The 56555-nt window shown below is 62.1% G+C and carries 56 protein-coding genes and 4 pseudogenes (2 of these 60 running past the window's edge); 26 read left to right on the forward strand and 34 right to left on the reverse strand.

The genetic code is table 11. The features are described 5' to 3' along the window. Positions 1–218, reverse strand: the beginning of a protein-coding gene (locus QMG25_RS04805; RefSeq protein WP_283457776.1) for a dihydrodipicolinate synthase family protein. The gene continues 673 nt to the left of window position 1, outside the view; 218 of the gene's 891 nt are visible here — the first part of the coding sequence; the start codon lies at positions 216–218; the stop codon falls past the left edge of the window. A gap of 169 nt (positions 219–387) precedes the next feature. Here QMG25_RS04805 and QMG25_RS04810 point away from each other — a divergent pair, with 169 nt between their 5' ends. The 3 genes from QMG25_RS04810 to QMG25_RS04820 all read left to right on the forward strand — a co-directional run bounded on the left by QMG25_RS04810 (position 388) and on the right by QMG25_RS04820 (position 2478). Continuing rightward, entirely contained in the window at positions 388–963 is a 576-nt protein-coding gene (locus QMG25_RS04810; RefSeq protein ID WP_283457778.1) for a helix-turn-helix domain-containing protein, read from the forward strand. A 76-nt stretch (positions 964–1039) separates the two neighbouring features. After that, the gene (locus tag QMG25_RS04815; RefSeq protein ID WP_283457781.1) at positions 1040–1525 is read left to right on the forward strand and encodes an MOSC domain-containing protein; all 486 of its coding nucleotides are present in this window, start codon (positions 1040–1042) and stop codon (positions 1523–1525) included. Next, complete coding sequence (locus QMG25_RS04820; RefSeq protein WP_283457782.1) at positions 1522–2478, forward strand: PDR/VanB family oxidoreductase; 957 nt, start codon at positions 1522–1524, stop codon at positions 2476–2478. The genes QMG25_RS04815 and QMG25_RS04820 overlap by 4 nt, the downstream gene beginning before the upstream one ends. Before the next feature lie 135 nt (positions 2479–2613). On the opposite strand, the pseudogene QMG25_RS04825 reads toward QMG25_RS04820, so the two are convergent. Continuing rightward, positions 2614–2823, reverse strand: a pseudogene (locus QMG25_RS04825) (transposase); the annotation flags it as partial. A 56-nt stretch (positions 2824–2879) separates the two neighbouring features. Between QMG25_RS04825 and QMG25_RS04830 the strand changes: the two are divergent. The 3 genes from QMG25_RS04830 to QMG25_RS04840 all read left to right on the forward strand — a co-directional run bounded on the left by QMG25_RS04830 (position 2880) and on the right by QMG25_RS04840 (position 6026). Continuing rightward, positions 2880–3371, forward strand: a complete 492-nt coding sequence (locus QMG25_RS04830) for a hypothetical protein (RefSeq protein ID WP_283457784.1) — start codon at positions 2880–2882, stop codon at positions 3369–3371. A 135-nt stretch (positions 3372–3506) separates the two neighbouring features. After that, positions 3507–5240: an amidohydrolase gene (locus QMG25_RS04835; RefSeq protein ID WP_283457786.1), complete on the forward strand. Its 1734-nt coding sequence runs from the start codon at positions 3507–3509 to the stop codon at positions 5238–5240. Positions 5241–5291: 51 nt separating this feature from the next. After that, complete coding sequence (locus tag QMG25_RS04840; RefSeq protein WP_283457788.1) at positions 5292–6026, forward strand: hypothetical protein; 735 nt, start codon at positions 5292–5294, stop codon at positions 6024–6026. A gap of 108 nt (positions 6027–6134) precedes the next feature. Here QMG25_RS04840 and putP read toward each other — a convergent pair whose 3' ends face one another. After that, the gene (putP, locus tag QMG25_RS04845; RefSeq protein ID WP_283457790.1) at positions 6135–7658 is read right to left on the reverse strand and encodes a sodium/proline symporter PutP; all 1524 of its coding nucleotides are present in this window, start codon (positions 7656–7658) and stop codon (positions 6135–6137) included. Positions 7659–7923: 265 nt separating this feature from the next. Here putP and QMG25_RS04850 point away from each other — a divergent pair, with 265 nt between their 5' ends. The 6 genes from QMG25_RS04850 to idi all read left to right on the forward strand — a co-directional run bounded on the left by QMG25_RS04850 (position 7924) and on the right by idi (position 13797). After that, positions 7924–9021, forward strand: coding sequence for a pyridoxal-phosphate-dependent aminotransferase family protein (locus tag QMG25_RS04850; RefSeq protein ID WP_283457792.1), 1098 nt, complete (start codon positions 7924–7926; stop codon positions 9019–9021). 43 nt (positions 9022–9064) lie between these two features. After that, positions 9065–9232 carry a hypothetical protein gene (locus QMG25_RS04855; protein ID WP_283457794.1) on the forward strand — a complete coding sequence of 56 codons (168 nt, stop codon included), beginning with the start codon at positions 9065–9067 and terminating at the stop codon, positions 9230–9232. An 85-nt stretch (positions 9233–9317) separates the two neighbouring features. Further along, the gene (locus QMG25_RS04860) at positions 9318–9665 is read left to right on the forward strand and encodes a hypothetical protein (RefSeq protein ID WP_283457795.1); all 348 of its coding nucleotides are present in this window, start codon (positions 9318–9320) and stop codon (positions 9663–9665) included. Between the two features lie 342 nt (positions 9666–10007). After that, complete coding sequence (locus QMG25_RS04865; protein ID WP_283457797.1) at positions 10008–11873, forward strand: hypothetical protein; 1866 nt, start codon at positions 10008–10010, stop codon at positions 11871–11873. A 179-nt stretch (positions 11874–12052) separates the two neighbouring features. Further along, on the forward strand, positions 12053–13183 hold the full coding sequence (locus QMG25_RS04870) for a thermonuclease family protein (protein ID WP_283457800.1): 1131 nt from the start codon (positions 12053–12055) through the stop codon (positions 13181–13183). A 65-nt stretch (positions 13184–13248) separates the two neighbouring features. After that, on the forward strand, positions 13249–13797 hold the full coding sequence (gene idi, locus QMG25_RS04875; RefSeq protein ID WP_283457803.1) for an isopentenyl-diphosphate Delta-isomerase: 549 nt from the start codon (positions 13249–13251) through the stop codon (positions 13795–13797). Here idi and QMG25_RS04880 read toward each other — a convergent pair. From QMG25_RS04880 to QMG25_RS04895, 4 genes are all read right to left on the reverse strand, one after another. After that, positions 13787–14611: an SDR family NAD(P)-dependent oxidoreductase gene (locus QMG25_RS04880; RefSeq protein WP_283457805.1), complete on the reverse strand. Its 825-nt coding sequence runs from the start codon at positions 14609–14611 to the stop codon at positions 13787–13789. The two genes, idi and QMG25_RS04880, sit on opposite strands and share 11 nt — an antisense overlap. Positions 14612–14765: 154 nt before the next feature. Continuing rightward, complete coding sequence (locus QMG25_RS04885; RefSeq protein ID WP_283457808.1) at positions 14766–17756, reverse strand: glycoside hydrolase family 2 TIM barrel-domain containing protein; 2991 nt, start codon at positions 17754–17756, stop codon at positions 14766–14768. 49 nt (positions 17757–17805) lie between these two features. Then, the gene (locus tag QMG25_RS04890) at positions 17806–18537 is read right to left on the reverse strand and encodes a hypothetical protein (protein WP_283457810.1); all 732 of its coding nucleotides are present in this window, start codon (positions 18535–18537) and stop codon (positions 17806–17808) included. A gap of 59 nt (positions 18538–18596) precedes the next feature. After that, on the reverse strand, positions 18597–19391 hold the full coding sequence (locus tag QMG25_RS04895; RefSeq protein WP_283457812.1) for a TetR/AcrR family transcriptional regulator: 795 nt from the start codon (positions 19389–19391) through the stop codon (positions 18597–18599). A gap of 155 nt (positions 19392–19546) precedes the next feature. Here QMG25_RS04895 and QMG25_RS04900 point away from each other — a divergent pair, with 155 nt between their 5' ends. Next, entirely contained in the window at positions 19547–20602 is a 1056-nt protein-coding gene (locus tag QMG25_RS04900) for an alpha/beta hydrolase (protein WP_283457814.1), read from the forward strand. On the opposite strand, the gene QMG25_RS04905 is transcribed toward QMG25_RS04900, so the two are convergent. Together QMG25_RS04905 and QMG25_RS04910 are read right to left on the reverse strand one after the other, a co-directional pair. Next, a complete protein-coding gene (locus QMG25_RS04905) occupies positions 20599–21345 on the reverse strand; it encodes a CE1759 family FMN reductase (RefSeq protein ID WP_283457816.1) in 747 nt (248 codons plus the stop codon). The two genes, QMG25_RS04900 and QMG25_RS04905, sit on opposite strands and share 4 nt — an antisense overlap. A 109-nt stretch (positions 21346–21454) precedes the next feature. Further along, the gene (locus tag QMG25_RS04910; protein WP_283457818.1) at positions 21455–23353 is read right to left on the reverse strand and encodes an AfsR/SARP family transcriptional regulator; all 1899 of its coding nucleotides are present in this window, start codon (positions 23351–23353) and stop codon (positions 21455–21457) included. A 139-nt stretch (positions 23354–23492) separates the two neighbouring features. Between QMG25_RS04910 and QMG25_RS04915 the strand changes: the two genes are divergently transcribed. Further along, entirely contained in the window at positions 23493–24284 is a 792-nt protein-coding gene (locus tag QMG25_RS04915) for an SDR family NAD(P)-dependent oxidoreductase (RefSeq protein WP_283457820.1), read from the forward strand. Here the strand turns inward: QMG25_RS04915 and QMG25_RS04920 are convergent. The 7 genes and pseudogenes from QMG25_RS04920 to QMG25_RS04950 all read right to left on the reverse strand — a co-directional run bounded on the left by QMG25_RS04920 (position 24281) and on the right by QMG25_RS04950 (position 31063). Further along, entirely contained in the window at positions 24281–25264 is a 984-nt protein-coding gene (locus QMG25_RS04920; protein WP_283457822.1) for an asparaginase, read from the reverse strand. The genes QMG25_RS04915 and QMG25_RS04920 overlap by 4 nt on opposite strands. 355 nt (positions 25265–25619) lie before the next feature. Continuing rightward, positions 25620–27650: a DUF5107 domain-containing protein gene (locus tag QMG25_RS04925; protein WP_283457824.1), complete on the reverse strand. Its 2031-nt coding sequence runs from the start codon at positions 27648–27650 to the stop codon at positions 25620–25622. A gap of 127 nt (positions 27651–27777) precedes the next feature. Continuing rightward, positions 27778–28179: a hypothetical protein gene (locus tag QMG25_RS04930; protein ID WP_283457825.1), complete on the reverse strand. Its 402-nt coding sequence runs from the start codon at positions 28177–28179 to the stop codon at positions 27778–27780. A gap of 89 nt (positions 28180–28268) precedes the next feature. Further along, positions 28269–29186, reverse strand: coding sequence for a TIGR01777 family oxidoreductase (locus tag QMG25_RS04935; protein ID WP_283457826.1), 918 nt, complete (start codon positions 29184–29186; stop codon positions 28269–28271). After that, positions 29183–29833, reverse strand: a complete 651-nt coding sequence (locus tag QMG25_RS04940; protein WP_283457827.1) for a TetR/AcrR family transcriptional regulator — start codon at positions 29831–29833, stop codon at positions 29183–29185. Before QMG25_RS04940 ends, QMG25_RS04935 begins: the two co-directional genes overlap by 4 nt. A 70-nt stretch (positions 29834–29903) precedes the next feature. Continuing rightward, positions 29904–30297 (reverse strand): annotated as a pseudogene (locus QMG25_RS04945) (recombinase family protein); the annotation flags it as partial. A gap of 421 nt (positions 30298–30718) precedes the next feature. Continuing rightward, entirely contained in the window at positions 30719–31063 is a 345-nt protein-coding gene (locus QMG25_RS04950) for a hypothetical protein (RefSeq protein ID WP_283457829.1), read from the reverse strand. A 362-nt stretch (positions 31064–31425) separates the two neighbouring features. Here QMG25_RS04950 and QMG25_RS20490 point away from each other — a divergent pair. Further along, positions 31426–32463 (forward strand): annotated as a pseudogene (locus QMG25_RS20490) (IS30 family transposase). A 9-nt stretch (positions 32464–32472) separates the two neighbouring features. After that, positions 32473–32823: a GIY-YIG nuclease family protein gene (locus QMG25_RS04970; protein WP_283457838.1), complete on the forward strand. Its 351-nt coding sequence runs from the start codon at positions 32473–32475 to the stop codon at positions 32821–32823. Positions 32824–33361: 538 nt separating this feature from the next. Here QMG25_RS04970 and QMG25_RS04975 read toward each other — a convergent pair. Next, on the reverse strand, positions 33362–34003 hold the full coding sequence (locus tag QMG25_RS04975; protein ID WP_283457840.1) for an NADPH-dependent F420 reductase: 642 nt from the start codon (positions 34001–34003) through the stop codon (positions 33362–33364). 713 nt (positions 34004–34716) lie between these two features. Next, complete coding sequence (locus tag QMG25_RS04980; RefSeq protein WP_283457841.1) at positions 34717–35184, reverse strand: YkgB family protein; 468 nt, start codon at positions 35182–35184, stop codon at positions 34717–34719. 173 nt (positions 35185–35357) lie between these two features. On the opposite strand from QMG25_RS04980, the gene QMG25_RS04985 reads away from it, so the two are divergent. From QMG25_RS04985 to QMG25_RS04995, 3 genes and pseudogenes are all read left to right on the forward strand, one after another. Continuing rightward, positions 35358–36323 carry a sigma-70 family RNA polymerase sigma factor gene (locus QMG25_RS04985; protein ID WP_283457843.1) on the forward strand — a complete coding sequence of 322 codons (966 nt, stop codon included), beginning with the start codon at positions 35358–35360 and terminating at the stop codon, positions 36321–36323. Between the two features lie 48 nt (positions 36324–36371). Continuing rightward, on the forward strand, positions 36372–36698 hold the full coding sequence (locus QMG25_RS04990; RefSeq protein ID WP_283457846.1) for an antibiotic biosynthesis monooxygenase family protein: 327 nt from the start codon (positions 36372–36374) through the stop codon (positions 36696–36698). Positions 36699–36771: 73 nt separating this feature from the next. Beyond that, positions 36772–37221: pseudogene (locus QMG25_RS04995) on the forward strand (Clp protease N-terminal domain-containing protein); the annotation flags it as partial. 45 nt (positions 37222–37266) lie between these two features. Here QMG25_RS04995 and QMG25_RS05000 read toward each other — a convergent pair. From QMG25_RS05000 to QMG25_RS05010, 3 genes are all read right to left on the reverse strand, one after another. Next, complete coding sequence (locus QMG25_RS05000; protein ID WP_283457848.1) at positions 37267–38070, reverse strand: GNAT family N-acetyltransferase; 804 nt, start codon at positions 38068–38070, stop codon at positions 37267–37269. Positions 38071–38318: 248 nt separating this feature from the next. Further along, on the reverse strand, positions 38319–38504 hold the full coding sequence (locus QMG25_RS05005; RefSeq protein WP_283457850.1) for a hypothetical protein: 186 nt from the start codon (positions 38502–38504) through the stop codon (positions 38319–38321). Positions 38505–38526: 22 nt separating this feature from the next. Continuing rightward, complete coding sequence (locus QMG25_RS05010; protein ID WP_283457852.1) at positions 38527–39366, reverse strand: helix-turn-helix transcriptional regulator; 840 nt, start codon at positions 39364–39366, stop codon at positions 38527–38529. Between the two features lie 165 nt (positions 39367–39531). On the opposite strand from QMG25_RS05010, the gene QMG25_RS05015 reads away from it, so the two are divergent. The 5 genes from QMG25_RS05015 (at position 39532) to QMG25_RS05035 (ending at position 42098) form a co-directional block, all read left to right on the forward strand. Further along, positions 39532–40389 (forward strand): SDR family NAD(P)-dependent oxidoreductase, encoded by an 858-nt coding sequence (locus tag QMG25_RS05015; RefSeq protein WP_283457853.1) that lies wholly within the window; start codon positions 39532–39534, stop codon positions 40387–40389. Between the two features lie 190 nt (positions 40390–40579). Further along, positions 40580–41035 carry a prevent-host-death protein gene (locus QMG25_RS05020; protein WP_283457856.1) on the forward strand — a complete coding sequence of 152 codons (456 nt, stop codon included), beginning with the start codon at positions 40580–40582 and terminating at the stop codon, positions 41033–41035. A gap of 3 nt (positions 41036–41038) precedes the next feature. Further along, positions 41039–41380, forward strand: a complete 342-nt coding sequence (locus QMG25_RS05025; RefSeq protein WP_283457858.1) for a hypothetical protein — start codon at positions 41039–41041, stop codon at positions 41378–41380. Positions 41381–41577: 197 nt separating this feature from the next. Then, positions 41578–41841, forward strand: coding sequence for a type II toxin-antitoxin system Phd/YefM family antitoxin (locus QMG25_RS05030; RefSeq protein ID WP_283457860.1), 264 nt, complete (start codon positions 41578–41580; stop codon positions 41839–41841). A 2-nt stretch (positions 41842–41843) separates the two neighbouring features. Beyond that, positions 41844–42098 carry a Txe/YoeB family addiction module toxin gene (locus tag QMG25_RS05035; protein WP_502866353.1) on the forward strand — a complete coding sequence of 85 codons (255 nt, stop codon included), beginning with the start codon at positions 41844–41846 and terminating at the stop codon, positions 42096–42098. A gap of 84 nt (positions 42099–42182) precedes the next feature. Here QMG25_RS05035 and QMG25_RS05040 read toward each other — a convergent pair whose 3' ends face one another. The 3 genes from QMG25_RS05040 to QMG25_RS05050 all read right to left on the reverse strand — a co-directional run bounded on the left by QMG25_RS05040 (position 42183) and on the right by QMG25_RS05050 (position 45242). Continuing rightward, positions 42183–42770: a GNAT family N-acetyltransferase gene (locus QMG25_RS05040; RefSeq protein ID WP_283457864.1), complete on the reverse strand. Its 588-nt coding sequence runs from the start codon at positions 42768–42770 to the stop codon at positions 42183–42185. A 505-nt stretch (positions 42771–43275) separates the two neighbouring features. Continuing rightward, a complete protein-coding gene (locus tag QMG25_RS05045) occupies positions 43276–44514 on the reverse strand; it encodes an FAD-dependent oxidoreductase (RefSeq protein ID WP_283457865.1) in 1239 nt (412 codons plus the stop codon). 11 nt (positions 44515–44525) lie between these two features. Next, entirely contained in the window at positions 44526–45242 is a 717-nt protein-coding gene (locus QMG25_RS05050) for a DUF4336 domain-containing protein (protein WP_283457867.1), read from the reverse strand. Between the two features lie 92 nt (positions 45243–45334). On the opposite strand from QMG25_RS05050, the gene QMG25_RS05055 reads away from it, so the two are divergent. Beyond that, entirely contained in the window at positions 45335–46330 is a 996-nt protein-coding gene (locus tag QMG25_RS05055) for an alpha/beta hydrolase family protein (protein WP_283457869.1), read from the forward strand. 40 nt (positions 46331–46370) lie between these two features. Here QMG25_RS05055 and QMG25_RS05060 read toward each other — a convergent pair whose 3' ends face one another. The 4 genes from QMG25_RS05060 to QMG25_RS05075 all read right to left on the reverse strand — a co-directional run bounded on the left by QMG25_RS05060 (position 46371) and on the right by QMG25_RS05075 (position 51091). Further along, positions 46371–47000, reverse strand: a complete 630-nt coding sequence (locus tag QMG25_RS05060; protein ID WP_283457870.1) for a CG0192-related protein — start codon at positions 46998–47000, stop codon at positions 46371–46373. Positions 47001–47064: 64 nt separating this feature from the next. Continuing rightward, the gene (locus QMG25_RS05065; RefSeq protein WP_283457932.1) at positions 47065–48744 is read right to left on the reverse strand and encodes a thiamine pyrophosphate-binding protein; all 1680 of its coding nucleotides are present in this window, start codon (positions 48742–48744) and stop codon (positions 47065–47067) included. Between the two features lie 71 nt (positions 48745–48815). Beyond that, on the reverse strand, positions 48816–49892 hold the full coding sequence (speB, locus tag QMG25_RS05070) for an agmatinase (protein WP_283457871.1): 1077 nt from the start codon (positions 49890–49892) through the stop codon (positions 48816–48818). Between the two features lie 614 nt (positions 49893–50506). Beyond that, positions 50507–51091 (reverse strand): helix-turn-helix domain-containing protein, encoded by a 585-nt coding sequence (locus tag QMG25_RS05075; RefSeq protein WP_283457872.1) that lies wholly within the window; start codon positions 51089–51091, stop codon positions 50507–50509. Positions 51092–51242: 151 nt separating this feature from the next. Here QMG25_RS05075 and QMG25_RS05080 point away from each other — a divergent pair, with 151 nt between their 5' ends. After that, a complete protein-coding gene (locus tag QMG25_RS05080; protein ID WP_283457873.1) occupies positions 51243–52766 on the forward strand; it encodes a sodium:solute symporter family protein in 1524 nt (507 codons plus the stop codon). Positions 52767–52877: 111 nt separating this feature from the next. Here the strand turns inward: QMG25_RS05080 and QMG25_RS05085 are convergent, their stop codons facing one another. The 6 genes from QMG25_RS05085 to QMG25_RS05110 form a co-directional block, all read right to left on the reverse strand. Then, entirely contained in the window at positions 52878–53108 is a 231-nt protein-coding gene (locus QMG25_RS05085) for a biotin/lipoyl-containing protein (protein WP_283457874.1), read from the reverse strand. Between the two features lie 820 nt (positions 53109–53928). Next, positions 53929–54315, reverse strand: a complete 387-nt coding sequence (locus QMG25_RS05090) for a peptidase (RefSeq protein WP_283457875.1) — start codon at positions 54313–54315, stop codon at positions 53929–53931. Positions 54316–54412: 97 nt separating this feature from the next. Beyond that, positions 54413–55507, reverse strand: coding sequence for a cation diffusion facilitator family transporter (locus tag QMG25_RS05095; protein WP_283457876.1), 1095 nt, complete (start codon positions 55505–55507; stop codon positions 54413–54415). Continuing rightward, complete coding sequence (locus tag QMG25_RS05100) at positions 55504–55866, reverse strand: ArsR/SmtB family transcription factor (protein WP_283457877.1); 363 nt, start codon at positions 55864–55866, stop codon at positions 55504–55506. The genes QMG25_RS05095 and QMG25_RS05100 overlap by 4 nt, the downstream gene beginning before the upstream one ends. A gap of 189 nt (positions 55867–56055) precedes the next feature. Continuing rightward, entirely contained in the window at positions 56056–56472 is a 417-nt protein-coding gene (locus tag QMG25_RS05105; protein WP_283457878.1) for a hypothetical protein, read from the reverse strand. Continuing rightward, positions 56456–56555, reverse strand: partial view of a histidine phosphatase family protein gene (locus QMG25_RS05110; protein ID WP_283457879.1) — the 3' end only. 524 nt of this gene lie beyond the right edge of the window; 100 of the gene's 624 nt are visible here — the last part of the coding sequence; its start codon lies beyond the right edge, outside the window — the gene reads right to left on this strand; the stop codon is at positions 56456–56458. The genes QMG25_RS05105 and QMG25_RS05110 overlap by 17 nt, the downstream gene beginning before the upstream one ends.

Consider the following 56555-nt stretch of genomic DNA (forward strand, 5'->3'; position numbering starts at 1 on the left):
CCGGCGGTGGCTTCCACCGTTGCATCAACGACAGCCTTCCATTCAGCGAGCGAGAGGTAGGCTGCCTCCCCGGTGCTGCCCAGGGGTGCAATGGCGTCCGACCCATTGCTAATTAGTTCTCGGACAAGTTCCTTGAGCCGGACAAGGTCCAGCTCGTCTTTATCAAACGGGGTAATGGGGTAAGCAACTAGACCACGGATCTCTGCTTTGTGCACCACTGTGTTCTCCTTTGTTCTTGCACTCCTTGAGCTCGAGTCTCGACTCCCGGTGCGTCTGCTTGAATGGATGACGCAACTCTACGCAAACACCGGTTACTTTTTTTGCCTATAGACAAAAACCGTAACACAATCGTAATAATAATCATTCGATGGAAGGCACCCGAAATCCATGAACGACGTCGCCGACGATGACCTGCAAATCGCCTCCAGAATTCGCGCAGCACGGCTCGCCAGAAGCTTCACGCTCACGCAGGTCTCCGCTCGGTCAGGGGTATCCGTGGGACATCTGTCTCGCCTTGAGAACGCCGAACGCTTGCCCACCGTCCGTGTACTGATGCAGCTCGCGCAGGCACTTGGCGTGTCTCTGACCGAATTGGTAGGGGAATCCGCCTCAGAATCGGAGGTCCATGTATCGCTTGCCTCAGACCGAAATGTCTCAGGAACCCTTGACAAGTCGCTCGTGCCGCTGTCCGATCCCCAATCACTCGTCCTACAAGCGTTTGAATTACAACTCGAACCAGGCCGAAAGGGCGAGCCCACGTGTCATCTAGGCGAGGAGTGGATCTACGTTGTCTCTGGTCGTGTCAACGTCCTCGTCGGCTCGGAAACCGTCGCGCTGGGGCCAGGGGATGCGACCCATTTCCCGGCTTCAATCCGTCACTGCCTCAAGAACCCACATTCAAGTCCTGCCGTCGCTGTGATCGTCGCTTCCACTGGCTCGTTGCCAGACCCTTCGGCGCACTGAGCCAACCCGGGGTTGCCCATAGGCAAATACATTTGCCTATAATGAGACCTCAAGTCCGGAGTGAAAGGTGGCTTCTGTGAAAAATACCGGATTCTTTGTCGGAGAAGTTCAGAGCCTGTTCCGTTGCACCATCGCGGGCGAAGAAATGGAGAACTGCAACTCGCTCGACCTCATCCAGGGACAGGGAGTCGAAGGGGACCGCTACCTCAATGGCACAGGTCACTACTCGCCCCGCCCCCACCCCGATCGCCAAGTGACGCTGATCGAGTCCGAAGTACTGGCTGCCCTGCTTCGTGACGCTCAAGTCAATCTCCCCCCTGAGGAGACCCGAAGGAACATTGTCACCATCGGGGTTCCCTTGGCTCACTTGGTGGGACGTCAGTTCCGGATCGGTGACACGGTGCTCTACGGCGGCCGTCTCAACATTCCGTGCCGGTACCTTGAAGACCTCAACGACCGACCGGGAGCCTTTAACGCCCTCGTCAACAGATCAGGACTGAACGCACAGATCATCGTCGGTGGGCCTGTGTATGTCAGCGATAAGATTGCGCCGCTTCCGTGACCAAGAAACTGCTCATCGCCTCCCGCATCGAACGCATCGAACACCTCTCCGCCCAGGTGAAGCGATTCTCTGTGCGCCCCGTGCATCGCCCCACATTCCCTGATACAACTCCAGGATCGCATGTGCTGGTTCGACACAAGAATGGCCTGCTACGCAGTTACTCGCTCTGCGGTGGCACTGAGGACCCCGGGCTCTACCAGTTCGCTGTGCTTCGTGAAACCGATGGCAAGGGTGGCTCGGTCGCCTTCCATGACAACACTGCCGAAGGTGACTCCATCCACGTCAGCTACCCCACCGCATCATTACCTCTGCACCCCGAGGCGAACTCGCATGTATTCATCGCCGGAGGAATCGGGGTGACGCCGTTCGTGCCCCTCGCACTAGCTGCCCAACAGCGCGGCCACAGCGCAACACTGCACTACGCCGTACGCACAGCATCGGCGGCAGCCTTCAAGCCCACACTGCAGGCAATCCCGCGTCTGGCCATGGAGCTGTACGCCTCGGACCAAAACCAGCGGCTGGATGTGGCCGCCGTCGTCAGCGGCTTGGCACCCGAGCAACATCTATACGTTTGTGGGCCCCCCAGACTTCTCGACGCGGCCGGCAAAGCTGCGCAGGCAGCCGGCCTGAATGGACGCGTACATCTGGAGTCGTTCAGTGGGCTTGACGCCGCAGAGGCGAACTCCGGGGACCCGTTCACTGCTTACCTTTCTCTCAGCAAGCGCACTGTCGACGTCCCGGCGAACAAGAGCCTGCTGCAGGCTCTCCGGTCCTCGGGATCGGGCCTGGACGTCGACTCATCCTGTGAGGGTGGGGTGTGTGGCGCCTGCCGGGTGACTCTTCTCGGGGGCGACGCCGTCCACCGTGACATTTGCCTGACTCCTCGTGAGCGCGAACAGAACATCATCACCTGTGTCTCCCGTGGGAAAGGAACAATCACACTCCACCTCTAGTAGTACTTTGTCAGGTTGGAGGCGGGCGTTGGCGCGTGGAGCAGCGTTCAAGCATGCCGACGATGATTTCTTGCAGAGCTTTTAGGACACTAGACAGGCTCAGGCCACCGCTTGGACATTTGGGCTGGTGAGCCTTTATCTGGTGATGAAGAGCTGTGCCGCAACGACCAAGGCGAGGTGGCGATGGAATACGGTGAAGGATCGTCCTTCGCAGTGGTCCAGGCCCAGGCCGGTCTCTAGGTCGCGGTAGTCGTGTTCGATCCTCCATCTCATCCTGGCGAGCCTGACGAGTGTTTTCAGGGGTGTGTCGGCGGGCAGGTCACTGATCCAGTAGTCCGTGGGGGCCGGTTCTGGTGACGTGGCGCCACGTCACTTGGTGCAGTTGCTTCCTCCCTGCGGCCTTGCGCAACACCGCGATTCAAGACTTGGCCCAGGACCAGGGACCGTTGCAAATGTCGCCCTTCGATGAGCAGAATCTGGCCGAGATCAGCCAGCCCGATTATCCCGGGGAACGACTGATCGCCTGCTACAACCCGCCCCTGGCAGCGCTGCGCAAACACATATGCGAAGAACTGTTGAACGTCACCGAAGAGCGGTTGAAGACCATCCAAAAAACAGTGGCCGCGGGCCAGCTCAAAAACGCTCGGAAAACCGGGACCAGGGTCGGGACAACCCTGGGCCAGAACAACATGGCCAAGCACTTCGTCCTCACGATCACCGACACCACCCTCTCCTGGGAAAGGAACCCGGACACCATTGCCAGGGAAGCAGAGCTGGACGGGATCTACGTCATCCGCACCAGCGTTGACGCAGCCACCATGGACGCCGCCGAGACAGTGCGGATTTACAAGTCCTTGGCGAACGTGGAGAAGATCTTCAAAACCCTCAAATGACGGGACCTGCACATCCGCCCGATCCACCACCTACGGAAAGTAGCCAGACACCGCAAACGAACCAACAGGAAGATCCCCGGAAACCCAGGGACCTTCCTGTCTCAACTAACGTAACTTCAGGTTAACATAGGGAGCATGTGCGGAGCATGCGATCCTACGTCGAACCTGAACCCCCTCCAACCTTCCTCCGGAGCCTCTGCAGAGCCTGCCCCATCGGGCAAGCGCGGTGGGCCGCCAGCCGGACAGCTGGATCCCGCCTCGTGGCACGATCCGGACGGCGATGCTGAGCTGTTGATCTCCGGCGGGCCCATCCTCACCATGGACCAGAACCGCCCACGAGCCGAAGCCGTTGCCGTCCGAGAGGGGCGGATCCTGGCCGTCGGCTCGGTAGATGAGCTGCGTTCACTCACCGGTCGCAAGACGGAGATGGTGGATCTCCAGGGCCGGACGCTCCTGCCCGGGCTCATTGACCCGCACATGCATTCCTCCATGGTCCAACTCAACGACTGGGTCGATGTGAGCCCCATGACCACCCCGGGCGCGGACGACGTTTTTGCCGCGCTCCGCGACGCTCCCGAAACGTCGACAGGATGGGTGCTGGCCCAGCAGTTCGACCCCAGCATCACCGACGGCCACCCTGTCCTGAACCGTGAAGTGCTTGACCGGCTGGTTCCGAACCGCCCGCTTCTGGTGCTGGAAAGCAACGGGCACATTGCCTACGTCAATTCGGTGGCCCTGGCCCGGGCGCGAGTGGACAAGAACTCTCCCAACCCGCCGGCCGGCCGGTACACCCGCGATGAGCACGGCGAATTGACCGGTCGCCTTGAGGAAGCCTCGGCTCTGGGGGCTTTCCGCCAAGGGATCCCGTTCGTCGCCGGCGATGCTGCCACCGCACGTATCCGCGGGTTGTTGTGGCATGCTGCCGGCAAGGGCGTCACCATGCTCCACGACTGCGGGATCGGCTCGATCGCCGGCACATCCGACTTGGCGGACCTCCATCAAGCCATCGACGCCGATTCACCCGTGCGCTACCGCGGAATGCTCGTTTCGACGGACTACGATGCATGGATGGAGATGGGGCTTCGCCCGGGATGCGGCAATGACCTGTTCAGGGTGGACGGCATCAAGGCCTGGTCCGACGGCTCGAACCAAGCCGGAACAGGCTTCCAACGCGAGCCTTATCTTGGCCAGGAAAGCCGCGGCTCGCTGAATTATTCACCGGAGGAACTCGCCGAGGTTGTGCTGCGCGCACACACGGACGGTTGGCAGGTGGGAGTCCACGCCAACGGCGATGCGGCCATCGATGTAACGATCGACGCTTTCGAACAGGCTTTGAAGGCCCACCCGCGCTCCGATCACCGCCACCGAATCGAGCATTGCAGCGTAATGCGCCCGGAACATATCGAGAGGATGGTTGCGCTGGGGCTGTCGCCGTCGTTTTTGATTGGCCACGTCCGTTGGTGGGGCAAGGCTTTCCGCGACCGGCTCCTGGGGCCGGAACGGGCAGCGTTCTACGATCCGTGTGCGTCGGCGCTGCGCGCCGGTCTGCGGATCTCCCTACACAGCGACTGGAATGTCACTCCGCTGGAGCCCTTGCGTTACGTCGAGGATGCCGCCACCCGGATCATGGCAGAAGGCGGGGAAGTTCTCAACGCCAACGAGCGCATCGGCGTGGAGGCGGCACTGCGGGCTGTCACGATCGACGCCGCTTGGCAATGCCGTGCAGACAAGATCACCGGTTCAATCGAGGCCGGCAAATATGCCGACCTGGTGCTGCTGGAGGAGAATCCGCTGGAGGTGGAGCCGACGTCGATCGCCAACATTGCCGTCTCCCAGACACTCCTCGCCGGCAGGGTTCGCTTCCAGTAGTCCGCGTCCCCGGATTGGGAAGCAGCAGGCGTTGGGCAGTAACCTCGTCCCATGACCGCTGACAAAGGCACCGCCAAAGGCACCCCCAATGGCACCGCCAAAGGCACCCCTTCCGACGAAAAGTCGACCAACGAACCTGACAACTCCGATGGGAGCCGGCGGTTCTCCTCCGGAGACCTGGCGCCCGCCGCTGCAGTGGGATTCGTTTTCCTGATTCTGCGGATCTTTGCCGTGTCCGGTTATGACTGGAACACGGCGTTCGCAGTGAGCACCACGCCGAGTCTCAGTGATGGCTTGGCTCTGGTCTTTGGCTCCCTCATGGCCGGACACGTGCTGGTGGAGATTCTGCTGGTGGTTGTCCTCCCCTTGCTCCTCGCCACATACTTGTGGTCCTCAGGCGGGCATCGGGCTACCGTGCTGTTGGCCACCACGCTGGGATCAGTCACGCTGATTGCCCTGACGGTCAGTTTCAAAATCTGGTGGTTGCCGGCGGCAACGGCAGCCGTTTTTGTGGCGTTCGTCTTGATCCGCAAGGTCTCCGTGAAACACTTGGTGCGCCGCTTGTTCGCAAGGGCCATGGCCAGTGTCGGATGGGTGGCCGCGGCTGCCGTTTTGCTCGTCGCTGCCTTTGTGCAGACACCGTGGGTTCCCCACGAGCAGATCAAGACCACGAACGGTGCTGTCAGCGGCTACGTCCTCAGCGTCGATTCGGGATACCTGAACGTGCTGACCGACGAACACGAATTTGTGATCCTGAACAGTTCCGACGTGCTGTCCCGCAAATAGGCCGCGCAAATGGGCCGTGCAGATAAAAGCACCCCGCCCTTGGATGTCCATCCAGAAGCGGGGTGCTTTCAATTGCAGCCAAGAACGCTGCGGAGAGCTGCCTTCAGACTAGTTCACTGCGACGGTGACAGGCTTCTTCTCGGCGGAATCGGCCACCATTGCGGTGAATTCCTCTTCGATGACCGGGTTCGGCTTGTAGGTCATCTTGGAAACAACAACCACCACCAGAAGGTTGATCAGGAACGCGGGGACAATCTCGTACATGGCGTCATGCAGGAAGGGAGTCTTGCCCCACGCAAACACCACCGCGGTGGCCACGATCATGCCCGTCAACGCACCTTGTGCGGTGAGCTTGCGCCAGTACAGGCTGAGCAGCACGATCGGTCCGAACGCGGCACCGAATCCGGCCCACGCGAAGGACACCAGGTCCAGGATGCTCGCTTCTTGGTCCAGCGCGATGATTGCAGCAATCACGGCGATCACCAAGACACCCATGCGACCCAACGTGACCTGCTGCTTGGCCGTGGATTCACGCCCTGTCATGTTGTAGAGATCTTCAACCAGCGCAGAGGAGCACACGATGAGCTGCGAGGAGATGGTTGACATGATGGCAGCCAGCACGGCGGCCAAGACAAGGCCCGCAACGAACGGGTGGAAGAAGATCTGGCTCAGCTTCAGGAACACCGTCTCCGGGTCGTCCAAGCCCATGGAGGGATTGTCGGCGAAGTACGCGATGCCGACAAGTGCGGTGGCGATTGCCCCGGCTGCGGACAAGACCATCCAGCCAATGCCGATGCGGCGGCCGGCTTTGGCGTCCTGCGGTGAGCGCAGCGCCATGAAGCGCACGAGAATATGCGGCTGGCCGAAGTAGCCCAGGCCCCATGCCGCGGTGGAGAAGATCCCGACCGCCCAAACAAGGGTGTTTCCGTCACCGAATCCCCTGAACAAGTTCAAGGTGTCCGGATCGAGCTCTTGCAGCCGGGTCACGGTGGCACCAACGCCACCGGTTTGGATCACGGCGATGACCGGCACCACGAGGAGGGCGGTGAACATCAAAAGCCCTTGGGCGACGTCGGTCAGGGTGGCCCCGAGGAAGCCGCCAAAGAGGGTGTATGTCAACGTGACAACCGTGACAACGCCCATGCCGGCCAAGTAGGGCCAGCCGAAGGAGCTCTCAAAGAACTTGCCGGCGGCCACCATGCCCGAGGAAACATAGAAGGTGAAGAACACCAAAATGATGGCGGCGGAGCCAATGCGCAGCCAATGCGAATTTACCTTGAGCCGCTTCTCGAAGAAGCTCGGAATGGTGATCGAGTTTTGCGAAATGGCGGTGTAGGAGCGCAGGCGGGGTGCCACGAACTTCCAGTTGAGCCAGGCGCCGATGGTCAGCCCAATGGCGATCCAGGCCTCAACCAGCCCGGTCAGGTAGATGGCGCCGGGAAGGCCCATGATGAGCCAGCCGGACATGTCGGATGCGCCGGCCGAAAGGGCTGCGACGCCGGGCTTCAGTTTACGGCCGGCCAACATGTAGTCGTCGAGGTCGTCTGTTTTCTTAAAGGCGAAGTAGCCGATGGCGAGCATGCCCGCCAGGTAAACGGCTATCGCCAGCAGTTGAAACGTATTGTCAGTCACTTATTGTTCCTTTTCATTCTTTGACGCATCATCGGACCTCCGATGGCATCCAGAACAACTGGATTGTCGCAATGAATGGCGGCCAATATTTTGGACAAGTGGTTCGAACATACCAAAATTCGCCTGACCTGGCGATATTAATATAACGATTCGGCGACGCGCTGGAAGTGCACCCCGCCACTGTGACATCCTTTCCGTCCCGGTTCTGCGCACCGGGGAACGCCTATGCTGGCATGAATTATTCCTCCGCGCGAAGGAGCACCCAGTGACCACCACCGTGAGCTACCGCCACCTGTTTGGACCGGGTCCCAGCAACTGCTACCCGGAGGCAATTTCAGCGTTGGGCAACCCGGTCTTGGGACATCTTGACCCCTTGTTCCTGGACATCATGGACGCCGCATGCGAGCGGCTGCGCAAAGTGTGGGGCACCACAAATGCCCGCACACTGCCCTTGAGCGGCACTGGTTCCGCCGGCATGGAAGCGGCCTTCGTCAACACTGTGGGCCCCGGGGATGTGGCAGTGATCGCCGTCAATGGCATGTTCGGCGGGCGCATGTGCGAGATCGCCCGGCGGGCGGGTGCCGAAGTGGTTCCGGTGGAGCATGCCTGGGGACAGCCCTTTGATCCCGAACGAGTGGCGGCCGCCCATCCCCATCCCCAGGTCATTGCTGCCGTCCACGCCGAAACCTCCACCGGCGTGCTCTCCGACATTGCCGCGTTGGGCCGGCTCAAGGGCGACGCCTTGCTGATCACCGACGCCGTCACCTCCATCGGCGGCCTTGAACTGCTTGCAGACGACTGGGGCATGGACGTGGGCTATGCGGGCACGCAAAAGTGCCTTGGCGTGGCACCGGGGCTCTCCCCCTTCACCATCTCCGATGTAGCTTTTGAACGGCGCATCAAGGATCCCCAGTCCTGGTACCTGGATTTGGGCCTGCTGGGCGGATATGTGGGCAGTGCCAGCGGGAGCAAGCGCACTTACCACCACACGGCGCCGGTGACCATGATCGCCAGCCTCGAGGCCGGCGTCGGACGGGTCTTGGAAGAGGGGCTCGACGCCGTGCAGGCCCGCCACAACGCTGCCGGGCTTGCATTGCAAAACGGGCTGCAGGAAATGGGCCTGGAACTCTTTGCCGCCGAAGGCTCCCGGCTCCCCAGCCTCACCACCGTGAAAGTGCCCGACGGCGTGAACTCCGCCGCCGTGCGCACCTACCTCTTGGACCGTTTCAGCATTGAGATCGGCGCGGGTGTTGGCGAGTTTGCCTCAAGCGTGTGGCGAATCGGCATGATGGGCCCCAACGCCAACCCGGGCTCGGTGGTGCTGGTCCTTGGCGCGCTGCAGGAAGCCATCGCTAAAGCCTGAAGAACCTCTTCCACCCCGGGCGCGGCCGGTCTATGGTGTGGCTATGAACAGAAAACCAGACCGCGGTGATGAAGCGTTCACCCACAATCAACCCGACAGTGATCCCCTGGGCGCCATCTATTCCGACTTCGTGACGCCGGACATCGAAGAAATGACCGAACACGCCGACAGTGTGGCCGATGCAAAGAAAACCGAGTCCGACGAGATGTAGTTCCGCCACTGCGCCAAATGTCTGACAATGCCTGCCCGGCACAAGGAAGTGGCACCCACCATTTGGCGGGTGCCACTCGGCGTTGTTGAAGACCTTCACATCCGTCCGTGAATCGGCGGACCAGGTGTTGGCGATACACACCGTGGGACGGGAATCCACCCCGCTGCACGACGGCGAGGTCGTCGACTCGGAAGGGAATGGGAACATCGTCAACACCGCGACGCTGACGTCGGCTTACCACTCTGATTTCACAGTCCAAAGGAGCACCAAGTACGTCCTTTCCACGAGCGCACCAACTGTAGAGCCCTCGGAGGAAACACCGACCGGCGAACCCACGGCGGACGCAAAGGACGGCCTCTCCGGATCGGACAGTTCCCCCGGCACGCAGTTTGACGAAGGAGAGGCTGACGACGCGCAGGGTGGCGAAGGGTAGGCTCGCCCGGATGGCAGTTCCGCTTCCCCCCGGGACGAGGCTCTGGCAGCCACTGGGTCAACGGTTCCTGGCCTGTTGGCGGCTGCAGCAGTGCTTCTGCTTAAATTCGGAATCTTTCTCCGCTAGAGACGAGCCACTCACGCATAGCGCCGAGTAGCTGCGCGGGTTGGCCCCCGAAGCGGGATACAACCGCTCCTCAGAGTCCGAACGTCGTAGCCGATCAACTTGGCTACAGGCACCAACTGTCCAAAAGGACTACTCGGAGACAACTCCTGGCCCAGCGCCCTCGATGTAAGGTAAGTCACTAAGACGATCCGGTGAAGTCGCTGAAAGGGAGCCCGCATGCCTGCGCAGAAGAACAGGAACAGGCTCACCCCGCCGCAGGAAGCTGCCGCGCAGGATTGTGCAGTGGATCAGCACACTGTTCTGCGCATGGGTGGCAGCGCCTTGGTCAAGCACCTGATGGACCCGAAACGCTCCAAAACCGCAGTCGTCATTTCCTACAAGTCCGGCGAAGCCTTCCGCATCGATGCCGAGGCGGTGGCAGCCAAGCTGGGTGCCGAGGCTGAGGTTTTTGAAATTCCCAACAGCTTTGAAACCTACCAGCTGGAACGCGGTCTGCCCGAACGCCTGCACATTTTCGGCAGCGGCGCTCGAGTTTACCCGCATGGGCAGCAGTGGCAGGACAGGGTGCCCGGTCCACACATTGCCTACCGCCCTGCGGAGCTTTCCACCCTCTGCCAAGCACTTGAGAACGAGGTGCTGGCGGCCCAGTATTTTGAGCCTCCGGCGCCCAGGCCCCCCACAACGGCGGCACTGCCGGTCATCGTCGAAGCTGTGGTCCAAGGAATCGCCGGCCCCGACAGGGCCATGGTCACGTTGGCGGGCCGTGATGACATGGCCTTGATTCGAGGCGAAGACCTGCTGCCGGGGATCCCGCTTGACTGGCTTCTGGCCAAGGGCCAAGCACTGAAGGGAACCCTGGACACTGCCACCAATGTGCTGGACGTCAAGACACTTCTGCTCCCGCGCCCCTCCCCCGTCACGGTCTACCAACAAGGCGACGTGGCGCTGGCCCGGGTCAAGTCCGTCCGCCCCACCCACGCCATGGCGGAACTCTGGCCCGGCAGCGATTTCCGCATTGACGTGAACCGCATTTCCTCCAACGACCTTGACTCCGCCGAGGACCTTCTGACGGAGGGCGAAGTGGTGCGCGTGCGTGTGGCCTATGACAACGGTGCCGTGGTTCTTTCCATGCTGGACGTGGACGACGACGAAGCCGCCGTCCCTGCGCCGCCGCTAGTCAGCGGCGGCCCGGCCTGGCTTGACAGCGAGCGCCCGTATGCAAGCCTGTTCACTGTTCGCTCCTCCGGTGCGCACCCCATCGCCGGCAGCAACACGGCGGCAGTTGCCGACGCGGACGGCCCCGGTGCTTCCGACCGGACGAGCGCAGCTGCAGGGATCGGCGACGCAGCACGTGCAGAGGAAATCCTGCTGACGCCTGTCGAGCGCCGCACGGCATTGCAAACCACCCAGATGCAGTTGGAACAGGCCCGGCACACCATCACCGAGCTGGTGGAAGCACAAAAACGGCAGGGTGCCACGGACAAGGTGGCCAGGGCGCTGCAGGACCAGCTCGAAGCCGAGCGAAAGGGATCCAAGGAACTGGCCAGGGCGCTCAATGAACTCGACCATGAGAAGGATGCGTTGCGGGAGGAACTGGCCCGGACAAAGTCGGCGCTTGTGCAACAAAAGCAGCAGCGCCGCTCAACGAGCTCCCGCAGCGAGAAGGCACCGCAGCAGCTGTTTTTGGTGGCCGAGGAACAATTTCGTTTTGAGCTTCTGCTGGCGTGGGCGAACAACGTACCTGCCCAGGAGAAGGATGAGAATCCGCTGGGTACCTACCACTGCTCCCGGCATTTTCTGGATTCCTGGGCCGGATTGGCCGAACAGCAACGCCGCAAAACGCTGCGCGCAGTGCTGGATCTGGTGGCCGACAGAAAGGGATCCGTGCGCAAGCGGGATGCCCACCCGTTGCGCCATAACGAGGGCGCGCACGCCGGCCCCACGATGCGGGGCGAGGACGTGTGCATGCGGCTGTACGTGGAACAAGGCACGGCCGGAGCGCTGCGCCTGCACTATTGGAAGCTGCCCTCCGGAACGGTGGAGTTGCACGAAGTGGTCACGCACGATGTGGTCAAACCATGACCTGGCAACCGTGGAACCAGTCCTGCTGATCGAAGGCCGAGTCGAAAGAATCCGAACCCGTCTCCAGCGAATAGTATAGACATGCGCCGAGCCCGAAAGAGGCTCTTGGAACATTTTTAGGTGTTGATATTCCCATGGCAGCAAATGCCAAATTTTCTGCCAATAGATTCCTTGTCAGTATGGCTGTGGCAAGTGCCATGGTGCTGAGCCTTTCGGCTTGCACTGATGAACCAACGGACACCGGAACCGTTGTCTCCATCACGGACGGGGACACCCTGGTGGCATCCGTGGGTGGCAAGGACCAGACTATCCGGCTGTTGAACATCGACACCCCGGAAACCAAGGATCCCAACGAACCCGTGGAATGTCTTGGCGCCGAAGCCACTAACTTCCTCCGTGGCTTGCTTCCTGTGGGTTCCAAGATCACGCTCCAGTACGACGTGGACCGCAAGGACAAGTACGACCGCACCCTGGCTGCCGTTTTCACGCCGACCGACACCTTTGCCAGTGCCGACATTGCCCGGGCAGGATTCGGCACGGCCGTGGCCTTTGGCAACAATAAAAAGTTCCTGCCGCCCGTCCAAGACGCTGAGAAGGAAGCCAAAGCCAGCTCACGAGGCATTTTCGACTCAAGCGTTGAATGCACTTTGCCCGGACAGCTCGCGACTGTTGGCGACTCCTTGGAAACGGCGGCAGCGGCCACTGCCGGCTCCACTGCGGCAACCACAGGAACCACCATCACCGAAGTGGCCGCTGCCATCGCCACGGCCAAGACTCTGCAGAACCTGCTTCAAGATGGAAAGACAAGCACAAACGTTGTTGCATGGTCGGCCTATGACGAATCTGGGTTGGCTGCACAAATTGAGTCCCTTTCCACAAGGATTGGAACAACAGAGTCCACGCTCTCGGCCTTGAAGAAAACGAAAAACTCCCTGACATTGACAGAAGCCAAAGCTGCCGTCAAGAAGTGGGCTGCCGAGACCAAGGCGAAAGCCGATGCCGCCCTCGCCAAGGCCGCAGCGGAAGCGAAAACGAAAGCGGCTGAAAAAGCGCAAGCAGCAGCCAAAAAGGCCGAAGCGGACGCTGCCGAAGCGGACGCTGCCGAAGCCGAGCGCATCCGCAACCTGCCGCCTGTCCATGTTCCTCCAGCCCCGGCACCCTACGTTCCTCCTGCACCCGCACCAGCACCCTACGTGCCGCCGGCACCAGCACCCTACGTCCCGCCGGCCCAAGACAACGGCGGCGGCTACCCCGGATACAACGGTCCCCGCTGCTACGCACCTGGAGGAAAGACTTGGCGCCCGTGCTAATGATGCTGAGAGGGCCCAAAGAACCATAGACTTGTCTGAAACGTGCGGAAGGAGCTGGTCCCACCATGGGTCAAAACGTTGAACTGGTCAGACTGTTGGATGAGGACGGTGCCGAGATCGGCACTGCCGAGAAGGCACTTGTCCACACGGAACAAACGCCGCTGCACCTCGCGTTTTCCTGCCACCTGATCGACGACCAAGGCCGCACGCTACTCACGCGCCGCGCCCTGTCGAAGCTGACGTGGCCGGGGGTGTGGACCAATTCTTTCTGCGGGCACCCGGGCCCGGGAGAAAGCTTCGAAGAGGCCATCGTGCGCCGCGCCGCAGTGGAGCTGAATATCAGCGTCAGCAACGTCCAGCCGGCACTGCCGGACTTCCGCTACCGCGCCGTCGACGCCTCCGGTATTGTGGAAAATGAGATCTGCCCGGTGTTCACAGCCGTCTATGCGGGCCCCGAAACCATCTCGCCGAATCCGGCGGAGGCATGCGACTGGGCCTGGAGCGACCTGGTGGATGTGGAGGAAGCCGTGACGGCCACGCCCTTTGCCTTCAGCCCGTGGCTGGTCCAGCAACTTGCCGAAGGCATCTACACCGGCGGACGCTTCAGCTACTGATTTCCACCATGGCGGCACTGCGCTCCCACAACTGCAGGGCAAGTGCCGCGTCCTTTGCCAGCGGGCTAGTTTTGGCGGGCTTGCGCTTCACGTAGTACTCCCCCGGTGTCCAATCTTCCGGCGGGGTGGTTGTGGCGAGCCAAAGCAGTGTGTCGGCGCCTTGTTCAGCGGAAAGCAGGAACCTGCGCATCAACCCGCGGTACGCGTGGCGCATTGGCGAGGTTGATTCGGCGGCGAAGCTTGTGGCCACCACTCCTGGGTGAAAGGCGACGGCGTTGACGCCATGGTCCCCATACCGGCGCTGCAGTTCCTTGGTGAAGAGAATATTCGCCAGCTTGGCATTGCCGTATGCCGCATTGGGGCTGTAGCTCTGCTCGGCGTCAAGATCGTCAATGTTGAACTTGGCCATGAGTTTGTGGGCGGCGCTTGAGGTGTTGATGACGGTGGCCCGGGCTTCCACCAGCTGATCAATCAGCAGCGTGGTCAGCAGGAATGGTGCCAAGTGGTTCACCTGAAACGTCTTCTCATGCCCATCCACAGTCATCTCGCGGCTGCCCATGATGCCGCCGGCATTGTTGGCCAGCACGTCAATGCGCGGATACTTCTCCGCCAAGGTTGCCGCCAGCTGGCGCACTTGAGCCAAGTCGGTGAAATCGGCCAGCAGATAATCCGTTTCCAGCTCGTCCGCAAGCGCCTTGGTTTTCTCCGGCGAGCGGCCCACCAATACAAGGGTGTCCCCGGGATACGCAAGCATTTTGGCTGCGGCCGCCCCAATTCCGTCGCTTGCTCCGGTAATGACCACTGTTCGCGACATTGACTGCTCCTTGTTGGGACTCTTGGTTTAGGACCTTTGGGTCCAAGTATGTGGATGCTTTCTTCCATTAGAACCAACGTACGCGGTGGTGCCCCCATTCCCGGACACCACCGCGCGGCGGCTTGGGCCGCTCGTTGCTCAGCCCGTTCGTCCTTTAGCCCAGGACCACGGTGAAGCGCAACGGCCCCGGGGCCAGCTGGTAAGCAGGCAGCACACCCGGTCCGCATGAGGCCGTGCCGATGCCGTGCACCGCGGCGTCCAGTGTCAGGTGGCTGATTCCGTCCGCAACCACGTCAGGGGTGTGCTTCGCTGCCGTGAGGACCTGCGCCGAGATGGGCCGGAGCGTGAATGAGAAACCCTCGCCCTGGAATGACAATGCCTGCCCGCTGCCCTGTTCCGTGGCCAGCACGAGCTTGGACACCCCTGCCCGGGCACCATTTTCCTGCGGCCTGACGTACGGCACCTGCAGTTCCTCCATACTGGCGCTGAACCAGCCCCTCCGCGCGGCCATGCCCGTGTCGGGGTACTTTTGCCCCGGCCCGAACCCGGTCCAGGCGGCCTGGGAGAATTCACCAGGGAGCTCGAAGTCGAAGCCCACCCGCGGCCAGTTCGGCCCCCAGCCCGCGCTAGGTTCCAGGTGTGCGCTCAGCTCCAACAAGGTCCCGTCGGTGCGCCACACGTACTCGACATCCACATGTTGGCGAGCCACCGGCACACCGTAGCGCACCCGCACGGCCAGCGCCCCGGCGTCGTGCGTCATGGACTGCAGCCGCCCCTGCAACAGGGGCAGTCCGGCTGCCTCCCAGATGTCGGCAGCGCGCGGCGACCCTGCCAGGGCATGGTCCTTACCGTTGTCATTGTCGGTGGGCGCACGCCACAGTGTCAGCCGCGGCCCGTTGACCGGCACCGTTTTGAAGGCGCTCATTTCACCGGTGGCCAAGCTGAACACGGCGGGGCCAAAGCGCAGGCTCCCGCCCTCCACCACGGCCTCTTCGTCGCCTTGGGGCTGCACCTGCACCCGCGGCGCAGCCGGCTGCCCCTGCTGGGTCCAAGCGACCTCATGCCCCGCCGGGGCCCACGGCGCCTCCTCCGCCAACACTGCACTAATGGTCAGCACTCGCTCCTGCGCCAGCTCGCTGGCAATCTCGGGGGAAAGTTCGACGGCGGTTCGGGCACCTGCCGCTGTCACAGGCACCTCGAGCGTGCCGCCGGCCACCCGGCCTTCGGGGCCGTCAACCTGCCAGGTCCAGGCCAGGTGCGTCGTGTCCAGGAAGTCGTACTTGTTGTGGACTGAAAGCTCGTACCAGTCGTCCGTGACGGCCACGCCGAGCGGTTCCACAACTTTTTTGTAATCCAGCAGACCGGGTCGCGGCTCCAAATCGGCCGAGACCATGCCGTCAATGACGAAGTTGCCGTCGTGGACACGCTCGCCAAAGTCACCGCCGTAGGCAAAGAACGCCTCGCCGTCCGGGGTGTGCTGGCGGATGCCGTGCTCAATCCATTCCCACACGAAGCCGCCTTGCAGGCGGGGGTAGGCATCAAAGAGGTCCTGGTATTCCTGCAGGCCGCCGGGACCGTTGCCCATGGCATGGACGTACTCGCACAGGATGTACGGCAGGTTCCGCCGGTGTTCGTCCTGGGCCGGGTCCGGCAACGGTTCTTCTTCCTGGCGGCCAATGGCCTCGACGTCGCTCGGTTTGACGTACATGCGTGAATACACATCCACGTAGGGGCAGGCCCAGTCGCCCTCGTAGTGCACCAGCCGCTCGGGGTCCCGTTCCTTGGTCCACTGCGCCATGGCCCGCAGGTTCTCGCCCTTGCCTGCTTCATTGCCCAGCGACCACATGATGACGGACGGGTGGTTCTTGTCCCGTTCAACGGTGCGCACCATCCTGTCGAGCAGCGCTTCCCGGTACGCCGGGCCATCGCTGGGGTTTCCCGCCCAGTCGCCGTCCTCAAAGCCGTGGGTTTCATAGTCGCATTCGTCAATGACGTAGAAGCCGAGCTCGTCGGCGAGGTCCAACAGCACCGGATGCGGCGGGTAGTGGGCGGTGCGGATCGCATTGATGTTGTGGGCCTTCATCAGGCAGAGCTCGCGGTGCATCTGCTCGCGCGGCACCACCCGTCCCAAGTCGGGGTTGTGTTCATGCCTGTTCACCCCGCGAAACAGCAGCGGCGACCCATTGAGCTTGATCTGTGCATCCGCAACGGTGATGGAGCGGAAGCCGACGCGCAACCGCACGGTCTGCAGGGGCGTGGAAAGGGTCAGTTCATGCAGGACGGGCGACTCTGCGCTCCACGGCTCCACCCGGCCCACGTCAAACGTCGCCGAGACTCTTCTCTCGTGCCCTTGTCCGTCCAGTTCCTGTTCGGCAAATTCCAGCACCTCGCTGAAACCCAGCCCGGAAATGGTGGCCACCACATCCGGCAGCGGCGGCGCGATTTCCACCCGGAGCGTGCCGGTTCCTTCCGGCGTGTAGCCGGCGTGCACAAAGACGTCCCGGACGGACGCCTTGGGCTGGGCCAGCAGTGCCACATCACGGAAAATGCCCGGCAGCCACCATGCGTCCTGGTCTTCCAGGTAGCTGGAGGCGGAGAATTGGGCCACCCGCACCACCAGCACGTTGTTGCGGGCCCTGACAATGCCGGTGACATCGAATTCGTGGGTCAGCTTGGAGCCGCGCGTGGTGCCCAACAGCTGGCCGTTGAGCCAAAGCGTTCCTGCGTTGTCGAGGCCGTCGAAACGCAGCACCGCCCCTTGCAGGAACTCGGCGGCAGCGTCGAAGTTGATCCTGTGGTCCCCCACGGGATTGGCGTCGGGGACGTGCGGCGGGTCCAGCGGGAACGGAAATTGCACGTTCGTATAGGCCGGGGCGCCGTGACCGTGGAAGTTCCAGTTGGAGGGCACGGGCAGCGTGTCCCAGGCGCCGTCGTCGAACGTTTCCGCCTCCATGCCGACGGGAGCCGCCGCCAACGATTCCGAGTAGTGGAAGCGCCAGTTGCCGTTGAGTGAAAGCACGGGCAGCCCGTTGTCCACATGGGCTCGCGGGCGCAGGCCCCCGGTTCCCGGTCCAGGGTTGGTGAGGTCCATGATCGAGTCGTAGGGGCCGGCAGCAAGGTTTGCGCGCGAAGGCAGCGGGTTCACAGTGAGGTTCCTTTGCATGAAAGTGGCTGGTGGCTTGGGGCTGGTGAAGCTAGTCGCCGCGCTCAAGCACTCTGGCGATTTTCTGCTCCAGGGCGGCAATGGTGACATCGGGAAGAACGATCAGCCCGTCGAGTTCCTTGCGGGCACGTGTGTAGGCGGTGTGCCGCTCGGCTCCGGTGCCTGCCTCGTCTTCGGCCATTTTGACAAGTTTGCGGGCCGTCTTCAAGCGTTGGCGTTCCGGCTCGCTGAACGCGGAGTCCTTGATCCTGTGGGCTTCCTTTTCGGCGATTTCAAACGCCACTGCGTAGGCGTTGACCGCGTTGCGGTAGTCGTCCCATCGACCCTTGTCCACCACATCCGCCGCCGCCACCGGACGGAGGGCGTCGGCGTCGCGCTTGGATCGCAGAAAGGCCACCGTGAGCGGCTCGTGGACATCGCTCATCATGGGGAAGTCAATCATCTTGGCCACGTCCAGCTCGTAGCTCAGCCATTGGCGGTTGACGGCGTCGTGTTCAACCATCACCTTGGCCACGTCTGCTTCCGTGTAGCCCGGCGTCTTTCCCGGCTCACCGTTGCCAGGGACGCCCTGCCCGGCATCCCAAGGGGCTGCCGAAACGTCAAGCCCGGCCACTTCGGGGTGCTGGAGCTTGTACAGCTCGATCTTGCGCTGATGGCGGCGTTCATTGGTTTTGTTCACGGCCCGCCCCCAGCCGCCCAGAATACCGGCCAGGGGGAAGGCCAGCCACCAGAAACTGCCCACGAACTGCCAGAAATCTTGCATGCCTCCATCGTGCCACCTTGCCGGGGCACTTCCTAAGTGATCCTGCGGCGGGGTTTTTGTTACTTTTCCGCGACCGCTCGGATGCTCAGGGCCGCGTTGCTGATGAGCTGGCAGGAAACATCAAGAATTCCCTGGGTGTTGTGAACGGTGCCGCTGTGCAAGGAATCAAGGAGCATGTTGTTGACCCCGCCCACCACGGACACTGCCGTGAGCCGGGCAAAGTCCAAAACCGCAGCCAAGGCATGATCCTCGGGATGTGCAGCCAGGCGTTCCTGTGCTTCCCGGAGAGGTGTTCCGCACAGCAACAGCAGCTGGTACATGGTCACGTCGGCAAAATTGTTCAGCGATTGGTGGCGTTTGGCCTCCAGCTCGGGTGAAATACCCACAATTTCCACCAGAATGATCCTGGCGTGGCGGGGATCGCCCAGCATGAAGTCCACCACTTCGCCAGTCCCTGCCTTGACCGAGGCCATCAGGTTCTTGGCCGGCGCCTTGAAAGCCGCCTTGGCCGACGCCAACATGGAGGTGGCCAGAAGGTCGTACACGGCGGTGAGAAGTTCTTCGCGGGACTCGAAGGACTCGTAGAAGTAGCGTTCGCTCAAGCCGGCGCGTTGGCACAGGGTCTTGATCTTTGCATTCGCGTACCCCTGCGTGCCAAAGACATCGATCCCTGCCTCGATCAGGCGGCCGTAGCGTTCCAAGGCCCGATCCGAGGAGCACTGCCCGGAATAGAGGCGACCCGCGGCGGCGGATGCCCGAGCTGTTGCCTCCGGGTCTTCTTCCACCGGACTGGATACTTTCGGGCTCGCTTCCCCTTGGTTTGGCGCGGTGTTTCCGGGGCCTTGGGTACTCACACCCCGAGTCTAGACGACAGCGCTTTCGGACTGCTCCGGCGCCTATCTTTCCGGCGCTGCCGGGCCGGCACAGCCGTGGTTCTTTCCATCTCTTGGGCCTCCGAATTCGACCACGGCGGGTGGCCGAAAGCGTGCAAGAATACTAGTGATCTCCCATGACTACCAGCACAGCCCACACCAGCAAGAAGCAGCAGGACGACGGCGCTGAACAGCCTCCCCCTGCTGCCAAGCCACCGCGCCAGATTCCGGACATTCCGCGCAGGCTTTTCTTCCTGACCATGGGCGCGGCCGCCGCCACCACAGCATTCAAGGCCAACATTGCCGCGGATGCGTTGCTCACCGAGCGCAGCCAATACCGCATCGAAACTCCTGACAACGAGGAAAACCGTACGGCGGCGTTGCGCTTCCCGGGCAAGACCTGGTACCTGTTGGGCGGCTTTCGGGTCAGCTACCGCGACGCGGGACGCAAGCTCGCGGCCCTGCAACCTGCCATGAACCAGCGTGCGCCGGCGTCGTTCATCGGCTACTCCAATGAGGGCATCGACATCGCCCAGCTGTTTATTGCCATCCAGCGCGACCTGTACGAGCGCAACATCGACACCGTCTACTTTTACGGGGACAGCTTCGGCGGCATGGCCGCCGTGGTTCTCGCCTCGCTGCTGGCGCAAACGGGCACGAAGGTGACACTGATCGTCATGGGGTCAAGCCCCAGCAGCGAAGCGGACATTGAGGATCCCGGCAAGCAGTACATCTCCCTGGCCGGAAAAGTGGTCCCTTATCTGGGCCTGCTGGGCCGGTTGGGTGCCGGACTGTGGGGAGGACTGGCCAACCCAAACGGGCAGGGCATGTACCAGGCGGCCCGCAGCGGCATTTCCAAATCCTTCAACCCCGACAACAACTCGCTGATCCTCAGCACCACCCAAGCCACCTTCCTGCAGGCCTTCCCCCGGCAATACGACGGCAAGGTCCCGGCAAGCACCGGGATAGGGATGATTTACGATCCAGATGACTTCATCGTCGACGCCGGCTCGGCGATCCGCGGTTGGGAGGCGCTGATGCCCAACAACCCGGTCTTTGTGTACGACGTTCCGGACACGGGGCATGCCAGCCCGGAGATCCACCCCGATGTTTACCGCACGGCGCTGACAGTGGTGCTTGACGACCTGGATCCACCGCCGTTGACCTCAAAGCCAGTGCAACCCATCTTCTAGGGGCGGCGGGTTTGGGCCAGCAGCTCCTCGAAGGGCAGCGAGGTCATTGATTCGGCCTCCCGCAGGGCCCGCTTTGCCCGGTGTCCGGGCATCGCCTCACCCGCGCCGTTTCCTACCGCGTCCCCCGCGCCGTTCCCCTTCCAAGGCACAACGGCACTGGTCGACGCCGCACTGCCGGGTTCCGGCGTCGTGCCTCCCTGAAGGTGTGCGCCCAGGACGGCTGACAGTTCAGCGGCCCCCTGCCCACTGCGTTGATCCAGCGGATTGCTGCCGGAACCGGCCCAGTCCTCGGGCGAGGCGTAGATGGCGGTGGGCATGGTGTTGGCACGCAGATAGCTGAACAGCGGGCGGATCGCCATCTCCAGCACCAGCGAATGCCGGGATGAGCCGCCCGTGGCGCCAAACAGGACAGGCATGCCATCAAGGGATTTGGGGTCCAGGACATCGAAAAAGGACTTGAAAAGCCCCGAGTAGGAGGCGCTGAAGGTGGGGGTCACGGCGATCATGGCGTCGGCCGCGGCCACCCGTTCGATGACCTGCGCCAGGGCGGGCCCCGCATAGCCGGCAACCATGGCGTTGGCGATGTCGGTGGCGTGCTCGCGCAGTTCAATCACGTCCAGCACAACCTCGATGTGCTGCTGCGCCGAGCGGGCAACGACATTCGCGGCCAGCTGGTCCGCGAGCATGCGGGTGGTGGAGGGAACACCAAGCCCGGCGGAAATGACGGCAACTGTGCGCTGCATTGTGACTCCTTGATCAACGGCCGCACTACTCATGCGTATGCATCCACCGGAGTCAACGGGGCGGGAGCTGACGGTATTCCTGCATGCCGTCTCGCCTACGCCTTTCCCCCTATGCCTTTCGTCCTGGACACGGGACGGCGCACAACTGGGCCAGTTTGGCGAGGATCGGTGATATTGCTCCGAGACTGACGGCCCCGCTGCCTCCGGCACATTCTTTAGCTGCGGGCAGCAGGGCATCGTACGAACGTTGTCCAGCCTCCAGATGCCCAGTCTCGATCGCGGCTAGACCGATGAGGAACCATGCCACCTCAAGCAGCAGATCCTGTGGCGGATCTGCCAACAGGTCCAGCGCGCTCATGGCTTCCTCGTGGCGCCCCTTCCTGGCCAGAAGAAGCGGGCGGGCCCAAGGTTCGTAGGGTCCGAGCTGTCCATCTGGAAGCTCCGTGCCAGCATGAACAGCGGAGGTGAGTCGCGCCAGTTCGGGCAATCCAACCGTGAATCCGGGCATCTCCTCTCCTTCCGGAGGTGGCGGGCCGGCTGTGAAGCTCCACCGGAACCAGCCGGTGAAGACGGATGCAAGGGGGCGGGCGAAGCGTGCTGCAAGCGCATCGATGCGGTCGGCCTCCTTCGCGGCTGCGCTGATGTTATCGAGGGCGCAGAGGGCTTGCATCCTGATCAGCCGCCCCTCGATCTCGAAGGTCGACAACTCCGCCGCGACGGCCAGGGCAATGATCTCCGCACCGAGGGTTTCGCGTGATCTTGCTTGGCCTGCCGTTTCGAAACTCTGCAGATAGCGGGCGCTGAGCGCGAAGCACAGTAGCGTGGCATCGCCAAGGCGCCGGGCGATTCGTTCAGCTTCGGCGGCCTCGGAGAGTCGGTTGGCGGTACCGCGCGACTCCATGGCCACGGTGGCCAGCAGCCGGGCCCGCACCCGGTCTGAAGCCCCCAGTGGAAGTGCTGCGAGTGTTCGCAATGCTGCTTCGACGATCAACGCCGACCGCGTCGGATCATCCGATCGGGTCCAGCTGCCGGGCACCTCAAAGCCACCGATGACGCGTGCCGTCAATTCCGGGTCACCGAACTGCTCGGCCGCCGTGATGGCGGAGAATCGTTGTTCCGCCGCGAACTGGACCGAGCCGGACACGGCCAGCAACGGCAAGAGCACAGTGACGCTTTCGAGCTGGGACTGCACACCGGTGCGCGCAGTGACGGCGGCGGTCCGCACCAGGATCGACTCGCTGGCGTCGACGAAGTCCAGCGCAGGATCGTGGCTCATGATGTCCCGCTCGAGTCTGGTCAGCCGAACACTCGGATCGAGCCCGAGGTTTTGCAGGAGGGTGGAGCGGGCTTGGGTCAGGACTGCCAGAGCGTCTCCTTGGCGTGCGGACCTATACAAGGCCAGGGCGAGCAGCCTCCATCCCTCCTCCCGCCAAGGATGCTCGACGACGTGCCCATCCAGTAATGCGACAACGTCATTCGGCCGTCCAAGGGCCAGCCGGGTCTCGGCCAGCTGCTCCACAGCTCCCGCTCGAAGTTCAGCAATCCGTGCCCTTTCTTCCTGGGCCCAGGGACGGGTGCGGAATTCCTCGAAAGCGTCCCCGCGCCACTCTTTCAATGCGGCGCTCAACAGCGATTCGCGCGCCTCCGGGTTCATTCCTTCCGCAGTCGCAACAGCTTGCTCGACCCGCCAGAGGTCCACTGCGGTCGGTGCGGGTTTGAGCGCGTAGCCGTCGCCGGTGGTCACCAGGATGGCCGGGGGCGTGCGAGCAGTGCGCTCCGGCTCAAGAATTCGTCGCAGCTCACCAATGAAGGTGCGAACAGCGCCCACCGCACCGGCAGGGGCGTCTTCCCACAACTCCTCGATCAGTCTGCCCGTCGACACCGTCCGGCTGCGCGCGGCCAGCAGAATTCCGAGAATCTCACGATGACGTGCCTTGGAGAAGCGAAGGGGGTTGGCGCCAATCTCGGCACCGATGGGACCGAGGATGTGGATTCGAAGCTGGCTCACTGGCTCAGTCTAGTTCGCGGGCACCCTCAGCTGATCGAGGGCTGATCCACGTGTGGGATTGTTTCCTTGAACCCGTGCTGGAAATGCCGGCACGGCAGGAGATCGCGATTTTTTGGTACGCGACGCGAAGGAGAGAAAGATGGATCTGCAACTCAGGGGCAAGAAGGCGTTCGTTAGCGGTTCGAGCCAAGGAATCGGCTATGCAATTGCGAAAGCGCTGGCTGGAGAGGGTGTTGAGGTGACGCTCAACGGGCGCAATGCGGTGAAGCTGTCCGCGGCGGTCGAGTCGTTGCGGCACGATGTCCCCGGGGCATCGGTTGCCGGGATGGTCGCCGATTTTACCGACCCCGCCCAAGTGGAGCGACTGTGTGCCGAACTTCCCGACGTCGACATCCTCATCAACAACGTTGGGCTCTTCGAATTGAAATCGTTCGAAACCATTTCAGCTGACGACTGGCGGTTGTACTTTGAAGTGAATGTCCTCAGCGGAGTGCGACTCGCCCAGCGGGCAATGCCAGCCATGCTGGAACGGGGATGGGGGCGGATTGTTTTCGTGGCCAGCGAGTCGGCGGTCAACGTCCCGGCCGAAATGATCCACTACGGCGCCTCAAAGGCGGCAATGCTGGCGGCTGGAAACGGTCTGGCGAAGCTCACCAAAGGGACCGCAGTGACGGTGAATTCCGTCCTCGGTGGCCCCACGTACTCCGACGGTGTTGCCCAAACCGTCGAGGAGCTCGCCCAGCAGAGCGCCGTCTCCACAGCCGACATGAAAAAGGCAATCATGGCAACGAACCAAACCTCGTTGCTGGAACGATTCATCGAGCCGAGCGAGATCGCAAACATGGTGGCGTTCCTGGCAAGCCCTGCAGCGTCCGCGACGAACGGATCAGCAGTGCGCGTTGACGGAGGAGTGCTGACAACTGTGCTCTAGAGAAGCAGCGGCAAGTCGCTCACCGGCAGTCCGCGCAACTCGCCGACCGGGTGGCCGCCGCCGCACACGGGCAGGTGGTTGAACTCATCCAGGAGTGCAGAGTCGACGCCCAAAGCCAGCAGTGCCGGGACGGCGGCGGGCATCCGGGCCCTGTCGCCGCCGTCGGCAATCTTCAACGCCACGGCGGTCCCATCAGCCAAGGCAATGGCCTGGATGCCCTCAAACCCATCCTTCGCCAGCAAGCCGGGAACCGCCTCCATCAAGGTGGTGACATCGCGCCCCGGCCCGGCAACCAAGGTGGGATGGGCGCGCATGGCGGCGGCGACGTCGTGCTCTGCAGTGCCTGCGGCAGCGGTGGTGAGCTTGCCAAAGGCACGGGCCAGCCCGGTCAAGGACAGGCCGAAGACCTCCGTGCCGCAGCCGTCGGTGCTGATCGCCGTGATCGGATCACCGGTCAACTCCGCCACAGTGGCGCGGATCAGGGCGGCCAGGGGGTGTCCGGGATCGAGATAGTTCTCCAGCGGCCAACCGTTGAGCACACAGGTGGCCAACAGTGCGGCATGCTTGCCGGAGCAGTTTTGTGCCAGCCGGGTGGGGCCGCGGCCGGCGCGCAGCCACGCTTCGCGTTCGGCCACGCCGTAGGGCAGGTCGGTGGAGTTGCGCAGGGCGCTCTCGTCGAGGCCGGCCCCGGTAAGAATGGCGGTGGCCAGTTGTTGATGGGCGGCCGCCCCCGAGTGGCTTGCCGCGGCCAAGGCCAGTTGGTCGGCAGGCAGGCGCAGTCCGGCGCGCAGAAGTCCGACGGCGATGAGCGGCTTCAGCGCCGACCGCGGATACACGCTGGCCGAAGGGTCACCGCGGCTCAGCAGCAGGGTCCCGGTGGGATCCACCGCGGCGAGGGAGCCATAATGGACGCTTTCCACCAGCTCGCCTCGGGTTTGCACTGCGAGCGGGGCGTGGGCGGGAAATTCATTGGTGGTCATGCGTTGTGTACTCCCGTGATGGTGGTCAGTGCCGCGTCCACTGCGGCCAAGATCAGCCTATGCGCCATGTCCGGTCACGGCTTCCGCAGATGGTAAGTGAGTGCCTTGGCGATGAATCGACCACGTGCGTGTGGCAAATGAGGAACATGGCGTAGTCGTAGTTGGATCCGGTACGTGTTGAAGGCGGCAAACGCCGCCACCACCACCCCCGACGCTCCTGCACTTTCGGGGCATTTTCCTGCAACGCTCCTGCACTGAAGTGCAGGAGCGTTGCCGCATTTGGCACCAAAGCTGCAGGAACGTCCGATGGTGGGGCGGGCATGTGTGTTGGCGGGGCGGGGCCGGTTGGCACGGCCTACTGCATGCTGAACTGGTATTGCTCGGGCACGTCTTCGCCCGGGCACACTTGGAGCCACAGTTCGCTGAGCGAGTTGACACCTTCGCGCAGGTCAACGACCTCCACACCCGACTTCAGGATTGTCGCGGCTGCGTCGCCCTCCCCCAGTGCGGCATGGGCCTTGGCCCGCAGGAACCGGAGTCTCCCAATGCTTGCCAAGGACGCCGAGGCACGGCCCAACAATTCCTGGGCCATCGCCGGATTGCCGTTGTCCAGTGCCAGGGTCACGGCTTCCACCAGCAACTCGCGGCACTCCCCATCCAGGACGCACGCTGCGTTCAGTTCCGCCAGGCCCCCGGCGATGTCTTCCGATGCCAATAGGGCCAGTCCCAAGCCGCGGTGCGACAACGCGCGGCTGTGCACGCTCAACGCCTCTCCGGCGGCAAATGTAGTTTCCAGCGCCTGGCGGTACAGCGTGGCCACAACCGCCTGGTCGGCTACTCCGTTGGAGGCCCTGGCATGCACCATCACGGCATGGTGGAAGGCAGCCTCGGCGCTGGTGTTGCGACCGGCTGTCAGCAGGTCCTCCCAGTCCAAGCCCCTGATGAAAGACGCTGCTCCGCCAAACGGCTGGCTGGGCACTTCGGCAGCCGTTGCTTCAAAGGGTTTTTCAACTATGCCCTCATTCGCATTGAGCAGCTTCAACCAAGGGCCTTGGTCTGCCGTCAGGGTTTCCGATCCGAAGGGTGTGCCCGTTTCATCGAGCCAGTCCAGATCGGCGTGCTGGCGACGCGTCCGTTCCAAGGCGCCCCAACCGTTGCCGGCCACCACCATTTCCGACGGCGGCAAATCAGCCCAGGCTCCGGCGTCGTCCAAGGCCTGGGCAATGGCCGTCTCGGACACCAAGGCCTCAACGCGCTGCGCCCCGTGGTCCACTACCGCAGCCCATTCACCGGCCGCGAGCGCGGGGTCCAGTGCAGCATTGCCGTACGCCTCGACCCACTGCCAGCTGGCGCCGGCGGGCATGGGGACGTGCTCGAACTGGGTCTGTGCCAGGCCAGACTGGATTTCCGCGTAGTGGCGAGGCTCGCCAGAGACGGTCGGTGTCAACCATTCCTGCCAGTGATGTCCGCCCGTGCTCTCGCCCCAGACGAAGAGCTTGCGGCCGCGGAGCTGCGCCGAGGACACCAACGCCAATCCGTCGCCGGCCTTGTCCGCCGCCACCTCCCAGCGCCGTTCCTCCGGGGCGAGGTCGAAGAAAAAGTCCACGGCGTGGGTGTTGCGCTGCGGCCAGGTGGCGTCCAGATCCTGGAAACTCGTGGGGTCCACGCGCTTCATGGAGCCGTCGTAATCGGTGGCGTAGGCACGCGCCGCCGGGGCAATCACGCGAGTGTCCGGCGTCTGCGGGATGGCCGCGTTGGTCCACCAGTACATGGGCACGGTCTTCTCATTCGGGTTGCGAATGCGCACCGCGACGAACACGACCGGCGAGTCCTCCGGCAGCCACGCGTCAATCTGGAACACCACCTCGCGCAGCCTGTCGAACTCCCACATGCGCAGCACTTCCTGGCCCTCGGGAGTGTGCACAATGGCGGCGTGCAAGGGGACACTGGTGGTCGGCGAGTGCCCGCGCGTGCCGATGTTGAACTCGATGCCCCCCGCAAACCAGGCATTGCGCAGACCAAAATTGGCGAATTGGATGCGGTCCTGGGTGTGCAGGAGTTCCTTGCCCGTGGCCTTGTCGGTGAGCTCCCAGAGCCGCCCGCCCAGCTGTGGCAAAAAGGTGGCCTTCACCTTGTTGTTTTCAAGCACGACGGCGGTCAGTTCCGTGGCGCTGACATCGCGCGTGTAGCTCTCCTGCATGGGGTACGGGTATATGTTGGCGACCTTGCCCCACCGCACACCGGCCGCGATCTCCTCCGGTATCCCCTCCCCCACCACATACGGCGGTTCCAACAGCGGCTGCACCGACGGCAAGGGAGAGTCACGGCCAAGCTCCGCGAGCTCAATGACCCGGGTGGTGAGTGTTATTGAAGAGTTGGTGCCCATGCAGTGTTCCAATCACAGTCAGGTGGCCGGGCCCGCAGCTGGTCCAAATATGGGACAGCTGGTGGTTGGGGCCGGGAATGATGGCGTTCTCAAAACGAGCCTATCGGATGCGGCACGCACAGCCGGGTTACTCGCTTGCCGCGGGGGCGGCATTGCGTCGGGACACCACTTTCATGACGCTGGCCCTGCCGACGGCGCCGCACACCGCAGTCCAAACAATCAGCCCGGCCAGGGCCCAGCCCATCTCACTGCCGGAAGGGATCAAGACAATTGCTGCCATGACGGCGCCAAGTGCCAACGCGAACACCAGGACATGGACGCACTGGTTCCGCACCCGCCGCAAGGGCCAGGCAATCAGGATCGCCAAGGGCAGGCCAGCGATGGCCGCGACGGGAAAGCCATAGATCAGCGCAACGGGCAGAAAATACCAGCCCAGCCCGCTCTCCATGGGAGGAATGGCAAAGGCCACTGCCAACCCGAGGCAAAACAGCACAAACGTGATCAGCCAGCCGAGCAGCAATGCTGCCACACCCTAGCGCATGCTGAAACGGTCTTCCTTGGCCCAGCGGGCCGTCTGCACAGCGGCAAACTCGGGGCTGCCGACATTTTCCGGCGCGCTCATGGCGCAACGTTTTTCTTGCCCTGAGCGCTGCTGCGCCCGGCGATGTCTGCGAGCGCGCCGTCCAACCCGGGATGCTGGAACAAGAATCCGGCATCTTGGAGTTTTCGGGACGAAACCCAGCGGCTTTTCAGTACCAGTTCTGTTTCCGTGCGGATCAGCACCGCCCCGAGCTTGAGCAGCCAGGCCGGTGTGGGCAGCCCAAACGGCGCCCGGTTCGCCCAGCGTACAGCTGCCATCAGGCCGGCGTTGGTCACCACCTCGGGCGCGGCGATGTTGACGGGACCGGTAACGTCGCGGTGTTCATGCAGGAAAAGGACTGCGCGGAACAGGTCGTCGACGTGGACCCAGCTGAACTTTTGCCCGCCGTCGCCCATCCGGCCGCCCAAACCCAGGCGAGCCAGGTTGTTGAACGGGCGCATGACCCCGCCGCCGGGGCCCATGGCGATGGTGATGCGCAGGGGAATCCTGCGCGTTCCCGGCACCTCCGCCGAGGCGAGCGTTTCTTCCCAGCCCCGCGCCACGGCGACGGAGAAGCCAGAGCCGAGTTCGCCGTCGAGCTCGTCTTGCGGACGGTCCCGGGCGTCGCGGTAGATGGTGCCGGTGCTGGCGTTGAACCAGTCACGGGGCGGGCGGGCACAGGCGGCGGCGGCACGGCCCAACTCGGCGGTGGTCTCAGTGCGGGAGCGGATGATCTCGGCCTTGTTGGCGCGGGTGTAACGGCAGGAAACGGACTTTCCGGCCAGGTTGATCAGCAGCTCGGCACCGTCAAGCAGCGTGGTAATGGCGGCGGTGTCTCCCCACACGGCGTCGCCCGAGCGGCCCACTGTGCGCACCCGCCACCCGGCGCTGGCGAATTGGCGGCGGAAGTGCGTGCCGATGAAGCCCGAGGCTCCGGCGATGACGACTGTTTTCATGCCTGCACCTTCGTCTTCAGTGCCAGCGCTTCCTCGACCAGCGGCTTGACCACGGGCAGCCTGGAGAAGGAGACCAGCTTGGCGATCAGTGGCGCCGCCCCGTCGATCAGAGTCCGGGTGCGGCGCTGGTTGGCAGAATGGTCGTACACCCAAAACAGCACCACGCCCATGTACGCCAGCCAGAGGAGCTCCGGCAACTGGGCGCGCAGAAAGGCAGGGATCTTGGCGCCTTCCACTGCCTCACGGAAAATTCCGATGGCGTTCTCCCGCACTTCCGCCGACGCCTCACCAAAGGGGTTCACGGCCGACTGCGGCGGCAGGGCACTGGAAATGAACGTGCCGCCAAAGCCGTGGTACGGAGTCAACGCATCAATGCCGGCATGCATCGCCAGCTTGATTCTGTCTCCGAGGCCGCTGCTTCCCCGCATCCCCGTCGAAGCTGCGGCGCGCTGCTCAGCCACCGATTCGCGGTAGAGCTCGAGAACCAGCTCGTCCTTGGACGCGTAGTAATAGTAGGCACTACCCAGGGAAATACCGGCTTCAGCGGCAATGGCCCGCATGGTGGTCTTGGCGAAGCCCTTGCTGCGAAACATGCCCAGAGCTGTTTCCAGCACCTTGGCCTTGGTGTGTGCGCTCTTGCTGTCCATCGCTGCATCCCATCATTTGAACGTGTTCATTTTCTAGTGGACCACATCTTTTGAACATGTTCAAATAAGGTCATGCTGCCGCCTCCGCTGACATTCCCAGTACCTGTCCGCACAGTTCACAGGGGCGGGCTGGTGTAGCCGCTCTGCTGTGTCCGAGTTCAATGGCGCGGAGGACGGTGGATCGGCTGATGGCGACAAGTTCGGCCAGCACGCCCGTGGCCTTGGCAACTTTCATTTCTTCGCGGGTGCGCCTGCTGATCAGGTCCGCTTCGAACCCTGCGACCATCGCCAGTACGTTGAACAGCAGTTTGCCCATCGGATCCGCGGGGGTGGTGAACGGAGCCGCCGATGTTCAGTCTGATGTCGCGGCTGGCGAGGTCGCCTGCTATCTCGTGGGCGTCTCGGACGGAACGGGTCGGACGGTCGAGCTTCGCAACGACGAAAATGTCCCCGGCCCGGCCCGCGGGCACTAGCCGACCAGAATTTTAGACACGTAGATCAGTGTGTCAGTCAGGGCCCGTCACCTGTCAGCTCACCGAACACCCCCTGCGGAACTATCGACGGCCAGCAGTCGCAACGATGTACTTCTGGAGCAGATGCGTCCGACGGAGGACCCGCTTATGGGACACTGCTCTGGCAGGATGTTGGGTGAATGGCTTGGTAGATGAGCTACGGCTGATCACGCGGTTATAGCCACTACCCATGATAGGAATCGTTGCGAGCGTAGGCAGGCTTGAACGTTGAACCAGTTGCTCCACCTCGCTGGTTTTGAAAGTCTAACCATCCCTTCACCGCAGCTAAGCAAAAGCTCCACACCGGTGACTTCCAGGACGCACACATCGGGTTCAAAAGATCTTCTAGAACCCGGCGTGAGCCAAGAGGTAGTCATGCCCTAATCTGATATTCGTAGATGTAGGCGGAACGCTGCGTGTAGACCTGATAAGACTCCGGGTCGAAACCACCGCTCGAAACCACAACACTTTGCCCGTCTTCGGCCGACACCTTGGTGTAACTATTGATATTGGCCATTAGGAAGAAGTGCAGTAGGGAAAACACCCACTCGACCGCCGATGCGACAATAGTCAATCCCGCCAGACCACCGCTAAGTCGCCTCATCCAACGATGAGGGATACGCAGGATCAGCGGAGAGACCAAAAGAACGAGCCCCACGGCGACAGTCAGTCCACTGAGGATAGACGCACATAAAATGAGCTGCCAATTGGTCATCACGAACTACAATATTTGGCTTTGCATGTGCGACGAAGCCCAAGACCACAACACGAACACAGCTAATCCAAAAATAGCGGCAGTGAGCGAAAATACGGCACCGCAAACGATGCGCCAGCGGTTCACAGCAACCAGGGTGGCATCGGGGGTGAGAGCTATTTCAGAAACCAAGATGCCCCTCTTCAAGGGCTGTCGTTGAGTGGCATTAATTCTGACGCAATAGTCCTAGTGGCTGAAATATTCGGATCCCACAGGACGATCTGGTCCATGCCGGTAGTCCTGTCACGGCAAGTACAAACCTTATGACAAGGGTGGGCGGTGCCATACCCTCGAAGCAACAACTCGGTTGATTAGAGGAGTTGTTGGTGGGGCGTAGGCGATTGTCGTTTTCGGATCGGGCAGATATTGCGGTGGGGATACTCGCTGGCTGGACTGATCGGCAGATCGGGGCTGGTATTGGCCGTGATCAGACGATCATTCGGCGGGAGCGTGGACGTAACTCGACGAAGACCCGCGGGTATCATCCAGTGAGTGCGAACTGTGCTGCTGAGCGGAAAGGCAAGCGCCCGCAGGCCCGAAAAATCTACACCGATCCGGTCATTGCTGCACGTGTGAAGGCAGATCTGGCCAGTTAAAGGACGCCGCGGCAAATCGCAAGGCCGTTTGCGTTTGGAGGCGACGGACGCCAGCGTTGAGATTATAACGAAATCACCCGACGCCGAAGACCGCACCGTCTCCCACGAAGCCATCTACCGGTGGATCTACGCCCTGCCCAAGGGGAAGCTGGCCAAGTCCTTCGATCCCGCTGCAATCCGAACGTACGAAGCGTAAATCGGTGAAGCCGTTGGGTGAGCGCACCGGTGGAAGCATCATCGTCGCTGGTCAGCATCGATGACCGTCCCGAGGCGGCAGCAGATCGCCGTGTTTCTGGATCGTGGGAAGGGGATTTGCTGGTCGGCAAGGGCGGTAAGAGTGCTGTCGCGACCCCGGTCGAGAGGAACAGCAGGTTCCTGATCATGCTGGGCCTGCCGGAGGGGAAGAAGGCCGCCGGTCTCGCTGATGTCCTCATCGATCAGGTCAGTGACCTGCCGGCGCTGATGCGCGGCTCCTTGACGTGGGACCAAGGCACCGAGGTGGCCCGCCACGCCCAACTCACGGTGGCCACGGACCTGCCAGTGTACTTCGCCCACCCCCACTCATCATGGGTGAGGCCATCGAATGAGAACACGAATGGATTGATCCGGGAGTACCTACCCAAGGGCATCGAGCTCACCAGCCACCAGCCCTATCTGGACTCCATCGCCGACGAACTCAACGACCGCCCCCGCGCCGTCCCAGGATTCCTCACACCACGAGAAGTCTTCACCAAGCTACTCAACGACAATGTCGCCAAGACAGCTTGACACTGCCGCGTGCTGCTCACTTACCAGCAGCTGCTGGACATGGTGGATGATCCTCGATACGCCGACTGGCGCGCCGCTCTGTCCGAGGTTCAAGGGATCTACCTCATCACAGACTCCACCAACGGCAAGCAGTACTTCCGCAAGGCCGACGGCTCGGAACGAATCCTCGGCAGGTGGTCGACCTATGCCAAGGACGGCCATGGGGGAAACATCGCCCTCCGCGAGCTTGCATACATCAGCGTTCCTGGCGGGGTGAAAAAGCAGAAGACCGACCATGCGCGTCAATTCGTCTTCAGCCTCCTGCGAGTGTTTGGGCCCAGCACGCCGTCCACGGAAGTGAACGCGGCGGAATCTCACTAGGAGGCAGCCTTGATGACCCGCCAGTTTGGACTCAACAGGAACTGATCCACCGCGAAGCACAAAGAGCGCCCCGCCTGTCCCGATGGAGATGCCGGGCATTCCATTTTCTCGATGGTCGGGACACCCGAAATCACACCCTTCAGCTCGACCGGGATACCGGTTACCATGCCAACTGGCTGACGGAACTAGACCGGGCCACGAGCTGCCGCGCGTAGGATTCTTGGCATTCCCAACCAATGGACCCGTGGTGTGGTTCTCGACAGTTCGTACGCGGGAACGGATTGCCGTTGCCAGAGGTTCGGCATCCTACGTCTGGCGCTCTTGACCGAGGAACTCTTCTGCGGAATTAAGGCGTGTGGGTAGATGCCTAGGCCCGAGTTGCCGGCTGGGGTGATCGCGACCCTGCCGCTGAGGTCGACCCCCGCGAGCACCTCGGTTGCGGCCGGCAGCTGGATGCTTACTTGTGCTGCTGTTTTAGTCTTCCATCGAGTCCACTCCGAGCGGGCGCTATCATGCGGGCTACAAGCAGTGGCGGGGATCAGATCGTACGCGGTGCCTTCGCTAGGTTGATCTCAAGCTCGGCAGCGGACTGACGTAAGCCATAGGCGGGCCGGTCGCGCTCGACGCGCCAGCTCTCGGAGAGTGGGCCGATGTTGACAGCATCGAATCCGAATTCATCGTATAGCTCAGTGACGAAGGCCGCAGCGTCGGCGTAGTCGGACGATGTAGCGAGCGCGCGCCGCGCCGGGTCGCCGGGTGGGAACCCGTCGGCGGTGATGTCGGCGGCTGTGATGTGATTAAATCCCTTGGCTACGCGCGAGGTCGGTAGGTGCTCCTGCAGCATCCCTGTCACGGTTGCTTCTCCGTTGTCGAGACCTTCTATATGGCCGTCGCGTTCGAAGTAGTAGTTATTGGTATCGATCACGATCTTTCCTGCCAGAGGCTCGACAGGAACGTTCGCATATGCCTTGAGTGGTACTGTCACGATCGCGACGTCGGCAGCTTCTGCAGCCTGAAATGCCGTACCCGCGGTCGCCTTTGGGCCGAGCTCTGCGACGAGCTCCTTAAGTGTCTCCGGCCCGCGGGAGTTACTGATCACCACGTCATAGCCGTTCTCAATAGCTTTGCGGGCCACTTGGCTGCCAATGTTTCCTGCCCCGATAATTCCAATAGTTGTCATGGTGGGGACAACAGGCGCCGAACAGAACATATTCCCGACGTCTCTTGGGTCGGAGCGCCGGGTTGAAGCACCAAAGTTCGACCCACACGAAAGGGGCTCTTCAGAATTCAGACCCAAACTACATTCCGAATTCTGAAGAGCCGTCAATGACCTACCAGCGCTGATGGACGGATTTCTGACGTGGGAACAGGGAACCGGGATGGCCCGCTACACCCAACTGACGCTGGCTACGGACTTGCCGGTGTACTTCGCCCACCCATACTCCTCATGGGAGTGACCCTCCAATAGACAACACCAACGGCCTGATCTGGGAATACCAACCCAAGGGCATCGAGCTCACCAGCCGCCAGCCCTATCTGGACTCCATCGCGGATGAACTCAACTACCACCTCAGGCCGTCCTAAGATTCCTCACACCAGGTGAAGTCTTGGCCAAGCTACTCAACGACAATGTTGCTAAGACGGCTTGACACCGCCCTTTCTTCAACGGACAAGGACATGCTGTGCAGACGGTTAGTGAAAATGACATCCCAGCAATCCTTGCCCAGTCGGTTCGTTCTCAGCTCGCACGAATAGTTCGAAGCGGCAAACGACGCACTACCGCGGCAGACCCCGGATCTCGGATCTCAGTCGTCACGATCACCTCCCGCACCGCAGACGCGAACTGACCATGCAGAGAAACCGAACATTGGGTGGTTCTGCGGGCAGGAAACATCAACGTCGCCGCGCGGCGCGCAAGGACTCGGCGGTGACCAGGACGGAAGCGCCCAGGAACACGGCGTCCTTGACCAAGAACTGCCCGGCCATGGACAGCTTCGGGAAACCACGGCCCTCTTGCCAGGCTTCCGGTGTGGTGAACAGAAAACTCAGGGTCGTGGCGAACATCCCGACCGCTCCAAGCCCGCCAAGCACGGAAGCCCTGGGAGCGAGCGGCCTCGCGGCGATCAATGATGCCATCGCGATCTCGGTCATCCCCAGGATCCTTGCCGTCTTCTTCTCACCGAACTTCTTGAGGACGGGAGCAAACAGCGGACTCGAGGAGACCAGAGGGTGGATATTCTCCACCTCGTAGTCCTCAAACTTCAGCGCTCCGATCCACAGGAGGTTCAGCACCAGTGCGGAACGCAGGGTCGAGCTTCCCATGGACTGAAGCGCCTGGGTGGTGTCGTGTTGTGTTTTCATGCTGCTGCTCCTTGTTCAACGAACCGATGCGACGGGTGCCGAACGGCACTAGAAACGTTTCATCATGGTGGTTAGTCCCGCCAACGCCGCTTTCGTTACACGATCCGCCGAGGCAGTTCACGCCCCACCCGGAACTCGCCCGCAAACCACGCGGCAACGGCTAAACTGACTCGGTGGATGCCGCATTCGATGACCTCGCCGCCATCGCTGCCTTGCGCTCTCGCGACGAGGCCAGGGTCGGTGAGCTGGTGGCTGCATGGACGCCCGGCATGCTGCGATTGGCACGCACCCACACCGTCAGTGTGGCCTCCGCCGAGGACGCTGTCCAAGATGCCTGGGTCACTGTGCTCACCGGGATTGAGCGCTTCGAGGGTCGGAGCACGCTTCGCACCTGGGTGCTGGGGATCGTCATCAACACCGCCCGCCGCGCTGGAGCACGCGAGCACCGAACCCTTCCGTTCTCTTCAACCGGGTGGGCAGACCGTGGGGATGGGTGGGAGCCGGCGGTCGCCCCTGCGCGCTTCCATCCGCAGACCGGCCACTGGGTGTCATCGCCTTTGCGCTGGGACCTGCTGCCCGAGGAACAGTTGAGCGCCGGCGAGCTGCGATCCGTCATCGATGCCGCCCTGACGGCATTGCCCCCGCGGCAACGGGCCGTCATGACAGCCCGGGACGTATTGGGGCTCTCTGGGGAAGAGGTTGGGGCCTTGTACATGCTCGGAGACGGCAATCAGCGGGTACTTTTGCATCGGGGCCGGAGCAAGGTCCGGGCCGCCGTCGAACGCTACGTGGCGACAGGCACTGATCTACCGGATCCGGCTGAGGCGGTGGCGGTGGCACGCAGCGCACCTGCGAGCGAGCCAGGGGCCCAACCATGTCCGCCTCGGCCAGGCTCCCGTCAACCGGTGGTGTGCCGACAGCTCGTGGAACTGGTGACAGATTATCTGGAAGGTGCGCTCAACACCGGACTGCGAGACCGGGTAGAAGAACACCTTGCCACCTGCCGGCACTGCAATGGATACGTAGCCCAGGTGCGGCGCCTGCTCGATCTCACCGCCGAAATCGCCCCAACGGCACCACCACACATCGTCTCCCGGCTTGCCGCCGCGCTAAGGAATGCCACCGGCTCGGACTTATAACCGCTGCGGGCCCTGTCATTGTCGGAAAGCGACTTCTAAACTGTTCCCATGACAGTCACAACCATCAACACCGACGATTCCATCATGACCCTGGTGAACGTTTTTATGGTCTCCCCCGAACACCAGCAAGAGCTTGTCGACGTGCTCGTCGAGGCGACGGATGCCGTCATGCAAGGCATGCCCGGATTCATCTCCGCCAACATTCACCGAAGCCCCGATGGACGGCACGTGGTGAACTACGCACAGTGGCAAAGTCGCGCGCACTTCGAGGCCATGCGAGAAAACCCGGCGGCAGGCGCCCACATGAAACGAGCCGCGGATCTCGCCGAATTCATGCCAATCGTGTGCGACGCCGTGCACGTCAGGCACGTGTAACGCAGGTTCGCAAGGTTGGCATGGCCAAATACTGCGTAGCATCAGAATAGGCATTGGCGAGGAGCGTGGCAAAATGTTTGAGAAATTTACCGATCCGGCTCAACGCGTGGTGGTGTTGGCTCAAGTGGAGGCCCGCGAGCTCAACCACCATCACTTCGGCACGGAGGACATCCTGCTCGGCCTCATCCGCGAAGGCGAGGGCATCGCCGCGCAGGCGCTGGAGTCCATGGATGTTTCATTGGACGCCGTTCGTGGGCAGGTGCGGGAGATCGTTGAAAACAGCCCGGAGGCGCCCCAAGGCCACATCCCATTCACCCCGCATGCCAAGGCAGTACTGGAACTCGCCCTTGACGCGGCGCAGGAGCTGGGCCACAACTACATTGATACAGAGCACATCCTGCTCGGCCTGATCCGAGCGGGCGAGGGTGTTGCAATCGAGGTCCTCATCAAGCTTGGGGCCTCTCCCGGCGCGCTTCGCCAGCGAGTCATACAGTTACTCTCCGGCTATCACGACGAGGAATCCGACGACTCCTAGTCTTCGCGACCGGTCGACGTCGTCGGGCACGTTTCATCTTCTCCAGCGGTAGGGCGTGGTCGTTGACACTTTGAGAAGTCCGGAGCGTTCGAGGATCGGGCGTGAATATTCGGTGGAGTCGCTGTGAATAAGCGATTTGCCGCGACTCAGCGCCGAACGCGCGCGTGCAGCCGTCAAGGCACGGTAGATCCCGCGTCCGCGCCATTCTTCGCGGGTCGCCCCGCCCCAGATCCCTGCAAACTTGGTGCCCGGAACCAGCTCAAGGCGTCCTGCCGTCACAATACGCCCCTCGACCTCGCCAACCCACAGTTCCATCCCGGGGTCAATGGCGAACCGATGCAGCAGGGCGTCCGCCATCTCCTCGGAGACGGGGTCTCCAAAGACCTCGTCCTGCATGGCACTCATGGCACGGACGTCCGGTTCCTCGGTCACTTGCCGCAGCGTCACACCCGCGGGCAGTGAAACCTCGACTGCCAAGGCAGACGCTTCACCGATCATGATCGACTCGGGATCATCCGCGGTGAAGCCGTTGTCCAACAACGCCTCGTGCAGCCCCGGTGCATGGTCGTGTCCACGGGTCTTCCATTCGACCCGGGTGATTTCGGGGTCCTCCCGGTAATAAGCCATCACCTCGGGAACAAGCCGTCGAATGGCCGCGTTGTCTGCCGCATCGAGGTCCTGGTAGGTGATAAATCCTCGCCCGTTCATGAAGGTCACAAGGCGCAGCGGACCGTGGCGAGCAACTTTGATGGCGCTCGGTGTCTCGGCATCAGTGCGCAGCTGCGCGTCGTAGGCCGCGAGGAATTGTGCCCGCTTTTTCAATTCGTCGTCTGTCATTTGTCCATTCTCGCTGACGGCCCCGGATCCGGAGCTACTAAGTGTCACCAGTCCGGATTCCGTGTCACCAACCTTTGGCCAGGTTGTGGTTGTTCGACTCGACGACTTGGAATCACCCGCAAGTGGTCGTTTGTGCGTCCCGTATTGAGAACCTTGTGCGGGCGTGACATTGTGCCGGCCCCGCAGCTTGGCCTGATCGTGACAAATTGGACTAGTTACATGCGCGGCCGAGCCACCACCTTCCGGACTCACGGCCCTGGGTCGAAAAAGGACGCCAAGACGTCAGAAGTCAGTACTACCGTGGTCGCCACAAATAGCATCAGTACCGCACCGGCAACGACCATGAGTTTCTGATTTTCTTTCACGAAGTCAGGATATGGCTCTTGGCGCACCGGCTTGGCGTCGCGACCCTGTTCAGTTCCTTGTTCTGCCATCCACAGTTCGTAGCGGGAACGGTCAGCGGGAGGTCAGGGTAGTTGATCCGACGACCGTGAGGAGCTTGAGTCGCTCTGCGCTTATGGTCCCGGGCGTAGCGGTGAATACAAGGAGGGTCTGCATTTCGTCGGGATCGAGGGCCACTTGGCAGAAAAGAGTGAGATCACCGACTTCGGGGTGCGTGAATCGTTTCTCTTGCGAGTGGCGGAGTCCGACCTCGTTTGCTTCCCATAGGCGAGCGAACTCCGCACTGTGTTTCCGCAACTGCAGGATCAGTGGCGTGGTGCTCGCGGGGTCGAGACGGGCTGCTGCGGTGCGGAGTTGGGAGACGTTAACCCGACTGTGATGCTCGTGGTCGTCTTGGGGGTAGAGAGATCGCGAGGTCGGGTCGGTGAACCACCGGTAGGTGGCGCTTCGCATGCGCCCGGTGTAGTGGGTTTCTTCGCCGAGGAGCGCGATGGCGGCGGGGTTCTGGGCAATAGTCTCACCGAGCGGCCCCATGACTTGTGCTGGTGTATCGATGAGACGGTCGAGGATTCGCATCAGACCGGGATTGACGTGAGTAGATGATCCTGGCCTCGTTGACGGCTGGTGGCCGGCGAGGCGCAGCAGATGGTCACGTTCGTCAACGGTAAGCCGCAATCCGCGGGCAAGTGCACCGATTATCTGCTCCGATGGCTGCGGGCCAGCGCCGCGCTCAAGTCGTGAAAGGTAGTCGGCTGACATGTCCGCGAGGCTGGCGACCTCTTCACGTCGAAGCCCGATGCTGCGACGACGGGATCCGCGCGGCAGCCCGAGGTCTTCGGGTTGCAGCGCCTCACGGCGGGTGCGGATGAAACGTCCGACCTCGATCTGGTCCATGTGTGTGCTGCCTTCCCTCTCTCGTCCCTGTCACTCTGCCTCTTTTTACGAGTCTGATCCAGTGCACGGCGTTCAGTGGATAAACGTGTCCTTGTACCCCCTGGAAAAAGGCGGTGAACTGGTCTTCGTAGCCGAACAGATGGCCGCGAATAAAGGAGAACCGCCATGAGCAAGTGGACCACGGCAGATATGCCGGCCATGACAGGCAAGACCGTAGTGGTGACCGGCGCCTCCAGCGGTATCGGACTCATCGACGCCCGTGAATTCGCCGCAGCAGGCGCCCACGTCGTGCTCGCCGTTCGCAACCTCCAGAAGGGGAACGACGTCGCGACCATGATGGTCGGCGGCACGGAGGTTCGCCAACTGGACGTGTCCGACCTGACGAGCGTGCGAGCGTTCGCCGACGCATGGACCGGGTCATTGGATGTCCTCGTAAACAACGCCGGCGTCATGGACGTTCCTCTTTCGCGCTCCCGTGACGGACTGGATGTACAGACGGCAACGAACTCGTTTGGCCCGTTCCTGCTGACCAACTTACTGCTGCCCCACATCACCGACCGGGTGGTGTGGGTGACGAGCCAGCTGCACCGAATGGGGCACCTGAACGTTGCCGACCTCAATTGGGAAACGCGTGCATACAAGCCTATGGATGCCTACAACGACGCGAAACTTCAGGTCGTGCTATATTCCCTCGAACTCCAACGACGCCTGACTGCGGAAGGATCAACGGTGCGTTCCGTTGTGGCGCACCCCGGAATCGCGACCACGACGCTGGCGGCGCACTCGTCCTCGAACGCCATCAACAGGTTCTCGTTCCTCCTCAACGACCCAGAACACGGCGCCCTACCCACCCTCTTCGCGGCCACCCAGAATGTGGACGGCAATGCCTACATCGGTCCCAGCGGGCTCGGAAGCATCAAGGGCAACCCGAAAGTACGCAAACCAGGCAAGACCGGCCGGGACCCTGAGGCTGCATCGATACTCTGGTCGGCCGTCAGCGCAAAGGTCGGGATGTCGGGGTGAAGCTCCGGCTGGAAGCCGTTGACTGCTCGCCCGTAAGCGGGTCGGCCGGCGGTGCGCTTACGGAGGGAATTCGATTTACACCCGCGCAAGGCCGCCTTGTTCCGCTGGCGAACGGCTTGCGAGACTGTTTAGTGCTTCAAGAACAAGAAATCGATGGGCTTCTGAATACGTTCTGAATTAGGCTAGAAGCATGAATACACCCACCCGTTCCCGAACCACGTTTCAGTCGTCTGAATTGAGCCGCTCTTCCGCTGAGGTCTTCGCGGCTGCGGCAGATCATCCTGTTGAGGTCACTCGTCGTGACGGTGAATCTCTGGTGCTGATGTCCGGCAGTGCAGATCGGGCACGCACTGCTCTGCTGGAGCTGGCAGCCCAGCTTGTTGCGGTTTCAACGAGCACCGATGGAACTCTCGTAAGGCGCATGATCGACAGATTCCCTTGGATGCTGGCGCTGAGCCCAGCTGATCGCGAGACGTGTGCTAACGATATTTTGTCCGCCGCACGCGCTTCGTTCGCCACCAACCAGCCACACCTAGCCATTGCTGAACTCACAGCCTGGCGCGAAACGGCGACAGCCATCGCGGCCGGCCTCAGTCAGGAGCCCGTGGAATGGCTCGATGACTCCGTAATCGTCGAGCGACCCTAAAGCATGACCAAGAACCTGAAGGTCGAGCGGCCAACCAAGAAGTCTGAATACGAGATTCGCTTCGCCTCTGCCCAAGCCCAGCGTGGCTGGATGAATCTAAAGGCCACGATCAGGGGCCCCTTGGCTGATGCTTGGGATTTTCTGACGAGGACACCTCTGTCTGTTACACCGACCAATTATCACTTGCGTGGTGAACACGGCGTCGTGACCCGTAATGGCTCTACCCATGAGCGACGGCAGCACAAGCCAACACTCAAAGGCGATGCTCGCATCTGGTTCTATGTCGAGGGCCCGGTAGTCTTTCTGGAGCAGATCCATACCAAGCATCCCAATGAGACCAAGTAGAGAGATTGGGAAAAGAAAAACATCCGACACTAGGGCCCCTCGGACAGCTGGCCACCGGACCGCAGTTCGGTCAGAACAAGCCTCCCAGAGTCCTTCCATAGGGGAACGTCCTGCGGAACGTTCCAGCCCTTGTCAAACGAAGATCGACCCCGTACTGTTAGGACGTACGCTATAACGTACGTCAGGAGAATCGTATCATGGCCATCACAGCTACGGCGGCGCGCAAAGACTTCTATCGACTCATCGAAGAGGTCAATCATGACCACAATGAAATCGAGATCACCTCCAAGAGTGGCTCTGCTTTTCTTGTATCTGGTCATGAATACAATTCGCTTCGCGAAGCCGCCTATCTTCTTCGTTCGCCCGTTAACGCGGCCCGCCTCGCCGCCTCGGCGCAACAAGTCCGTGAGGGTCGAGCGACTCCTCGTGATTTGGTCGAGACGGACGAGCAACCGGCGTAATGCTGACACTCGCCTTCACCGATGACGGCTGGGACGATTACCAACACTGGATATCGACCGACAGAACAATCCTGAAACGAGTGAACATGCTGATCAAAGAGGCCCGGCGCGATCCCACAGCGGGAATCGGCAAACCTGAGCAGCTCAAGTATCTCGATGGCTCACCCTGGTCGCGGCGGATCACACAAGAACACCGCATGGTCTATTCCTTTGACAACGAGCAACTTGTCGTTTGGCAGTGCCGCTACCACTACTGACCCGTAACAGGTGCGGTCGCCCACGATCAGCTGTTCACAATTCAAGACACCAATCCGTGCCTGGTTGCGTCAGAGGCGCATTCCCTAATGGGTGAACGCAGCCCACCGGTCCTTCGAAATTGCGTAGTCGACGTTGCCTTGGTCGGAGCCAGGGATAGGGCCAATAGTCCCCTCGTCACGAGTACCTATATGAGTCAGGCCTAGGCGACTCATTACCGCTCGAGATCCTGAATTGACGGCCAACGTTTCGGCGAAAGTCTGGGCCAGCCCCACGTCTTCGAAGCCATAAGCGAGCAAAGCAGCGGTGCCTTCAGACGCCAATCCCCGGCGCCAGAAGTCCGGCAGTAGCCGATACCCCAGTTCTGCTAGCCCTCGCTCATCGTCGTTTTCCGCCGAGAGGAGCCACCAGCCGACGGATTCTGTCCCAAGGAAACCCGCCCAGAAACCCAGTCCGTTTCGCGCTTCGTTGATGCGTTCTTGATGGTGCTTCTCAACTTCCGACCGATCGCGCGGCTGGCCGACACCTAGGTAACGCATGACGTCGGGATGTGCGTCAAGGGTAACCTCGTATTCGAGATGCTCGTCTCCTAGTGGAACGAGAGTCAACCGGCTGGTCTGAAGGGTGCGTTGAATTATCTCCTGATGATTGCAGCCAGAGACGTCAATGGCCAATCAGTGCTGACACGAATTTGCGAATATTGATATACAGATTCAGAACCTACAAGGCGAACAACGAGAGATCGGATAACACATGTCCCCCTCAAAGTTGTCGTCGGGTTGTCGTTAGTGCGTCCGTTCGTCACCGTCCCATTAGCCGGTCCGTCACCGGTCCGCCCACCACCAAAATTCCCAGGAATAACAATTCGTGTACTTCCGCGTTCGTCGGATTCCCGGATACCCCGCCCGCAAAAATGCCCGATGACCGCGGGCCTTATACGGGGCAGGATTTCCGTCCACACGAGCCAACTGTTATGACTCCGACAATCGTCGGGTCGATGCTCACCAATACCTGACGAGCCAAGTTTGATTGGGCGTCGCATGTGGAACGGAGGGTCGCCATCTTCATCAACGGCAAAGCGTCCGTAGGAAAGTGACACGAAATTGAGAATCTCGGTGATTTTGGCCTACCCATCACCGCAGGTCAGAGCGATTCGCTGGTGACAGGCAACTTGGAATCCTACAACGGCCCCGGATCCAACTGTGCTTCAATGCGTTCCGGGCGGAAACCACGTCCCACGATACGCGCCGTCACGCGGCGGGCCACCGGCAGCGTCGCGGCGGCGACGGCACGCTGCCACCAGCGCATCGGGTTGGCCAGGAACGCTCCTCCTCCCGGCTTTGCAATGACTTTGTGGACCATCAACTGAAGCGGTTGCATGAGGGCAACGGGCTTCAGCCGTCGATTCTGCACTCGTGCCAGATCCTCCAGCGTCACCGAGCCTGAGCGCAGGCTTCCGACCAAAAGGTTTGCACTGGCCACCGCATCCTGAATGGCATAGTTGATCCCTACCCCGAACGCCGGAGACATGGCGTGAGCGGCATCCCCAATGCACAGCAGCCCGTCCTGACACCACCGCTCCAGCCGATCAACCTGCACTGTCAGCAACTTGATTTGGTCCCACCCGGTGAGCGAAGAAACCACTTCGGCAAGGAACGGTGCGCTCCGCACAATCCTGCCCCTGAACTCCTCCAGCCCTGCCTCTTGGACGCCAGGGAAGTCGCCTTTGCGGATGAGCATGCCGGCTTGATAATAATCGGCGCGCGGGATGGTGACGATCATCGACTCGGAGTCCAAATATGCCAGTGTGTCCGGCGGATCGACGTGCGTTCTCGGCAATCGGAACCACAGCACATCGATGGCAACACCGTAGTCCTTCGGAACGAGGCCGGCCGCGTCCCGCAGCGTGGAGTCCCTGCCGTCCGCTGCGACCGTCAGCGCAGCCTCTATCGAGACCGGCCCGTCGGCGGTGGACGCGCGCACTCCCGAGACGCGGTCGCCGTCGTGCATCAAGCCGGCGGCCTCGGCTCCCATCATCAGGTGGAAGGTGGAGTATTTCGCACCCTCCTCGGCCAGGAGGGAAAGAAAATCCCACTGCGGCATGAGGGCGATCGACCGGTTTCTGCCCTTGAGGTGGGAGAAGTCAACTGGCGTCAAGCGATTTCCGTTGACCACAACATCAAGTGTGTGAATGGTGCTGTGTGGGATGGCCTCGAACTTCTCCCGCAGTCCCAGTTGGTCAAGCAGGTCGATGGTCGACGGGTGGATCGTGTCTCCACGGAAGTCTCGAAAGAAGTCTGCGTGTTTCTCCAACACGATCGTGTCCACCCCGGCGCGGGCCAGCAGGATTCCGAGCATCATGCCGGCCGGTCCCCCGCCGGCTATGCAGCAAGTGGTTTTCAGATTTAGTGTCTGCATGTCAACCCGATTCACCGCCCACCACTGCGGCGGTCGAGCCAGGCGAACGCCCGCTCGACAGTCTCCCTGGCATTGCCGGTGACGACGGGTCCGTGCGCGACGACGAGTTTGTCAAAGTCCCATTGCAGGATCTGCTCGATGGATTCGCGCGCTGCGGCCTTGTCCCGGAACGTCAGCCGGATGTCGCGCCCCACACCACCCCAGGGCGCCGCCACGCCCCCACCAGCAACAAGAGCATTGCGAAGGTGGTGGCCCGGCTGGCGTTCATGGATTTGGATGACGTCCTCGACCAGAAGCGCGCGTGAAGGTGTGTGGAAAAAGACCACTTCGTTCAACCACCGGATGCCACGGAGTTGGACCTGCTCCAGGTCGGGTGCCCACAGGCCGCCGTCCGGTTCACCAAGGATGCCGGCCAGCGGGAGATCGCCCTTCTTCAAGGTGATCGGGGTGATGGGGCTGGAGAACAGCTGGGCCTCGGGGAAGAGCCGGTGCCAAGCATTCAGCCGCCAGAAATGCCGCGGCGTGGGCGAGACAAGATAACGGACCGGGCCCAGGGCAATGATTTCAGCCAGCGCGGCGAACGACACCTGAACCGGCGACGCTATCCACACGGACCCGTCGCGCAGGCGGGCCACTGTCATCCGCGTGTTGAAGCGGACTCCCATGTCGCGAACCACGGGGCCATCGACCACGAACAGGTCCTTGCCAAGCGGTTCCAAGGTCACCATGGCCCCAGTGTAGCCAGCCGGACTTGCCAGCGTCCATGGCTGCAGCAGGTGCAGGGGTTGTCCTGTTTCAGGGTCGCTGCAAGACTGTGCGCATGGTTATTTCCAGTGACGTTTCATGGCAGTTGGACAACATCACGATGGAAGGCACAGTTGTCAGGCCTGACGGAGACGGACCATTCCCTGCAGTGGTCCTTGTTGCTGGAAGTGGCCCAACGGACCGAGATTGGTGCACGCCGTTGCTGCCGGGCAGCAACGGCAGCGGAAGGCTGTTTGCGGAGGCCCTGGCCAGCGCCGGTTTCGCATCCCTTCGATATGACAAGCGGGCATCAGGGCCGCATGCGATGGACAACGTCCTCCAGCTCATCGGACAGCTGAGCATGCAATCCCACTTGGACGAGTTGGTCGCGGCTGTTGGCGTGCTTACCGGACTCGACTTTGTGGACTCCGCACGAATTGCCGGCCTCGGCAACAGCGAGGGCGCGCTACACGTCCTCCACTACGCAACGGCACCCCAGAATGTGCCTTTCGCCGGGATCGTGCTCGCTGCACCGCCGGGACGGCCGGTCCAGGAGGTGCTGCTGTCCCAGTTGGCGCATCAGCTCGCCCAGGTCCCGGGTGGGACTGAACTGATGCCGAAGATCGAGGGAGCTGCTGCGCGCTACACCGCGGGACAGCCAATGAATCCAGATCCCGGCCTGCCCGACAGCGTGCGGATGGTGCTCTCCAGCTTCGAAGCCCCGGCGAACCTCCCACTCGCCCGCGAGCTGTGGGTCGAGTCCACCTGCGATTCGCTGGGGAAAGTGCAAATCCCGACACTGGTATTGATTGGCGAAAAGGATGTACAGATCGATGCCCACGCCGACGGCGGTCCCCTCCAGGCGGCGGCTGCAGGGATGGACAACGTCACTTTCACGTTCCCGCCCAACGCGAACCACGTGTTCAAGGAAGACTCCCGCACCACGGCCGAGCTCGCCACATCGCCAGGGAACGGATACAACGCCCCTGACACACATCTTGACCCTGAAAGCCTCAAAGCGATCCTCAGTTGGCTCAAAGGAACCCTGCAGGTGGGGACAACCTCAGCTTGAGGAAGCGCAGGCGGCGTGTGGCCCCTGGCCCGGGCCGCGGTTAGACGGTGAAGGCCACCGCAATCACAACAGGTGTTGTCTGACCATCCCATGTGGCTGTCAGTGAATCCTCGTGATTGAGCGTCCTCGTGGTGTCCAGTTCGCGCAGCACCACAAAGTTGAGCGGCCCGGCCGGGATGCTTGTGACGGAGTCGGTGGTGGTGGGGACTCCGACGCTCAACTCCGGCAGCCCGGCGTCGGACGTTCCGCTGCCGCTGATCCGGGCTGTTTCCGGCAGCTTCTGCCTCGATTCCCCCACATCCAGCATTTCCTGCGCCTGTGGCTTGCCGGCCAGCAGTGCCGCGGCAAGTTCACCCACGTAGACGGGATCAGCCGTGGCGTCGTAGATCCAGCGAGTGCCCAAAACAGAGTGCTCCATGGTGGTGACGAGGAATTCCTCCGCCCCGGCGAGAGGAACACTGCGGTACGTCAGCGGCACCTGGTACGTCCGCTCCCCCACCCGCAGCAGGTGCGTCTCCATGCCGACCTCGCCCGCCGGGTCATCAAAACGGAAAGCACCGAGGAGGACCAGCTCAGCCGCGTCCCCGGAAAACCAGGTCTGGCGCGGCAACCACTGGATCAGGAGCTCAGACTTGGACGGGATCAGTTCAGCATCGTAAATAATGGCCATGCCGACCAGTCTAGGGCGCCCGTCCACCCCACCGCCGAACCAGCGAATCCGGAGGTGGCGGTGGCTAGAGGTTCAGGTGGGTGGGCCCGAACATCTTCAGCAACACATCAACCACGACGACGTTGGGACCGTCCGCAACGAAGCCAGCCCGCAGCGCGTCCCCCACATCCTCGGGCTTCACGCGCTGCGCCGGCACCCCGAACGACTCCGCGAGTTTCACGAAGTCGGGCCGGGCCAGCTCGGTGTGCGTGGCCTTGCCGAAGGAATCCACCATGTATTCGCGCAGGATGCCGTACCCGCCGTCGTCCACAATGAGCCACGTGACGGGCGCGTTGTGCTGCTTCGCCGTGGCAAGTTCGGCGATGGAGTACATGGCCGAACCGTCGCCGGCCACCGCCAGCACACGGGCGGGCTTGCCTTCGCTTTGCAGGCCCAGCGCCCCGCCAATCGCGGCCGGGAAGCCGTAGCCCAGGCCACCGGCACCCTGAGCCGAGTGGAATTCCCCGTCGCGGGCATCCCAGCAGCTCCACGCCCAGTAGGCGGAAATGGTCATGTCCCAGAACGTTTGCATGTCATCCGGGACGGCTTGGCGAATGTCCGCCATGAACGTCCGTTCCAAGTCCAGGTCCTGCCCGTCGAGGCGGGCTTGTACCTTCGCCAAGGTTTTCTTGACGACGGCGACCGGGCTGGCACCGTGCCAATCCGCGTCGGCTTTCAACGAAGGATCCAAGGCCTCGTTGAGCGCCCTCAGCGCTTGGCCGGCGTCGGCCCGGATGCCCAAGGCAGGGCGGTTGGATTCAAGCACCCGCGGTTCAGCGTCGATCTGGATGATGCGTCCGCGCGGCTCCATGGTGAAGTAGTTGCTCGATACCTCGCCCAACGACGAACCGATGACCAGCACCACATCGGCGTCCTCCAGGACCTCCGTCACGTGCCTGTCTTCGACCCACGACTGCAGCGACAACTCGTGGTTCCAGGGGAAGGCGCCGTTGCCTCCGGGCGTGCACACCACGGGCGCGTTCAGCTTTTCTGCGATGGCGAGCAGCGGTTCCTTGGCGTTGCCGCGCCGGACCCCGCCGCCAGCCACGATGACGGGGCGCACTGCATCGGTCAGCCATTTCACGGCTTCCCTGACAAGCTCGACGCGCGGCGGGTTGTCGAACGGTTCGGCGAGCGCATCCTCCACGGCCGGGACAAAGATGGGGTCCAGCAATACGTTCTGCGGCACTTCAACCCACACCGGGCCCTGGGGTGAGGAGACAGCTTCAGTCCAAGCGTCCTGAATGGCCGAGGGAATGCCGGAGGCGTGCTGGATGAGCCGCTGGCTCTTGGTCACGTTGGCGGCCGAGGCCTTTTGGTCATCGAGCTGGTGCAGCATGCCCTTGCGCCGGGCACCCAATCCTTCGAGCGGAATCTGGCTGGCCACCACGAGCATGGGCACGCCTGTTGCATAGGCTTCCTGCAGGCCGGCCAAGGCTGTCAGTGCACCGGGGCCCGTGGACAGAAACAGCACACCCACCTCGCCCGTGGCCCTGGAGTAGCCGTCGGCTGCGAACGCCGAGTTGTTCTCCACGCGGGAGGACACGAAATGCAGCGGCGAGCGACTCAGGGCATCAAACAAACCCAGCGCGTGCTGGCCGGGGATGCCAAAAACCGTCTTGGCGCCGAGTGCGGCGAGGGTCTCCACCACAAGGTCGCCACCATTGCGCTGGGCAGCAGTCTCCGGCACGGGCATCTCAGCCATGGGGGTCGCGCTCACTGCGGTCTCGCTTTCCGGGGTCTCAGTACTGTCAGCGGTCTCGTCCACCTGGCGCGTCATTTGGCACCGCCATCGGTGGTCGGCGCGAAGCCGGCCGGCCGGCGTCGTCCTTCAGCGTCGAGGGCCTGCGCTGCATAGCCGTTTGGCTCGCCGAAGCGATCGCCCTCCACATGATTGTCTGCCATCAGCGTCACCAATTCAAAGCCCACGTGGCTGGCGGCGATGCCGGTAATTTCGGCGTGGTCGTAGGCGGGGGCCACTTCCACAATGTCGGCGCCGACGAGGTTCATCCCGCGGAAGCCGCGAATGATCTCGATGAGCTCGCGGCTGCTGATGCCGCCTGCTTCGGGGGTACCGGTGCCGGGGGCGTGCGCGGGGTCCAGGACGTCGATGTCCACGGAGATGTAGAGGGGGCGTTTGCCGATGCGGTCACGGATTTTCGCCACGGTTTCCAGCACGCCCTGGTAGTAGACGTCGGCGGAGGTGACGATGCCGAAGCCGAAGCGGCGGTCGTCGTCGAGGTCCTTTTTGCCGTAGAGCGGGCCGCGCGTTCCCACGTGCGAGATGGCTTCGGTGTCCAGGATGCCCTCCTCCACAGCCCGGCGAAACGGGGTCCCATGGGTGTATTCGGCGCCAAAGTAGGTATCCCAGGTGTCCAGGTGCGCATCAAAGTGCAGCATGGCAATGGGCTCCCCGGCGCGTTCGGCCGCGGCGCGCAGCAGTGGCAGCGAAATGGTGTGGTCCCCACCAATGGTCAACAGCTTCGAGCCGCCCGAGGTCAGGTCCAGGGCGTTCTGCTGGATGGTCTCGATGGCCTCGTTGATGTTGAACGGGTTCACTGCCATGTCCCCGGCGTCCGCCACCTGGCAGTTTTCAAACGGGGAAACGTCCCATGCCGGGTTGTAGGGACGTAGCAGACGCGATGCTTCGCGGACGTGGTTGGCGCCAAAACGGGCGCCCGGGCGGTAGGACACACCGCTGTCAAAGGGGACGCCGACCACGGAGACGTCGGCTTTCGCTACTTGGTCCAGTCTCGGGAGGCGCGCATACGTCGCGGCACCCGCGTAGCGCGGGATGCGGGAGGAATCGATAGGGCCAAGGTTGCCGTTGGCCTCGATGCGGAGCTCTTTCATGGATGTCCTCGTTTCATTGACAGTTGACCTGCGTCACATCCGTGCAGTTGTTCATCATGGTACAACCAATGTTTTCTAATGGGAACCAAAAGTTTCATTGGAGATACCTTCGAAGGCGGCACTGTCCACCTGTCCGAGCACGGAATGAAACGACGCAAGCACCCCCGCCCCCAACCCCGGACGCTCCTGCACTTTCGGGGGTTCGTTGCCTGACCCTCCTGCACTTTCGGGGGTATTTCGCCCCACCCTCCTACACGTTCCCGCACCCCCGGGGACCCGGGACCCCTGTCAATTGCTTCCACCCGGCCAATGCTGTTCAGGCACCAGACGTTCGGGAGTTGCCAGCGACGGCCTTCACCGAGACTTGGCGATTCATATGGAAGCGCAACCGGCCGTACGGGCACATATTAGTCCGAGCGCAGTGCCCTTCACGGCGGGCTAGCGGTTCTGGCAACAACAGCGGCTTCAGCGCTGGCTCGCGCAACGGCAAGAGGATGGTGACGATCAGTAGGTGCCCAAAAAGTGCAGGAGCGTCGGCCCTTGGTCCCCCAAAACTGCAGGAGGGTCAGGCAAAACACCCCCGAAAGTGCAGGAGCGTCGGTAGGCAGGGATGGCTAGCCGCCGGATCCTGAGGCTGCCGGGGCCAGGATCCACAGTGCTTCCACCGGGTGGGCCGTGCGGTTGACCCAGCTGTGTGGCTCACGCCCAGAGAACGACAGCGTGTCTCCCGCCTTCAAGTCGTAGGATTCATGGGTCATGCGCAGGGTCAGCTCACCGCTGACGATGTGCAGCACGTCGACGTCGCAGTCAATGGCGTACAGCTCGGACTCTCCGCACCCATGGGGTTCGATGGTGGCGCCGAGGACTTGCAGGCGTCGCTCGGAGCGCGAGGTCAACAGCCGCTCCACAATGCCGTCGCCGCCCAGGTGGATGCGCGGGCCCTCCCCTTTTCGCATCAAGTGCGTTTCCGGGGCGGCGAACAGCTCGCCGATGGAAATCGAGAGAACCTGGCACAGCGTCACCAACGACGCCACGCTCGGTGAAGTCAAGTCACGTTCCACCCGACTCAGAAAGCCCTTGGTCAGCCCCGTGGCGGCGGCCACCTGTTCAATGGTCAGGCGCTGGTCCTGCCGGGCAGCGCGGATGCGCGATCCGATGGCCACCGGACCAACACTGGGTTCAAGGGGCAAAGCTTTCATGGGGGGCTCCTCGCGACGCGACTGCCACCGCGCTCCCACGCGACGCATTGACTGTAACTACGATCACAGTTTAGCCTAATAGACAACAAATGTTGCTTTAGAGGCAATACATTTCAGTAGACAGTTACTACTTCGCACACTGGAGCATCACATGGACTTGAACATTGCCATAGTCGGCGTCTATTTGCTGGCCATGCTGGCCTTTGGCTGGTGGGGAAAGTCGCGCACCAAGAACAACAGCGACTTCCTCGTGGCGGGACGCCGCTTGGGCCCGTTCCTCTATACAGGGACCATGGCCGCAGTGGTGCTGGGCGGCGCCTCCACGGTGGGAGGGGTGGGGCTTGGCTACAAATTCGGCATCTCGGGCATGTGGCTGGTGGTGGCCATTGGTGTGGGCGTGCTGCTGCTGAGCCTGCTGTTTGCCCCAACACTGCAAAAGCTGAAGATCTACACTGTCTCGCAGATGCTCAGCCTGCGCTACGGGCAGGAAACCACCAAGGTGTCCGGCTTCGTGATGCTGGCCTACACCATCATGATTTCAGCCACGTCCACTGGCGCCTACGCCACGGTCTTCACGGTGCTCTTCGACTGGGATCGCTGGCTGTCCATCGCGGTGGGCGGCGCCATTGTGCTTGTCTACTCCTCCATTGGCGGCATGTGGTCCATCACCCTGGCCGACCAGGTCCAGTTCATTATCCAGACCGTGGGCGTCTTTTTGCTGATGCTCCCCTTTGCCCTGAACGCGGCCGGCGGCTTCTCCGGAATCCAGGACCGGGTCGAGACAAGCTTCTTCCAGTGGGACGGCATCGGCGTCCAGACCATCATCACCTACTTTGTGGTGTACAGCCTGGGCCTGCTGATCGGCCAGGACATTTGGCAGCGCGTGTTCACCGCACGCACCCCGCAGGTGGCCCGCTGGGGCGGCGCAACTGCCGGCTTCTACTGCATCATCTACGGCTTTGCCGGTGCCCTGATCGGCCTGGCCGCCCGGGTGGCCCTGCCCAACATCAACATTGCCGAACTGGGCAAAGACGTGGTCTACGCCGAAGTGGCCCAGTCCTTGCTGCCCATCGGCATCGGCGGCTTCGTTTTGGCCGCCGCCGTGGCGGCCATGATGTCCACCGCCTCCGGAGCCTTGATTGCCGCCGCCACCGTGGCCCGCAAGGACGTTGTCCCGTACGTGGCCAGCTGGTTCGGCAAGGACGTCGACACGTCCGACTCCTCCAACCCCGAGCATGATGTCAACGCCAACCGCCTGTACGTTCTGGGCCTGGGAGTCGTGGTGGTGGCGATCTCCATCATCGTCAACGACGTGGTCTTTGCCCTGACCATTGCCTACGACATCCTCGTCGGCGGGCTCCTGGTGGCCATCATTGGCGGCCTGGCCTGGAAGCGCGGCACGGGCCTGGGCGCCGCGTGGTCCATCGCCGTGGGCTGCGGACTGACCATCCTCATGCTGATCCTGTACGCCACCGGCGCACTCCCCAGCGCGGATGGAATTTACGCCAATGAGCCCATCTACTTCGGCCTGCTGGGCTCGCTGGTGGTCTACGTGGTGGTATCGCTGCTGACCCCGCCCACCCCTGCACGCATCCGCAAGGGTTGGGACGACAGGCTCGCCGCCGCAGCTACCGATTCCAACCCGGACGACGTCCCTGCCGAGCTGCAAAAGTAGGGACAAGTACGACGGCGGGAGGCCGGCTTGGGCAGCCGGGCCGGCCTCCCGCCGTGGTCTGGCATGACTTGGCCTGCGTCAAGCCAGCAGAGATGTCGGGCCTGCAGAGATTTAGTCGACGGTGGCTATGGGTGTGCCTTGGCGCACTTCGTCGCCTTCGGCCACCACCCACCTCAAGGTGCCGGAGACGGGGGTGTTGATCTCGGCGTCGAACTTGTCCACTGTGACCTCGGCAATGACCTGATAGGCGACAACTTCGCTGCCGTTGGTCGCGCGCCATTCCATGAGCACTCCCGCTTCGTCGGGGTCTCCGGACATCCGGGGGAAGAGAATCTCCGTCATGGCGTGCACCGCTTCCTGGTGGGCTCTGGTAATCCCCAGCCTAACCTTGATTCACCGGCCGAGGGTCTGAGAATGCCCGGTACGGAAATTCATGCCAACGGGATCAAACGGCGCTGACCATACCGGCTGGCGCCCGCGGGACAGGACTATTTTGCGGGCAAGCCTTCCGGGAATTTGGCGGCTGCGGAAGCTCACCGTTTTTGATCTGGGCACTTTCGGCCGTACTTGCACCGCCGGGCCACCGGTTTACGGGATTCCATACCTATATATGAGACATCGCTGCGGGACGCATAAGGGGCCTTGGCCTCCGCATAGGCCATGGGGGAACAGCACCATTCGCAGTGATCTTGAATTCCAGCCTCTCGGCTGGCTGGCGGGAATCCTTGGTGCCGGCGTTTTCATCTTCTTGCTTTCCGTATGGGCCAGAACGGACCTGCAGAGACTTGTCGAACAGCGGCAGGAACTTGAGCTCAAGAACGGACTTGATGACCAAAAGTAGCAGCCGAGATCCATTTGATTTTGAAGCAAAATCTTAACTGTTCTGAAAAAGAAGCCCCATCCGGGTGATCCGGGTGGGGCTTCTTTTTCCTCTCCCCCTTGGATGGGAACACATCAACCTCACTGGGGACTACCGAAATTTTCAAGTCAAACGGTACCAAGGGAGTTAGACTGCCGGAAGTTAGACAGCCGGTTATGAGCGCGCTGCCGAGCAGGTAACCGCCCTGCTTGAAGATGTTTCCACAGCCAAGACCCAGACACCACAAATCTTCCGTATCCTTTCCCTAGCCACCACGTTGGCAGTCGTGTCGGGTTTCGCTTTTTACAGGTCGGTCAGGCCGATCCTCTGGTCGTCGAGGCAGTGCGAGCGTTTTCCTGCCGATGGTCCGATGGAGCGAAGGCAGGTGCAGGCTGGTCCTTTGACGGCGGGTAGTGTCAGCCACACGAAGCGTTGGATTTTGTTGTACTGACCGAAGTCCAAGACGGCGCCGTCAAGCTTAGGTGCCAGTTCGTGGCTGATACTGATCAGCATCTCTTCCCCGGTTGGCAGGTCCCTGCCATCGCCGATATCTCCTTCATCCCAATCTGGGCCGTTGAGTAGGCATCGAAGCAGCTTCTTCGATTCCGTTCGTGAGAAGTACAGGCCCTGTTTGCGGCAGCCACCGTTTCCCTGGTAGCAATGCAGAACACCGCCGAACACATCGATCATGGTCACCGCCTCCGCCGTCACAGTGAAAGTGCCGTGGCCGGGGATGCTTGCCAGCAGACTCTCCCCATCCCGTGAGCACCTCATAAGACCGGCATTCTCATCGATGAACGTGGGGCTTGGACGGGTCAAGGTCAGCACCGTTTTCGCGCGCCGGATCCGTGATGGTCTTGATGAGCACGTCGTCGAGTTTGGGCAGCGCATGGCCGAGTCGGTGTTCTGCCTCCCGAACGGTCTTTTGGACCGCTGACAGGGTCGCATCGGCGACGACGACGATTGCCGTTCCCTGGAGCCGGTGACCAACCCAGCGCAGCTGTAAGCGTTGTACGGATAGAACTCCGGGAGTGCCATCAAGTGCGGTGTCGGCGCGGGCAACGAGCTCAGGTTCAATGCCGTCCATGAGCCGGTGGCCGATGCTCTTGACGGTTCCCCACAGCAAGACGATGATCGCGGCCGAGATCAGGAGACCAACGATCGGGTCCGCCAGTGGGAAGCCGAGCATGACCCCGCCAGCGCCGAGGACGACGGCGAGGGAAGTGAACCCGTCGATTCGGGCGTGGACTCCGTCGGCTACCAGGGCGGCCGAGCCGATCTGCCGGCCCACCCGGATACGGTAGATCGCCACGGCCTCGTTGCCGGCAAAACCGATGACTCCGGCAGCCAGCACCCACCACAAGTTTTGCAAGGGCTGCGGGTTGAATAGCCGGTCGATGGATTGCCAGGCGGCGACGACGGCAGAGAGGGCCACGACGGCGACAATGAACAGCCCGGCGAGGTCCTCGGCCCGACCGTACCCGTAGGTGTAGCGGCGGTTGGCCGCCCGACGTCCCAGGATGAAAGCGATCCACAAGGGCACGGCGGTGAGGGCATCGGAGAAGTTGTGAATGGTATCTGCCAACAGGGCAACGGAACCGCTGATAAGGACTACGAGGAACTGCAGGATAGTGGTTCCAAGGAGCAGGAAGAGGCTGATCTTCAGGGCACGGACACCTTTAACGCTGGATTCCAGGGCATCGTCGATCGAGTCTGCGGAGTCATGGGTGTGGGGGACAAACAATTCGAAAAGCCACCCTTTGAAACCGGTGTGGTGCTTGTGGGAATGTCCATCGTGATCGTGATCGTGCGGGTGGCCATTGTCGTGAGCATGGTTGTGGTCATCAACGTGGTCGTGGCCAGCGTGGTCGATGCTGCTCATGTCGTGGTCTGGTCGGCGCGGTGGTGTGCGGGTATCCCACCGAGTGCGTGTTCGGCTTGATAGATCGCGTCAGCCACCAGCTGGCGTGCATGCTCATTCTCCAGCCGATACATGACTTTGGTTCCGTCTTGGCGGGTGGAAACCAAGCGAGCCAGGCGCATCTTTGCCAAGTGCTGCGAGACCGCAGTCGGTGACTTGCCTACCGCCTCAGCTAACGCCCCAACCGCCATTTCCCCCTCACGCAGGGCAAGGATGATCCGTACCCGGCTGGCATCGGCCAGCATGGAAAAGATCTCGACCGCCAGTTCCACGTACTGGCTGTCGACATCCAATGTGCAAGACTTCTTATCTGCATTCATACGCACATAATCCCATTAAAACATCGCTCCTGTCGCATCTGCCTTGTTTTAAGCTCGGGAACTGACCGCCAGCAGGGATCGGTGTCTCGCATTCTTGCCTTGAGGGCCGAACCATGGGCGCAGCAGAACTCGGAACCCGCGCACCCTTCGTAGCCATCGCATGAACAACGGTCGCTGCCAGCACCCCGGCTAGCGGCCGTCGTTGAGAATCCGCAGCATGATATCTTCCGCCCTTTCGTACCTCAGGGTCGCAACCCACAGGCGGTAGGGGGCTTCGCCGGGCGGCGGATCGTGGCGATGGGAAGCGTCCCGGCGACGTCCCGCTGAATGGACGGGGCCCACATTGCCGGATCCTGAATTGCCGGGTCCTGAATTGCCGGGGACCGAGTGGATGGGATTTGAATGGACGGGCGAGGCCCATCCGGGGATGTCTTCAGCACCAAGTGCAGCCAGGGCCGGGGCCACCAGGCGTTCGGGAAGGTCGGCCAGACACGCCCAGTACAGCGCGTGCAGCCCGTTGCCCGTGCCGAAGGGCGGCAGCCACAACGGCAGTCCGAGGTGCAGGGATTCCACGGCTGAGATGGGTGACTCATTGCCTGCCGTCATCGCCGGTGCCCCCTTCGCCGTGCGGTGCTGCAGCGCCATTCTGTCCGATGGGTCCCGCGGCCCATTGCGCGCCTGAGCGGGTG

Origin of the sequence: Arthrobacter sp. H35-D1 (assembly GCF_030063185.1) — a bacterium.
GTDB lineage: Bacteria > Actinomycetota > Actinomycetes > Actinomycetales > Micrococcaceae > Specibacter.

What these genes read in the sequence shown, in the direction of transcription:
- QMG25_RS04810 (WP_283457778.1), top strand. Translation starts at nt 388, where the DNA reads ATGAACGACGTCGCCGACGATGACCTGCAAATCGCCTCCAGAATTCGC.
- QMG25_RS04835 (WP_283457786.1), top strand. Translation starts at nt 3,507, where the DNA reads ATGTGCGGAGCATGCGATCCTACGTCGAACCTGAACCCCCTCCAACCT.
- QMG25_RS04840 (WP_283457788.1), top strand. Translation starts at nt 5,292, where the DNA reads ATGACCGCTGACAAAGGCACCGCCAAAGGCACCCCCAATGGCACCGCC.
- QMG25_RS04855 (WP_283457794.1), top strand. Translation starts at nt 9,065, where the DNA reads ATGAACAGAAAACCAGACCGCGGTGATGAAGCGTTCACCCACAATCAA.
- QMG25_RS04865 (WP_283457797.1), top strand. Translation starts at nt 10,008, where the DNA reads ATGCCTGCGCAGAAGAACAGGAACAGGCTCACCCCGCCGCAGGAAGCT.
- QMG25_RS04870 (WP_283457800.1), top strand. Translation starts at nt 12,053, where the DNA reads ATGGCTGTGGCAAGTGCCATGGTGCTGAGCCTTTCGGCTTGCACTGAT.
- idi (WP_283457803.1), top strand. Translation starts at nt 13,249, where the DNA reads ATGGGTCAAAACGTTGAACTGGTCAGACTGTTGGATGAGGACGGTGCC.
- QMG25_RS04880 (WP_283457805.1), bottom strand. Translation starts at nt 14,611, where the DNA reads ATGTCGCGAACAGTGGTCATTACCGGAGCAAGCGACGGAATTGGGGCG.
- QMG25_RS04890 (WP_283457810.1), bottom strand. Translation starts at nt 18,537, where the DNA reads ATGCAAGATTTCTGGCAGTTCGTGGGCAGTTTCTGGTGGCTGGCCTTC.
- QMG25_RS04900 (WP_283457814.1), top strand. Translation starts at nt 19,547, where the DNA reads ATGACTACCAGCACAGCCCACACCAGCAAGAAGCAGCAGGACGACGGC.
- QMG25_RS04905 (WP_283457816.1), bottom strand. Translation starts at nt 21,345, where the DNA reads ATGCAGCGCACAGTTGCCGTCATTTCCGCCGGGCTTGGTGTTCCCTCC.
- QMG25_RS04915 (WP_283457820.1), top strand. Translation starts at nt 23,493, where the DNA reads ATGGATCTGCAACTCAGGGGCAAGAAGGCGTTCGTTAGCGGTTCGAGC.
- QMG25_RS04920 (WP_283457822.1), bottom strand. Translation starts at nt 25,264, where the DNA reads ATGACCACCAATGAATTTCCCGCCCACGCCCCGCTCGCAGTGCAAACC.
- QMG25_RS04925 (WP_283457824.1), bottom strand. Translation starts at nt 27,650, where the DNA reads ATGGGCACCAACTCTTCAATAACACTCACCACCCGGGTCATTGAGCTC.
- QMG25_RS04935 (WP_283457826.1), bottom strand. Translation starts at nt 29,186, where the DNA reads ATGAAAACAGTCGTCATCGCCGGAGCCTCGGGCTTCATCGGCACGCAC.
- QMG25_RS04940 (WP_283457827.1), bottom strand. Translation starts at nt 29,833, where the DNA reads ATGGACAGCAAGAGCGCACACACCAAGGCCAAGGTGCTGGAAACAGCT.
- QMG25_RS04975 (WP_283457840.1), bottom strand. Translation starts at nt 34,003, where the DNA reads ATGACAACTATTGGAATTATCGGGGCAGGAAACATTGGCAGCCAAGTG.
- QMG25_RS04980 (WP_283457841.1), bottom strand. Translation starts at nt 35,184, where the DNA reads ATGAAAACACAACACGACACCACCCAGGCGCTTCAGTCCATGGGAAGC.
- QMG25_RS04990 (WP_283457846.1), top strand. Translation starts at nt 36,372, where the DNA reads ATGACAGTCACAACCATCAACACCGACGATTCCATCATGACCCTGGTG.
- QMG25_RS05000 (WP_283457848.1), bottom strand. Translation starts at nt 38,070, where the DNA reads ATGACAGACGACGAATTGAAAAAGCGGGCACAATTCCTCGCGGCCTAC.
- QMG25_RS05005 (WP_283457850.1), bottom strand. Translation starts at nt 38,504, where the DNA reads ATGGCAGAACAAGGAACTGAACAGGGTCGCGACGCCAAGCCGGTGCGC.
- QMG25_RS05010 (WP_283457852.1), bottom strand. Translation starts at nt 39,366, where the DNA reads ATGGACCAGATCGAGGTCGGACGTTTCATCCGCACCCGCCGTGAGGCG.
- QMG25_RS05015 (WP_283457853.1), top strand. Translation starts at nt 39,532, where the DNA reads ATGAGCAAGTGGACCACGGCAGATATGCCGGCCATGACAGGCAAGACC.
- QMG25_RS05020 (WP_283457856.1), top strand. Translation starts at nt 40,580, where the DNA reads ATGAATACACCCACCCGTTCCCGAACCACGTTTCAGTCGTCTGAATTG.
- QMG25_RS05025 (WP_283457858.1), top strand. Translation starts at nt 41,039, where the DNA reads ATGACCAAGAACCTGAAGGTCGAGCGGCCAACCAAGAAGTCTGAATAC.
- QMG25_RS05030 (WP_283457860.1), top strand. Translation starts at nt 41,578, where the DNA reads ATGGCCATCACAGCTACGGCGGCGCGCAAAGACTTCTATCGACTCATC.
- QMG25_RS05045 (WP_283457865.1), bottom strand. Translation starts at nt 44,514, where the DNA reads ATGCAGACACTAAATCTGAAAACCACTTGCTGCATAGCCGGCGGGGGA.
- QMG25_RS05050 (WP_283457867.1), bottom strand. Translation starts at nt 45,242, where the DNA reads ATGGTGACCTTGGAACCGCTTGGCAAGGACCTGTTCGTGGTCGATGGC.
- QMG25_RS05055 (WP_283457869.1), top strand. Translation starts at nt 45,335, where the DNA reads ATGGTTATTTCCAGTGACGTTTCATGGCAGTTGGACAACATCACGATG.
- QMG25_RS05060 (WP_283457870.1), bottom strand. Translation starts at nt 47,000, where the DNA reads ATGGCCATTATTTACGATGCTGAACTGATCCCGTCCAAGTCTGAGCTC.
- QMG25_RS05065 (WP_283457932.1), bottom strand. Translation starts at nt 48,744, where the DNA reads ATGGCTGAGATGCCCGTGCCGGAGACTGCTGCCCAGCGCAATGGTGGC.
- speB (WP_283457871.1), bottom strand. Translation starts at nt 49,892, where the DNA reads ATGAAAGAGCTCCGCATCGAGGCCAACGGCAACCTTGGCCCTATCGAT.
- QMG25_RS05075 (WP_283457872.1), bottom strand. Translation starts at nt 51,091, where the DNA reads ATGAAAGCTTTGCCCCTTGAACCCAGTGTTGGTCCGGTGGCCATCGGA.
- QMG25_RS05080 (WP_283457873.1), top strand. Translation starts at nt 51,243, where the DNA reads ATGGACTTGAACATTGCCATAGTCGGCGTCTATTTGCTGGCCATGCTG.
- QMG25_RS05085 (WP_283457874.1), bottom strand. Translation starts at nt 53,108, where the DNA reads ATGACGGAGATTCTCTTCCCCCGGATGTCCGGAGACCCCGACGAAGCG.
- QMG25_RS05090 (WP_283457875.1), bottom strand. Translation starts at nt 54,315, where the DNA reads ATGATCGATGTGTTCGGCGGTGTTCTGCATTGCTACCAGGGAAACGGT.
- QMG25_RS05095 (WP_283457876.1), bottom strand. Translation starts at nt 55,507, where the DNA reads ATGAGCAGCATCGACCACGCTGGCCACGACCACGTTGATGACCACAAC.
- QMG25_RS05100 (WP_283457877.1), bottom strand. Translation starts at nt 55,866, where the DNA reads ATGAATGCAGATAAGAAGTCTTGCACATTGGATGTCGACAGCCAGTAC.
- QMG25_RS05105 (WP_283457878.1), bottom strand. Translation starts at nt 56,472, where the DNA reads ATGACGGCAGGCAATGAGTCACCCATCTCAGCCGTGGAATCCCTGCAC.